The sequence below is a fragment of the Flavobacterium chilense genome (assembly GCF_001602525.1).
Classification (GTDB): Bacteria; Bacteroidota; Bacteroidia; order Flavobacteriales; family Flavobacteriaceae; genus Flavobacterium; species Flavobacterium chilense.
The window spans coordinates 288357-333866 of sequence record NZ_LSYT01000007.1; the positions used below are offsets into that span (position 1 = coordinate 288357).

General features: G+C 33.9%; 36 protein-coding genes and 1 tRNA gene (1 of these 37 cut by a window edge). 10 read left to right on the plus strand and 27 right to left on the minus strand.

Annotated features, from left to right (window positions below; all coding sequences use genetic code 11):
- The 9 genes from lepB to A4F88_RS17655 all read right to left on the minus strand — a co-directional run.
- On the minus strand, positions 1-1111 hold the 5' portion of the coding sequence (gene lepB / locus A4F88_RS17615) for a signal peptidase I (protein ID WP_068843966.1). The gene continues 446 nt to the left of window position 1, outside the view; 1111 of the gene's 1557 nt are visible here — the first part of the coding sequence; the start codon lies at positions 1109-1111; the stop codon falls past the left edge of the window.
- A 56-nt stretch (positions 1112-1167) separates the two neighbouring features.
- Complete coding sequence (dapB, locus tag A4F88_RS17620) at positions 1168-1869, minus strand: 4-hydroxy-tetrahydrodipicolinate reductase (RefSeq protein WP_068843968.1); 702 nt, start codon at positions 1867-1869, stop codon at positions 1168-1170.
- Positions 1870-1908: 39 nt separating this feature from the next.
- Positions 1909-2469 (minus strand): DUF5683 domain-containing protein, encoded by a 561-nt coding sequence (locus A4F88_RS17625; protein ID WP_068843970.1) that lies wholly within the window; start codon positions 2467-2469, stop codon positions 1909-1911.
- Positions 2469-3371: a ParB/RepB/Spo0J family partition protein gene (locus A4F88_RS17630; RefSeq protein WP_068843972.1), complete on the minus strand. Its 903-nt coding sequence runs from the start codon at positions 3369-3371 to the stop codon at positions 2469-2471. The genes A4F88_RS17625 and A4F88_RS17630 overlap by 1 nt, the downstream gene beginning before the upstream one ends.
- 4 nt (positions 3372-3375) lie before the next feature.
- Positions 3376-4143: a ParA family protein gene (locus A4F88_RS17635; RefSeq protein WP_068843974.1), complete on the minus strand. Its 768-nt coding sequence runs from the start codon at positions 4141-4143 to the stop codon at positions 3376-3378.
- Between the two features lie 244 nt (positions 4144-4387).
- Positions 4388-5614, minus strand: coding sequence for a DUF3999 family protein (locus tag A4F88_RS17640; protein ID WP_068843976.1), 1227 nt, complete (start codon positions 5612-5614; stop codon positions 4388-4390).
- Complete coding sequence (locus A4F88_RS17645; protein WP_068843977.1) at positions 5601-8123, minus strand: DUF2339 domain-containing protein; 2523 nt, start codon at positions 8121-8123, stop codon at positions 5601-5603. Before A4F88_RS17645 ends, A4F88_RS17640 begins: the two co-directional genes overlap by 14 nt.
- A gap of 444 nt (positions 8124-8567) precedes the next feature.
- Entirely contained in the window at positions 8568-9866 is a 1299-nt protein-coding gene (locus A4F88_RS17650) for a zinc-dependent metalloprotease (RefSeq protein WP_162268802.1), read from the minus strand.
- Positions 9867-10883: 1017 nt separating this feature from the next.
- A tRNA-Pro gene (locus A4F88_RS17655) sits at positions 10884-10958 on the minus strand.
- Positions 10959-11134: 176 nt separating this feature from the next.
- On the opposite strand from A4F88_RS17655, the gene trxB reads away from it, so the two are divergent.
- A complete protein-coding gene (trxB, locus tag A4F88_RS17660) occupies positions 11135-12082 on the plus strand; it encodes a thioredoxin-disulfide reductase (protein WP_068843981.1) in 948 nt (315 codons plus the stop codon).
- 233 nt (positions 12083-12315) lie between these two features.
- Here the strand turns inward: trxB and A4F88_RS17665 are convergent, their stop codons facing one another.
- The 5 genes from A4F88_RS17665 to A4F88_RS17685 all read right to left on the minus strand — a co-directional run bounded on the left by A4F88_RS17665 (position 12316) and on the right by A4F88_RS17685 (position 16672).
- Entirely contained in the window at positions 12316-13149 is an 834-nt protein-coding gene (locus A4F88_RS17665; RefSeq protein WP_068843984.1) for a GIN domain-containing protein, read from the minus strand.
- 85 nt (positions 13150-13234) lie between these two features.
- Positions 13235-13966 (minus strand): head GIN domain-containing protein, encoded by a 732-nt coding sequence (locus A4F88_RS17670; RefSeq protein WP_068843988.1) that lies wholly within the window; start codon positions 13964-13966, stop codon positions 13235-13237.
- 3 nt (positions 13967-13969) lie between these two features.
- A complete protein-coding gene (locus A4F88_RS17675; protein ID WP_068843990.1) occupies positions 13970-15691 on the minus strand; it encodes a PspC domain-containing protein in 1722 nt (573 codons plus the stop codon).
- A 3-nt stretch (positions 15692-15694) separates the two neighbouring features.
- Positions 15695-16027, minus strand: coding sequence for a PadR family transcriptional regulator (locus A4F88_RS17680; protein WP_017498072.1), 333 nt, complete (start codon positions 16025-16027; stop codon positions 15695-15697).
- A gap of 165 nt (positions 16028-16192) precedes the next feature.
- Positions 16193-16672, minus strand: a complete 480-nt coding sequence (locus A4F88_RS17685) for a DUF4870 domain-containing protein (protein WP_082815799.1) — start codon at positions 16670-16672, stop codon at positions 16193-16195.
- A gap of 231 nt (positions 16673-16903) precedes the next feature.
- Between A4F88_RS17685 and A4F88_RS17690 the strand changes: the two genes are divergently transcribed.
- Entirely contained in the window at positions 16904-17356 is a 453-nt protein-coding gene (locus tag A4F88_RS17690; protein WP_068843992.1) for a DUF4442 domain-containing protein, read from the plus strand.
- Between the two features lie 235 nt (positions 17357-17591).
- On the opposite strand, the gene A4F88_RS25630 is transcribed toward A4F88_RS17690, so the two are convergent.
- The 8 genes from A4F88_RS25630 to A4F88_RS17725 all read right to left on the minus strand — a co-directional run bounded on the left by A4F88_RS25630 (position 17592) and on the right by A4F88_RS17725 (position 26920).
- Positions 17592-17750, minus strand: coding sequence for a hypothetical protein (locus A4F88_RS25630; RefSeq protein ID WP_167349264.1), 159 nt, complete (start codon positions 17748-17750; stop codon positions 17592-17594).
- A 193-nt stretch (positions 17751-17943) separates the two neighbouring features.
- Positions 17944-19095, minus strand: a complete 1152-nt coding sequence (locus A4F88_RS17695; RefSeq protein ID WP_068843994.1) for a hypothetical protein — start codon at positions 19093-19095, stop codon at positions 17944-17946.
- Positions 19096-19249: 154 nt separating this feature from the next.
- Positions 19250-21502 carry a multicopper oxidase domain-containing protein gene (locus A4F88_RS17700; RefSeq protein ID WP_068843998.1) on the minus strand — a complete coding sequence of 751 codons (2253 nt, stop codon included), beginning with the start codon at positions 21500-21502 and terminating at the stop codon, positions 19250-19252.
- Positions 21503-21511: 9 nt separating this feature from the next.
- Positions 21512-24052 (minus strand): heavy metal translocating P-type ATPase, encoded by a 2541-nt coding sequence (locus tag A4F88_RS17705; RefSeq protein WP_068843999.1) that lies wholly within the window; start codon positions 24050-24052, stop codon positions 21512-21514.
- 348 nt (positions 24053-24400) lie between these two features.
- The gene (locus A4F88_RS17710; RefSeq protein ID WP_068844010.1) at positions 24401-24961 is read right to left on the minus strand and encodes an AraC family transcriptional regulator; all 561 of its coding nucleotides are present in this window, start codon (positions 24959-24961) and stop codon (positions 24401-24403) included.
- 2 nt (positions 24962-24963) lie between these two features.
- Positions 24964-25494 (minus strand): DUF3347 domain-containing protein, encoded by a 531-nt coding sequence (locus tag A4F88_RS17715; RefSeq protein ID WP_068844012.1) that lies wholly within the window; start codon positions 25492-25494, stop codon positions 24964-24966.
- A gap of 135 nt (positions 25495-25629) precedes the next feature.
- Positions 25630-26016, minus strand: a complete 387-nt coding sequence (locus A4F88_RS17720) for a hypothetical protein (protein WP_068844014.1) — start codon at positions 26014-26016, stop codon at positions 25630-25632.
- A 70-nt stretch (positions 26017-26086) separates the two neighbouring features.
- Complete coding sequence (locus A4F88_RS17725) at positions 26087-26920, minus strand: AraC family transcriptional regulator (protein WP_068844016.1); 834 nt, start codon at positions 26918-26920, stop codon at positions 26087-26089.
- A 102-nt stretch (positions 26921-27022) separates the two neighbouring features.
- Between A4F88_RS17725 and A4F88_RS17730 the strand changes: the two genes are divergently transcribed.
- The 4 genes from A4F88_RS17730 (at position 27023) to A4F88_RS17745 (ending at position 35499) form a co-directional block, all read left to right on the plus strand.
- Positions 27023-28189: an MFS transporter gene (locus tag A4F88_RS17730; protein WP_068844018.1), complete on the plus strand. Its 1167-nt coding sequence runs from the start codon at positions 27023-27025 to the stop codon at positions 28187-28189.
- A 641-nt stretch (positions 28190-28830) separates the two neighbouring features.
- Positions 28831-32073 carry a SusC/RagA family TonB-linked outer membrane protein gene (locus A4F88_RS17735; RefSeq protein WP_068844020.1) on the plus strand — a complete coding sequence of 1081 codons (3243 nt, stop codon included), beginning with the start codon at positions 28831-28833 and terminating at the stop codon, positions 32071-32073.
- A gap of 17 nt (positions 32074-32090) precedes the next feature.
- Positions 32091-33890, plus strand: a complete 1800-nt coding sequence (locus tag A4F88_RS17740) for a RagB/SusD family nutrient uptake outer membrane protein (RefSeq protein ID WP_068844022.1) — start codon at positions 32091-32093, stop codon at positions 33888-33890.
- Positions 33891-33918: 28 nt separating this feature from the next.
- The gene (locus A4F88_RS17745; RefSeq protein ID WP_068844024.1) at positions 33919-35499 is read left to right on the plus strand and encodes a DUF5123 domain-containing protein; all 1581 of its coding nucleotides are present in this window, start codon (positions 33919-33921) and stop codon (positions 35497-35499) included.
- 89 nt (positions 35500-35588) lie between these two features.
- On the opposite strand, the gene A4F88_RS17750 is transcribed toward A4F88_RS17745, so the two are convergent.
- The 5 genes from A4F88_RS17750 to A4F88_RS25215 form a co-directional block, all read right to left on the minus strand.
- A complete protein-coding gene (locus tag A4F88_RS17750; RefSeq protein ID WP_068844026.1) occupies positions 35589-36161 on the minus strand; it encodes a pentapeptide repeat-containing protein in 573 nt (190 codons plus the stop codon).
- A gap of 45 nt (positions 36162-36206) precedes the next feature.
- Positions 36207-36407 (minus strand): hypothetical protein, encoded by a 201-nt coding sequence (locus A4F88_RS17755; RefSeq protein ID WP_068844066.1) that lies wholly within the window; start codon positions 36405-36407, stop codon positions 36207-36209.
- A 72-nt stretch (positions 36408-36479) separates the two neighbouring features.
- On the minus strand, positions 36480-37400 hold the full coding sequence (locus tag A4F88_RS17760; RefSeq protein ID WP_245179159.1) for an AraC family transcriptional regulator: 921 nt from the start codon (positions 37398-37400) through the stop codon (positions 36480-36482).
- Between the two features lie 2 nt (positions 37401-37402).
- The gene (locus A4F88_RS17765; protein ID WP_068844028.1) at positions 37403-37966 is read right to left on the minus strand and encodes a DUF6642 family protein; all 564 of its coding nucleotides are present in this window, start codon (positions 37964-37966) and stop codon (positions 37403-37405) included.
- Between the two features lie 478 nt (positions 37967-38444).
- Positions 38445-38828 (minus strand): hypothetical protein, encoded by a 384-nt coding sequence (locus A4F88_RS25215; RefSeq protein ID WP_178368489.1) that lies wholly within the window; start codon positions 38826-38828, stop codon positions 38445-38447.
- A 374-nt stretch (positions 38829-39202) separates the two neighbouring features.
- Between A4F88_RS25215 and A4F88_RS17775 the strand changes: the two genes are divergently transcribed.
- The 4 genes from A4F88_RS17775 to A4F88_RS17790 all read left to right on the plus strand — a co-directional run.
- Positions 39203-40258 carry a helix-turn-helix domain-containing protein gene (locus A4F88_RS17775; protein ID WP_082815802.1) on the plus strand — a complete coding sequence of 352 codons (1056 nt, stop codon included), beginning with the start codon at positions 39203-39205 and terminating at the stop codon, positions 40256-40258.
- Positions 40259-40634: 376 nt separating this feature from the next.
- Positions 40635-42374 carry an ATP-binding protein gene (locus tag A4F88_RS17780; protein ID WP_082815803.1) on the plus strand — a complete coding sequence of 580 codons (1740 nt, stop codon included), beginning with the start codon at positions 40635-40637 and terminating at the stop codon, positions 42372-42374.
- A gap of 47 nt (positions 42375-42421) precedes the next feature.
- Positions 42422-43042, plus strand: a complete 621-nt coding sequence (locus A4F88_RS17785) for a response regulator (protein ID WP_068844036.1) — start codon at positions 42422-42424, stop codon at positions 43040-43042.
- A 138-nt stretch (positions 43043-43180) separates the two neighbouring features.
- Positions 43181-45510, plus strand: a 2330-nt coding sequence (locus tag A4F88_RS17790) for an Ig-like domain-containing protein (RefSeq protein ID WP_156062668.1), incomplete at its 3' end; no start/stop codon positions are given.

Below are 45510 nucleotides of genomic sequence, written 5' to 3' on the forward strand. Positions count from 1 at the left end.
AATTGTCCTGATTCCATTTGTTGATGTGAGGAAAAATTGCATTATCGTTTCCTTTATCAATCTCTCTTTTTACAGCCGTAATCCCCGGAGTGTTTTTCAGACGTTCTGCGCTGGCTTCTGTTAAAGCTCTAAAGTATATAGTATCTCTTCTGTCCGGATTTTTAAGATAAGCACCATCCGTAATATCTAATTCTCTCATTAAAGATTCGATATCTAAAGGGGTTTTTCCATCTAAGGCTACTGAATAAGAATATTGAGGTTTTGCTCTTTCCGGCAGAACTAATTTCTTTCCGTTAATAAAAACAAATCCGTCTCTAATTGATAAACTGTCACCAGGGATACCAACACATCTTTTTACATAATTCGACTTTTTGTCGATAGGTTTTATTACTCCCGGTCTTCCTTTTGGTTCGTAGAAATAATGTACAGTGTCGACAGGCCAGTTGAAAACAACAATATCAGTTCTTTTTATTTTTTCTAAAGCAGGCAGTCTGAAATAAGGTAATTGTGGCCAGCTTAAGTATGATTTTCTTTTTAAAAACGGAATTGTATCATGTACCATTGGTAATGCTACGGTTGTCATAGGGACTCTAGGGCCGTAATTTACTTTACTTACAAATAAAAAGTCACCAATTAATAATGATTTTTCTAAAGATGAAGTAGGGATGGTGTATGGTTGTACGATATACGTGTGTACTAATGTCGCAACGATAATAGCAAAAAGTAAGGAGCTAATAGTATCACCGGTTTTATTTTGTGGCGTTAAACTTCTGTTGGCATTGTACTCTAATTTTTGAGTATAGTTAACATAGTAAATGTAAAATCCAAAGGTAAAAATTCCTAATAATGTGTCCAAGGTTGACTTTTTGCCAAATGTTCTTAAGGTTTCTACCCAAATAACCGGAAACATAATCAGGTTAATAATCGGAATGAAAAGTAATAAAGTCCACCAGGTTGGACGATTGATTATTTTCATTAAAATGATAGAATTATAAACCGGAATTGCAGCTTCCCAGGGTTTTCTTCCGGCTGCCTGATATAATTTCCAGGTTCCAAGAAAATGAATAACTTGTACTGCTAAGAAAAATACGAACCAAAGATATAGTGTCATAGATATTGTATTTAAAGTTTCATACTTAAGGTTTTAGCCTTAAAATTTCAATCTGTTTATTTTAGGTTTAAAACATCTTTCATACTGTAAATTCCCGTTTTTCCGGCAAGCCATTCAGCAGCAATTACAGCTCCAAGTGCAAAACCTTCACGGTTGTGTGCAGTGTGTTTTAATTCGATACTATCAACAACTGAGTCATAAGTTACGGTGTGAGTTCCCGGAACATCTCCAATTCTTTTTGCTTCAATATGAATTTCGTTGTTTTTAGCCTGATCCAGAGTCCAATTGATATAATTACTGTTTTCAATAACACCTTTTGCCAAAGAAATTGCTGTTCCGCTTGGAGCATCTAATTTTTGAGTATGATGTATTTCTTCCATTGTCACTTTGTATGAGTCCAGTTGTGACATGATTTTGGCTAAATATTCATTTAGTTCAAAGAAGATATTAACTCCTAAACTAAAATTTGAACTTGATATAAAAGCACCTTGCTTTTCGTTGCAAAGCGCAACCATTTCATCAAAATGTTCTAACCATCCTGTTGTTCCTGAAACTACCGGGATGTTGTTGTTAAAACAACTTGAAATGTTACTTACTGCTGCGGTTGGAACGCTAAAGTCGATTGCAACATCAGCTGTTGAAAGCCCGTCATACGTATTGAATTCGTCTTTCTTTAAAACAATTTCATGACCTCTTTCTAAAGCAATTCGTTCAATTACTTTACCCATTTTTCCGTATCCTAAAAGCGCAATTTTCATTATGATATGTATTTGTGAATTTTAAATAGCAATAACTATTTAAAAACGATAATTAAAGGTTAGTCCAACGTTTGGTTTAAATGTTACATCAGCAGGATAAATTTCCGGACGCATTGATAATCTTTCATTTACGTTGAATTGAAGCAAAGCAGCATCAACATTGGCGTCGATAATGTTTAGAACATAAAAACCGACTACAAATAAGGCTGATAAATCTCTGTTTCGCTGATAGAATTTCTGACCTGCAATAAGTCTGCTTTCATCTAAAAACTTGTAGTTATCATCGTTATAGCCTTCAAGTCTGCGTTTGTAGGCATCACGATAATCGTGGTATTTTTTATTGTTATCGATGTAAAAGTATAAACTTGTACCGATAGCTCCGTAAACTAACGGAATTTTCCAGTATTTTTTGTTGTATGCCTGACCTAAACCGGGTAGAATTGCCGAGTAAAAGGCGGCTTTTGCTGGTGTAAGCGGGTCTATTTCTTCTAGTTTGCCCATGTCTTTAACAACCAAAACCGTGTCTTTTTTTGCCTGAGCAAAAAGAGAAACGGTTCCTATGAGAAAGAACAATAAACTTATGGGGACAATTTTATTCACTATCCGTTTATTAATTTTATAATTCTGTTAAAGTCAGCTTCAGAACTAAACGGAATTGTAATTTTTCCTTTTCCGTTTCCAGCGACTTTTATGTCAACTTTTGAACCAAAATAGTCATTGAAAGTATTTTTTTGAGTTTCTCTGACTACAAATGAAGATTCTGGTTTAGGTTTTCCTTCTGCCTTTGGCTGAAGACCTTCGTGATAATTTTTTACCAAAGCTTCTGTTTCACGAACAGAAAGATTCTGACTTACAATTTTTTGATAGATATCAGTCTGGACATCTAAATCTTCGATATTGATAATTGCACGACCATGTCCCATACTAATAAAACCATCGCGAATACCGGTTTGAATGATTGGATCCAGTTTTAAAAGACGTAAATAATTGGCAATTGTAGAACGTTTTTTTCCAACGCGCTCGCTCATTTGTTCTTGTGTTAATTGAATTTCATCAATTAAACGCTGATACGAAAGTGCAATCTCGATTGGATCTAAGTCATGACGCTGGATATTTTCAACCAATGCCATTACCAATGATTCGTTATCATTAGCAATACGAATGTAAGCAGGAACATGAGTTAAACCAACTAAAGTCGAAGCACGCAAACGACGCTCTCCGGAAATTAACTGGTATTTATTAAAATCTAATTTTCGAACAGTAATAGGTTGAATTACACCAAGTTCTTTAATAGAAGTGGCTAATTCGCGTAACGATTCTTCATTAAAATTGCTTCTAGGCTGAAACGGATTTATTTCGATAGCACTTATTTCAAGCTCAATGATGTTTCCAACAACTTTGTCAGCGTTTTTGTCTTCTACTGATGTAATGTCGTTTTCCGGATCTTTTAATAATGCTGATAATCCTCTTCCTAAGGCTTGTTTTTTAATTGCTTTTGTCATAAAACTATTTGCTGTTTTTCTTTATAATTTCCTGAGCTAAATGAATGTAATTAACTGCTCCTTTGCTTGTTGCGTCATAATTAATGATGCTTTCACCAAAACTAGGTGCTTCGCTTAATTTTACATTTCGCTGAATAACAGTGTCAAAAACCATATCGTTAAAGTGTTTTTGAACCTCTTCTACAACCTGATTTGATAAACGTAATCTGGAATCGTACATCGTAAGTAACAATCCTTCGATATCAAGATCCGGGTTGTGAATTTTTTGAATACTTTTTATGGTGTTCAATAGTTTTCCTAATCCTTCAAGTGCAAAATATTCGCACTGAATAGGAATTACTACTGAGTCAGCCGCTGTTAAAGCATTCAGGGTTAACAAGCCCAGAGATGGTGCGCAGTCGATAATGATGAAATCATATTCTTCTTTTGCCTGTTCTAATGCTTTTTTAAGCATGTACTCACGGTTTTCTTTGTCAACCAATTCAATTTCGATGGCAACAAGGTCAATGTGAGCAGGGATCACGTCAACGTTTGGAGCTGTACATTTTAAAATGGCTTCTTTTGGCGTTACAGTATGCTCAAGAATTTGATAAGTTCCAACTTCTACAGATTCTACGTCAATTCCAAGGCCAGATGTAGCATTGGCTTGAGGATCAGCGTCGATCAATAATACTTTTTTTTCTAAAACACCTAATGAGGCCGCAAGATTTACTGATGTAGTAGTCTTTCCAACGCCTCCTTTTTGATTAGCAATAGCAATGATTTTGCCCATTTATTTTCTGAATTTTGAACCGTAAAAATACAATTATTTATGGTTTCTGAAAATCTATTTTGTTAACATTTAAGAAACTTCGGTTAATCGTTGTATGGTGCGTGTTTTTCCGAATTTAATTTACGTTATCGTAAGAAATAGTAACGAAATATTGAGCTGTTTTATTTTTAATGGTACTGAAAAAAGAGCCAAATTGTCTTTTAGAGAGTAAAAAACAATTAATTGTTTAAAAGGTTTTTTATTTTTATTCTTTCTTTTTTAAGTCTTTTACTAAACTCGTTGTAAAAAATAAAATTGTGGCGCCTCCTAACAAAATGCAAAACCACATAAACCAGGATTGTTCCCAGAATTCTTTATGCTCTATTAGATCTTTTACTGTTGCTTTTTGATGAATAGCATAAACTGATGTCTGCGGTAAATTAGAAGCAATATTATTTTTAAAACTTGAAAGATCGTATTCAGGTGCATTCGCAGATTTATTGCCCGTTTTGATACTATAGTTTTCGCCCGCGTTCAAATCGGCAATAATTGAAATCGGGTTTTGGCTGTATTTTATGTTTGAAATAGTTAACGGCTGATTGTCCTGATTTTCAATTTTGATGAAAAATTCTTTTTCGAATATTTCAGGAATAGTAAAGTTGTTTTGGGTATTTGAGTTTAGTTCAAACGAGACAATTTCTTCATCCAATAATTGTGATTTTCTTTTAGTGATTCGTTTTACTTGTTTGAATACTATTGTTTTACGATTGTAATAAGTAGGTTTCGAAATCTCAAACGAAATCTGATTGATGACTTGTGGTGTATCAAAAAGAATATGAATCTGGGTTTCTTTTTCTGAAGGGATTTCTGTTGTCGTTGTTCTTTTTGGAACAATTTCCTGTAGCTTGTTTTTTTGAAATTTAGTATTGAAATTTCCTGCTTTTAGTACATTGACAGGAAGTGTTTTTTGATCGTCAAAATCAATTTTTAAATAATGATACGTATTGAGAGGAAATGAAATTGTTTTTACAACACTTGTTTCTGATGAACTGCTTAGGTCATATAATATTTGGGCATTAGAAATTCCAAACCATTCTTTTTGATCATTGCTTCCGGAAACTGAATATTTTTTTTCTGCATCAGAATTTGCAATAAACAGCGAAAGTTGTTTGCTGCTTTCGTTTAACGGAACAGCAATAATAATCGAAGTACTCTTTTTGGGAGAAACTGTTTTAGAAACGATTTCGTATTCTTCAAAAGTATTTGAAGAGACATTTTTATTGCTTTGAATAAAATACGGAATCTCATTTCCTTTAGAATCAAATATTCTAATATCGCTTAAATCCTGTTTCGAATAAGAGCGTATAGAAGGAGATAATACAATTTCGTGTAAGCCATTTTGTGATACTTCTTTTATTTTTCCGGTAGTTTGATATTGGCCAAACGAAAGGTTTATAAAAAAGAGTAATGCGATAAATTTATTTAGTTTCATTGGTTTCCTGAGGCTTGTTTTCGTCAATTACTAAGACTTTGATTTTTTGATATACAAAAGAAATAACCAAAATTAAGATTCCTAAAAGAATAAACGAAATGATTTTTCCGGTTTCAGAAATATTGCTGATGTCGTACAGAAATAACTTTAAAATAGTTAATCCCAGTAGAGACAAGGCTATGATTCTTAAAGACTTTTGTTGTTTTTTGATTCCGATGATTAGAAACACAAAAGCAAGTATTCCCCAAAGAACCGGTAAACCCGTTTTGATGATTTTGATTCTTGCCAGTTCAATAAAATCATCTGCTATAAATTGACGTAAGTAAGGCAAGTCGTTTTTGTAATTCGCATACATCGCGCTGGTTTGTATGTCATGAGGCGTGACTGTTGAATTCATTAAAACAAGACCGTGCAGCATAACTTCTGAGCTGGCAATGTATATAATAAAAAATGCAGCAATCCACATAAAGTAATGACTTTTGAAAAAAGAGAAATTAACTTTTTTATAGATATGGAACATTTGATAGCCGAGATAAATTGTAATCAGCAATGAAATATAATGAAAGTAAAAAGCAATTGATTTTCCGTTTCCGGTTGCGATAATGTCTTTGTGTTCTAAAAATTGATAGTTTGAGAACCAGAATGCAAACAAAACAATATTGCAAATAGCTATTAATAATGCACCCTGATATCCTGTTGCTGTTTTTTGTTTTATTAAGAAAGAAGAAAGTATGGCAGTAAACAGTAAATGATATACAATTGGCAGTGCAATTGAGCTGTAGAGATTTTCGATATAATGATTCGATTGATAAATGACTTCGAATAAACCGGTAAAATAAGCAATAATAATTCCTACTGTTGAAATGATTGTTTTGTAGGTTTCAGGATTAAAACTGATGTCGAAAATAGTTGAATTTTCGGTTTCATTTTTAAGCAAATAGAAAATTGCAAATAAAGAGGCTATGGCAAAAACACCTGTTATAAATATTGGATTTATAACAATATGTAAAGGAATGTCGCCATCATAATACTTTTTCCAGTCCATAATAAGACTAAAAATCATTAAAATATGAACAATTACAGCCCCAAATCGATAACTTGTTATTTTTGATTTTTGAGAAAGCCATAACAGTAAAACGGCTTCTGCTGCCCAAAACAATGTAATATAGTTTCCTTCAAACTGAATTGGAATTGCCAATGTTATAAAGGTTAGTGTAAGACCAATAAGTAAATAAGCGGCTTTTTCATCAAGCTCGAATTTCTTGTAAAGAAACCAGGCATAAATTAAATTTAAGAAGGCAAGGGCCGTTGTAAACAAACCTTTTAATTCAGGATGATAATTTGATAAAATTGTCATTCCGGCAGCATAGAATAAAAAGGTATTACTCGCAAGAATGGTAAGCTGGGTTTTTGAAAATTCTCCTTTTGATCTGATATTGTGAATGATGTTCATTAGTATAAAGATAAAGTAGAAAATAAAACCAAAAATAAAGGCTCCGGAATAGTGCGGTTTGTCTGAACTTAAATCTCTGGACAGCCATGCAGCATATAAAAGTACTGTGAAAGCATAAGCAAGAATGTTAACCAGGTTCCATTTTTTATAATAGGCTATAGCTAAAATTCCAATGTTTAAAATAATAATATAAGTAAAGAGTACAATATAATTTCCTTCGCCGGTACTTACCATAAACGGAACGGCAAAACCTCCAATTAAGGAGAGAACAGCTAATTCGATTCGATTATAGGATAAAGATATTAAAGCACTAAAAACCGTTATGACGACCATTATGCTAAAAGCAACTGTTTGGTTGAACAAATGGTAATCATGAAAAGCGATTCCAATCGTGAAATAAAAAATAGCAATGGCTCCTGCTACAATAACCGAGCTAAAGGCGGCATAGTTTTTACGCAGTTTATGAGCGACTCCCATTACTAATGCTCCGCATAAAATGCCAATACCAACACGTGCAGGTTCGTTGATCCAGTCTTTGTCGATGGCATATTTTACAAAATAGCTTATTCCTAAAACCAGAATCAAAACTCCAATTTTGTTGATTAAGTTTTCTCCAATGAATTTTTCTAAATCCGGATTTTTCTCTTTGAAGTTTTCCCAGAATGTTTTTTGTGGTTCAGCAGGAACGACAGGCCTTGGAGTTGGTTTTGGCTCTGCAGGTCCGGATTCGACAGGTTTAGGTGAATTGTCAATATTAGCAGACAATGCAATTTTCTCCAGCTGGGCATCTGAAATCTTTTCTTCGATAATTTCAGGTTTAACCGGTTCAGGAGTGTTTTCAGTGGATTGTTCCGGAGTTATCCTGAATTCTTCTTTTTTAACAACAGGAATAGGTGCAACCGGAATAGTTTCAGCAGGTTTTTCTGTTGTTTTTAGGAGATCTAGTTTCTTACTCAGCTTCTGAATGTCGTTTTCAAGATGGTCAAAACGGCCTTTTATGGTGTTCAGTATGTAAATTAAGAAACAAAATAACGCAACTAAAAGAAAGCTTTCCATGATAGAAATAAGTATAATGTTAAGATTGGTAAATATAATAACATTTTAATACGGTAAGTTTTTTTTGCATAAAAAGTAATAAAGAACCATGAAAAAAAAGTCTTTATATATTCAGAAAAAAACTTCTAGTGGAAGATATTAAAAACAGTATTAAAAATTATGATATTGCGAATTATCAGTTGATGCTATGCAGGTGTTAAATGACTTGTGATAATTCAGTTTAAAGAAGAAGACTTTTTTAATAGCCTGTTCTTAATATGAAGCATAAATTAGTAAATATTAGTTTTTGAAACAAAGATGTGCTTCCAAATTGATAATGTTAGGATTACATAATGAGAGTTGGTGTACAGATACTTATTAAATTTTGGAACATCTTATAAAACAAAGGAGTTATTGACTTCTTTGAAAGTTGATAACTCCTTGTTTTTTATTCAATTATTAAGCCTATTGAATAATGAGCTTTTCTGTTTTATTAAAATCCGGACTGCTAAGCTTTACAAAGTAAATACCTTTAGCATAATGCTTCAGTTCGGTAGTGAAGGAATTAGTACCACTTGTAGCGATTCCTTCATACAAGGTTTGTATTTTTTTACCAGAGATGTCCAGTAGCTCTATAGTTACCTTTCCTTCTGTTATCAAATCCAGATCTATATTAAGGTTATTATTTGCAGGGTTGGGATACAATTCTAATTTATTACTGATAACTATATCTGGTGCTTTTTTACTGCTGATGAATTGAAACTTACCGCCTGGGAAACAGCTGTAAACTGGCCAAATAGTCTTACTTACACTACGGCCTAAGCCATCAGTTACGACTACTTTATAAGCTCTGGAATTGAAACCCGAGGTAGATGCAGGTACATAGGTGTCAATAGTTGGAGTAGAACCCACAAGCTGCCATATTCCTGTGGTGTAATTGGCAGCATACCATTTATAAGTATACTTTCCGAATCCACATTTGGCTGTAGCTGTAGCTGTACCCTGTGTTATACATTGTAAAATTGGGGAACTGGTTACATCCACTTTCAAGACCAAGGCGAGGTCAGGATAAAAATCTGCGACATAGTTGATCATATCGCTGACCTTAGCAGCATTATTATTAAAAGGCGCTCCGGTAGGCTGCCCCAAAAGATTTACATTTGGGTTGGAGAAGTACTGGATTCTGTCATAATCAAAATAGCCATTCGTTTGTGTCATTATTGTCCTCTTATAATGATGGTTACTTTGTGTACCAACATCAAAGGTGTAGCCATGTGCTGTACCTGGATCATCGTCATCGTCATGTCTGGCTCCATACAAATGTCCTATTTCGTGTGTAAAAGTATAGCGCCAATTGGTAGCATCAATTACATCTACAATAGCATATGCATCTTCTTTTGTACCACCAATGGCCTTAGCATATCCTGCGAAATTCCCATACAAATCCCCTGTAAGGAGTACTACCAACTCAGCCTTATGTAAATTTCGGAGGTTTTGAACATATGTATTAGAAGCTAAGAGATTTGTATCGTATGCTATTTCTCCAGATTCAGAGAATTCGGTTAAAGGTAAAACAGCCTTTAATGTGATGTTGTAATTTATGCCACTGTTAGAAAAAGTCTGGTTCACTTGTGCAACGGCTAGATTGGCGAGGGCATTTATAGCTAATCCATCTGGTACAGAATTAAGTGCGTCTTGGGTATAAAGAACTAATACTTTGGTTTTTATCTGGTCGCATTCAGCAGGTATTGGAATCTGTTGCATACTCGGTACACTATTTCGTATAGTGCCACAGGTACTATTAATAAGTTTTTCCGATTTTGGATTAAGCTCAGCAATTACCTGTAAACCTTCGCTCAGGTCGTAAAGCTCATAGCCATGATTGTCTATTGTGAAGCTACCAGCAAAAACGCCCTTATGGTTAACAAGCGTCATTTCACCGAAAGAACATGTTTTATATTTAGTAGGGTCCTGTAAGCTTTGACCTCGCCATGTGTAAGTGTCTAAAACGATATCTTTTTCATTGATTTCTGTTCCGGTACTGTCTGCATAAGTAGCAATATAGCTAATTTCTGAACAGGGTAGGAATGGGAGTTTTAGAACAATATTGTTGCTTTGGGTAGCAGTAGGTATTTGAGTAACTTCGACCAGATTGAGGCTTTGGTAAATTTTACGAGCTTCAAGCAAATTGTAATTTTTTGTTTGTCTTTCTGTAAGATCATTTTTGGTTTTACTCGACAGTCTCATTATTTGAGTTTGAGCAAAAAGAACGGGTGCATAAATGCACAACATTAGTAATAACAAATAGCGGTAATTTTTTTTCATGTTACAATGTGATAAGATTTCCTCACAAGCAATAGTGCGGGCAGAGGGTTGCTCCCTATTTCAACATTGTTTTTGGAGTAAAATCTTCTTTTTGAGATTTTTCTGTCATAAACAGAAAATCGTTCAATATTCAAATGTAGGATTTTTTTTAGAAAAATAACACTTTATGTAAAATTTTATGATTCTAATGATTTAAGATGCTACTTCTGGTGCAGTAATTAAAGTAGATGGAGGTGTTTTTTTTTGAAGTTAAAAATTTAAAAATAAAGTCATATATCGTAAAAATGGATATATTTTGAAGGATTAAATAAAAATTTAGAACTTAGAAAATTGAAAAAAAACGAAAGAACTACCAGTATAGAAAAACAATAATTTATCATTTTGGAACCAATGACTAATTTTTGGGCTTTAGTTTAAAGCAAAAAAAAAGTCTTTTCAGAAATGAAAAGACTTTTGTCGGGGTGGCAGGATTCGAACCTGCGGCCTCCTGCTCCCAAAGCAGGCGCGATAACCGGGCTACGCTACACCCCGAAGATGTATTTGTTGTACTGCCCGTAAGCGGATGCAAATATAGTAATAAATTTGTTTTACAAAAGAAAAAACTCAAAATAAATAAAACTTATTTTGAGATAGTTATTTCGGATTTATTTTCGGTGTTATTTTTTATAATAAAGTTTACATTTGCAACTCTTAAAACTATATACATTATGTCAGATACAATCGAAAAAATTAAATGCCTAATTATTGGTTCCGGACCAGCAGGTTACACTGCTGCTATTTATGCAGCCAGAGCTAATATGAATCCAGTTTTATATCAGGGAATGCAGCCAGGTGGACAATTGACTACGACTAATGAAGTAGAAAATTTCCCGGGTTATGTTGATGGAGTTACAGGGCCGGAAATGATGATTCAGTTGCAAGAACAAGCAAAACGCTTTGGAGCAGATATTCGTGATGGTTGGGCTACAAAGGTTGATTTTTCAGGAGATATTCATAAAGTTTGGATTAATGATACTATCGAATTGCACTGTGAAACCGTTATTATTTCTACAGGAGCATCAGCAAAATATTTAGGATTACCTTCAGAGCAACATTATTTACAAATGGGCGGCGGAGTTTCTGCTTGTGCAGTTTGTGATGGTTTTTTCTACCGTAATCAGGAGGTTGTAATTGTTGGAGCAGGAGATTCTGCCTGTGAAGAAGCACATTACTTATCTAAACTTTGTAAAAAAGTAACGATGCTGGTAAGAAGCGAAAAATTCAGAGCTTCTAAAATTATGGAAGAACGCGTTCGTAAAACTGAAAACATCGAAATTTTAATGAACCACGATACTGTTGAAGTGGTTGGAGATAATCAGGTAGTTCACGCTATTAAAGCTTTAAACAAAACTACTGGTGAAGTTATTGAAATTCCTGCAACAGGATTTTTCGTAGCAATTGGTCACAAACCAAATACTGATATCTTCAAAGATTACCTTACACTTGATGAAACAGGTTATATTGTAAATACTCCGGGAACATCTAACACAAACGTTCAGGGTGTTTTTGTAGCGGGAGATGCTGCAGATCATGTTTACCGTCAGGCAATTACTGCTGCCGGAACAGGATGTATGGCTGCATTGGATGCTGAGCGCTATTTAGCATCTAAAGAGTAATTTTAGTTTCAGATTGGAGTAAAGATTTTACCGCAAAGAGCGCAAAGATTTTTCCCAACATTCGATGAGAAAATAAAAAGTTCGCAAAGCTGATTTAATACTTAGCTTTGCGAACTTTGTTTTTTTATAAAATATAGAAAATAAAACTTTGTGTTCTTTGCGGTAGAAATTAGTCCGACTTAATATTGGAAAGTATATTTTCTATTTATGGAATTTTAAGAAGCTAATGAAGCTTATTTTATCTTCTTAAACAATTTAGCTTCTTCAGAAAAACGGGTGAGTGTTATGGCAGGGCTTCCAAAAAGAGAAAGTTCAGCTTTGTCTCCAAGTGCTATCGAAATGGTTGTGTCAGCAAGAACAGTCCCTACGGCATAATTTTCAACGGTAACGTTAGCCTCTTTCAGTGTGAATTTTGTTCCAGTAAAAACAGAATTGTTATCTAATCGGATGGTTGCTTTTTCTGCAATACCTTCAATAGCAGCTGTTGCTTTTTGGTATAAATCGCATTTGAATTTTATTGCAGAAACTAATGTTTTAATAGATGCGTTCTTGCTTAATTGTAAATTCGCTTCTTCAGATTTTAAATTCAATTCGGTTCTTGACTTGTCATCAGCAAATAAGCTGAACTTTTTAGAATTTACGTTTAGAAATAACTTTGAATAATCAAAACTATTAAATGTAATGTCATCTAACTGAAGTTCCTGAATGGCATAAACAGCAGCATCGTTTTTGGCAATGACCGATTTTAATGTTTTGGTATAGGTAACACGAACAATTAATTTTTTGAAAATGGTACTTTCTTTTGAGGTATATAAACGTAATACTCTTTCTCTTAAATCCATTGCGACAATATCATGTAAATTATCATCGGCTTCAATTTTGATTTCGTTTTTTTCACCTCTTTCCAGATAAACTTCCAGATTGTCATCGGCTTCGATGCCATCAAATTCGCCTACTTCTTTTACAGAAGTTGTTACGACTTTAGATCCTTTTATTTTTTCTCTCCTTTGTGCAAAGGTTAATGTAGTAACTAATAATAAGAGGAGCAGGGCTGTATTTTTTTTCATTAAATTTAAATTTGATTTTCACAAATATAAAAAAATCATCCACTTTCGATGAATGATTTTTTTATATTTAACAGATAAATATGGTTTATCCCTGGCTTACGCTTCCTCCTGAATTAGCCGTTTTCTCGACTGTTTTAGGTGTTGTGTCATAATTAATACTTCCTCCGCTGCTTGCATTGGCTTTTAAGCTTACAATTGGATGAACCTCAACATTTGCTCCACTTGAAGCATCTGCCTGAACATCGTTTACAAACAGTCTTTTGGCATTGATCGTAGAACCGCTTGATGCTGACGTTCTGACTTTTAAAGCTTTTCCTTCTACTGATACTGAGCTTGCACTATTAGTATCACAGGAAACAGTGTCAAATTCGATGTTAAGACCTACTGTTGCAGCGCTTGAAGTTTCAATATCAAGATTTTCACCCTGAAGAGTTCCTTTGTTTGATACAGAAGCAGCACTTGAAGCTTCTAATCTGTCAATTTTAGGCATCTTTACGGTTACTTTTTTCTTTGTAACACTAAGAGAATTGTGTTTAGATTTAATAATCAAAGTACCATTTTCAACTTTAGTAATAATGTCTTTTTGAATGTTATCATCTGTTTCAACCACAATTTGAGTAGAATCAGATTGTTCGATTACTAAATCGATCGCATTGCTTATGGATATTTTGGTAAAATCTCCCTGAACAATTCTTTTTTCAGTTGTAACGTTTCCGCTTCCTTCAATTGTATTCACATTAAAGTTACATGAAGCAAATAGTAATGCGGTTATAGTGGCAAGAATAAATTTCGTAATATGAATGATTATTTTTATCATGGCTTAGTTAATTTTAATTATAACTCCGTTTTTGTCAGTGGTTAATCTTCCGTTGGTTTTTTTTCCGTTTAAAATTTCTTTTCCATTAATTTTAACCGAAACTTCGTTTACAGTATCGTTGTCAACACTGTTTTCTTCGTCTACATCGTTAAAGTCATTCTCTTCAGATGGGCAATTCAGGCATTTAGTTTTTGAACCTTCTACCTTGTAAATGTAATCACCACTGAAGTGCAGGTTGAAAAAATCATTTTCAGATTGATCATAATCTTGTACAGAAGCGTCTGGTTTAAAAAGTTGTCCTTCTGGTAAGTATAAATATATGTCAACTTCCTGACCTCTAAATTTGTTTTTTACATCTGTAAGATAGTAATTATCCAAAATTAAGTGATTTCCTTTAATTTGAAATTTGTAATTGATTTTCTCTGCTCTTTGTTTTGCAGATATAAACGAATTTCCTCTTGCACTTTTTTCGATCTGAATATATGGAGCAGCTTCATCAGTGTGTAAAACATGCAAACGAACATCATTTGAATAGATTAACTGATTGTTTGCTGAATCCTGCACGAATTCAAATTCTCTGTAGTGATTTAAATCTTTTGCGTAATAATCATTGTATCTGAATTTCACGAATAAAGTATCTTTTGTACTAATGTTAAGCGCTTTTTTCTCTACTGTTTTATTATCGTATGAAATTTCAGTTGCTTGTTTGATTCCGATGCTGATAGCAATAGCTACTGCAATAATCCAAATGGCTAACAAAGTGTATTTTACAATATTCCCGATAGATTTTAAATTTGGAGATAACAATTTGAACCCTAAAAGTGTCAAAAAGAAAAACGGAATTCCAACGGCAAAGAACATTAACAATCCAAATGACCAGATTGGGTAATCTGTAAAGTTTCCGGCTTCAATGAAGTTTTGCCAGGGAAAGTCAACAAAAACGTTTGTTCCCAAAGTAAAAACCCCAATCAATAAAGCGATTAAAACGCTTAGACCTGACATGATCAGGATAACTCCTAAAAATTTAGCGAAGATTTTAAAAACCGTCATCACAAAGTCTCCAAATGAACTACTTATTCTCTCAGCTCCCGACTTTACCTGGTTTCCCATTTTGTCATAATCTGCATTTTTGAATTTGTCAGATAATGATTCAATTTCTTCACGAACTTTTTTTTCAATGTTCGAAATCGTCACCGGTTCACCTGTCATTTCCAGTTTTTCTGATGTTGTAACCGCTTCCGGAGTTACAATCCAAAGAACAAAATAAGCTAAGATACCAGTTCCAAAACCTGCAAAAACAAATATTAAGAATACAATTTTAATCCATACAGCATCAATTCCAAAATAGTGTCCCAAACCGGTTGCTACACCACCAATCATACCTTTTTCTTTGTCTCGGTACAATTTTTTATGTTTTCTGTTGCTGTAATCATTAAAAGACTGATTTGTTTTTTCTTCGTCTTCAAGGATATAATCTTCAGGTTGTCCCATCACTGTAATCACCTCTTCAACTTCTTTCAGTCCTACAACATGTTTATCACTTTTTTGTTTCTCTATTAATAATTCAGAAACACGCATTTCGATATCTTTAATGATTTCATCTTGTCCGGATGAGTTGTTAAGTGATCGTTTTATAGCGTCAAAATAGCGTGTCAATTTTAAATATGCATCTTCATCGATGTGAAAAACCATACCGCCTAAGTTAATATTTACTGTTTTGTTCATGACTTATTGATTTTGATTGGTGATTAGTTTTACGGCGTCTGAAAGTTCTGTCCAGGTTCCGCTAAGTTCGTTTAAAAATGTTTGTCCTATTTCGGTTAATCCATAATATTTTCGTGGTGGTCCAGATGTCGATTCTTCCCAACGATAATTAAGTAAACCGTCGTTTTTCAGCCTAGTTAGTAATGGATAAACTGTTCCTTCAACAACTAGTAATTTCGCATTTTTTAAAGTGTCTAATATTTCAGATGTATATGCGTCTTTTTCTTTTAATACGGATAAGATGCAAAACTCAAGAACACCTTTGCGCATCTGTGCTTTTGTGTTTTCAATGTTCATAATTTCATTTTGTTTTTTTTAGATTGAACAATTCGTTTTTTGATTGATGATTTTGATTGATGATTGATTGCGAAACGATTTTTGTTGATTGCTTGTAAAGTTTCGACTATAACTTTTAATTTTTTATGTCACACTGAACAAAGTCAGGTGCTTCATAAATATTGATTACTTTATAAAAGGAATCGTTATTGGATATTTATATAATTCTCCGTTTGAAGCTTTTATCGAAGCATAAATCACTAAAAAGAATTCAACAAATTTTAATAATCCAAAAAGTAAAACTGCTGTTGCTCCAATACTTAAAATTCCAATGTTTCCGTCGATGTTTAGATTTCTGATGATTAAATCTTCATCGTTAAAAACAGTATTGATTGGAAGGTTCTTTAAAAGTACAAATGCAAAAATCGGAATGGCAATTAAAGCTAAAACTAAAGTGTAAAGCAAAAGACTTAACTGAAAATTCAATGTTTGCTTTCCGTGGTGATTTACAAATTCTGATTTGTCTTTGTAACTCGTCCAGATTAATATTGGGAAAATATAATTCCCAAACGGAATGATGTACTGACTTAAAGTACTTAAATGTGTGAACGTTGCAATGTTCTTTTCTGATGTGGTTTCCATGATGAGTGGTGTTGTTGTTTCCATGATTAAAAGTATATAGTATTTTCTTATGCAAATATATGTCTAAAAGACAGTATCTTGTTTTGCATAGTACCAAATATTAACAAAATATTAACAATTATAAAATTTAAATTAGAGCTATAATGTATTGGAAATCATTCGGAAGTCCTGTTTTTATTGACGGTTTAGGAAAGTAATTCCAATTTATTGTGCGTGCATAGTTTTTTTGTATTTTTACATAAAAAAATAAATACCATGGCAATATCAGTTTCAAAACTCAACAAATTTGTGTTATTCAAATTACCATCGGCATACATTTGTGGTGTGCGTGTAAAGGCAATCGACGAAGATAGATGCGTGGTAAGTGTAAAACACAGATGGATCAATCAAAACCCTTTTAACTCGATGTACTTTGCGGTTCAGGCAATGGCGGCAGAGTTAACAACAGGAGCATTAGTGATTTCTCAAATTCAACAAAGCGGAAAAAAGATCTCAATGTTGGTCGCTAACAATAAAGGAAACTTTACCAAGAAAGCTACCGGAAGAATAACATTCGTTTGTAACGACGGACATTTAATCGCCGAAGCTATTCAAAGAACAATCGCAACAGGTGAGGGGCAAACTTTCTGGATGAAATCTATAGGAACGAATGAAGAAGGAGTTCAGGTTTCAGAAATGGATTTTGAATGGAGTGTAAGAATTAAATAGTTTTAAAGTTTTTGCCACGAATTTCACAGATTAAAATGATTACTCGACGAAAAGCTTTGACAAAGTTTTTTCGCCACGAATTTCACGAATTGACACTAATCTAAAATGAAAATATAAATGCGTAATTCAATTTGCACAAATAATTCGTGCTAATTCGTGAAATTCGTGGCGAAAAAAAAACATAAAAAAGGCTTCGAATATATTCGAAGCCTTTTTGGTAAAAGATACATTGCGATTATTTTTTAGCGCAACATTTTTTGTCTTTTTTGTCAGCTGTTTTTTTGCAGCAAGATTCTTTTTTAGCTTTATCTTTTTTAGGAGCTGGTGTTGTGTCTTGTGCTTGTAATCCAATTGTGAATAAAGCGATCGCTAAAACAGTAAATAATTTTTTCATTTTTTGTTTAATTTAATTGTTAGTACTTTTCTTTTTTTTGATTGAAGATTTGATTCAAATATAATACGATTTAGTTTTAGAAATTGTCAACGATAAGTTAATGTCTATCGAAGAAATATTAAATTTTAAAACAAACTCTCTTTAACCTTTCCCTGAAACAATTCTGTTGTTAATCTTTGTAAATAATACCGAATTAAGCAATCCAGCCATCTTCTATTTTATCAACGACCCATTTATCATTTACTTTTTTAATATAGATTAGATATCCATATCCGCACAAACCACCACATTCAATTCCTGCGGTGAGAACGCCATATTTTTTTTCATCATCAAATTGAATTCTGCTTAGAAGAACTATTCCTGGTACCGAATAGCAACATTCATTATAAAATTTCCTATCATTTCCACGTGGTATTTTGGAAACATATTTAAGATGAAAAGCAGTATAAGCGTCCAATTTTTTTCTGTCTAGTTTATATTCAAGCGTATCCGCAACATTGTCTTTCGATATTACAGCATCTTTAAAATGTTCCTGAAGTTCTTTAGAATGGTCCCTTATAATCACTTCATCAAAGAAAACAAGATCAACAGGGAATTTCTTTTGTTTAGATTCGGCTAGTTCTTTATTGAATCGTTTTTTTGATTCATTTCGTCTGTTCAATTTATATTCCGATGGATCGACTCCCGAAGGCGCAGGTGGAACATAAGTCGGTATAGCATTTACCCAAACCGAATCAATAAGAGCTGGATAAACCTCATAAAATACCTCTTTTTCCAATTGTAAATCTTTCTCTTTATTGTTACAACTAGCCATTAAAGTGAAAAACAATAACAACATCGCAGTTTTAAAAAGGTTTTTTAAGCTGGAAAAATTCCATTTAGACTTTTTAGTTTTATTTAATTCTTCATGTGGATAATTATAAACTCCTATGCCGTCATCGTATATTTTCGGGTTACAATTAAAAGATTCCAGAAATACAATAAGTCCATTTATTCCTCCGTAAGGATATGAATATGCATCGTATAGAAGTATACCTTTATTATGACTCGTCTCTTTCAAATCAATATATTCTATTTCATAATTTATGGATAATAATTCAATGAGGGAATAGAAATGCCAACTTAGCTCCGTTTCTTCAGCTGTTTTAAAATTTGGTTTTAAATCCGAATCTAAGAATGTGAATTTTTCTAAGGAATATTTCGGAAATGTTTCAAACCAAAATTTATCATCTCTTCTAATAGAATTGTTTTTAGAATCTTTTAAAACTTCGAATGTGTCTTTTAAATCTTTAAAGTTTCCTTCATTTGTAAAATCGAATTCTATGTAACAATACTGATTCTCCATATTTAGCTTATTGAAAAGTTGTAATTTTTATTTTAATAAAGATTGAGTTGAACTTTTATCAAGCTAAGATATAATTTATTCGCCGCTAAAATCTGTTTTATAAACACACTTTCTAAATGAACTTAAATCACTCATATGGTTAAAAAAAAAACTATTAATAATTCAGATTCAATCCAAAGCCAACTCCCATATCACTATCATAATGGGTTGTGATTCCAAAGTTTCGGCCAGCGATATATTTTAGACCCGCCATATATTCTTTATCTGTATTCCACATCAAATTCATTCGTAAACGTCTCGAAAGCGGAATATCTTTTCGCTCAAACTGAACCCTTACATTTCCATCGGTGTAAACCTCAACCTGAGCTTTTACAAGCATTGGCAACGTATATTCGATACCCGCACTAAAAACGGAACGATTGTCTTTGGTATTCTTTTGCCCGAACATATTTTGTTCCTGCTCGTCCATTCCCATTCTTCTGTAACGCCAATCGAAACCTATAAAAGGCATAAACCATTGCATTTTACCAATATATCGACCAATATGTGTTTCGGTTTCATAACCATGTTCATTGTTATAACCCAATCTCCATTCCGTTCCAATGCTCCAGCGCGTGTTGCTGAACATTGCTTCACCGTCATTTCCGTTTGATGCAAAATCATTTTCCGCCATAAAATGAAACATTCGATCGTCCATTTTTAGCATTTTGTACGCCATTTTAGGATCATGAATCAACGGATTTGGAGCTGAATTTTCATAAGTAAAGATGCGTCCCATTCCCGCCATCATGTGATATAAGATATGACAGTGAAAAAACCAATCGCCATCGGCATTTGCCTGAAACTCGATTGTATCGGTTTCCATTGGCATAATATCAATTACATTTTTTAACGGAGAATAATCACCATGTTCATTCAAAATTCTGAAATCGTGTCCGTGTAAATGCATTGGGTGGCGCATCATCGATCCGTTATACAATACAATACGTACGTTTTCGCCTTTTTTGATTAAGATTTTATCCGTTTCAGAAATTACTTTATTGTCTAAACTCCAAACATAACGGTTCATATTTCCTGATAATTCAAAACGTAATTCTTTTACCGGAGCATCTTTTGGTAAAGTTGTCACGGTTGGAGATTTCAGCATTCCGTAATTCAAAGTCGTAATCTCGGCAGTTTCTGTAGAATCGCTCGACATTTTCATATCGTCCATTTTCATGCCTTCCATATTATGCATCGAATGATCTTCGGTTTTTGTTGATTCGTCTTCGCCCGAAATTTCAGGATACATTACAGCATTCATGTCCATTTTGTTCAGAGACATTCTCATACCCATATCGTTCATTTCGCCGTTCATCTTCATCATATCATTCATCATTTTCATGCCTTCAAAATATTTTAATTTCGGAAGATGGGAAACAGGCTGTTTGACGCCGTCTCCTAAAAACAATGAAGCTGATCCGGTTCTATCTTCGGCTGTAGCCAAAAAAGCAAAGGATTTGTTGTCTTCAGGAATCGTCACGACAATATCATAAGTCTCAGAAACTGCAATAATCAATCGGTCCACTTCTACAGGTTCAACATCGTTTCCGTCGCTGGCCACAACCGTTATTTTTCCGCCGCCATAAGTCAGCCAGAAATAACTCGAAGCGCCTCCGTTTGCAATTCGCAATCTGACTTTATCGCCTGTTTTAAATTGAGAAAGCTGATCTTCATTTTTTCCGTTAATTAAAAACTTCTCATAATAAACATCACTTACATCCATGGCATTCATACGTTTCCATTCGTTGGTGACTTTGGTCGAAAATTGTCCTTTTTGAATTGCTTCGGCATAACTTTGAGTGGTTCCTTTTTTTATAGCAAACCAATCATTAGCATTATGCAGCATTCGTTGTACATTTTCCGGTTTAAGATCTGTCCATTCGCTTAAAATAACCGGAACTGTTGGTAAATCGTCAATCCCTTTTCTAAAAGTAGAGTCGTCTTTCTTCTTATTAATAATAAAAAGTCCGTACAAACCAATTTGTTCCTGTAATCCCGAATGACTGTGATACCAATAGGTTCCGTTCTGGATAATTGGGAACGTATATTTATGGGTTGTTCCTGGTTTAATGGGCATTTGCGTTAAATAAGGAACACCGTCTTCTTTATTCGGAAGAAATAATCCGTGCCAGTGCATGGCTGTATCTTCGTTTTTTAATTCGTTATGAACATAAATTTCGGCAATATCACCTTCGGTAAAAGTGAGTGTTGGCATCGGAATTTTTCCGTTTACCGTAAGAGCCCGTTTTTCTTTTCCTGAAAAATTGACAATCGTGTCCCGAACGTATAAATCGTAACGAACCACTTTTTGTGCTTGTGTACTAAAAGCAATCAAAAAGACAATAAGAATAGTATATAATTTCATCTTGATTTTTTAAAGGTTTAGATTTCGCAATCGTAAGGCATTTACAATTACCGAAACCGAACTTAGGCTCATTGCCAGCGCGGCTAACATTGGCGAAAGCAAAATTCCGAATACAGGATATAAAATTCCTGCTGCAATTGGAACTCCTAAAACATTGTAGATAAAAGCGAAAAATAAATTCTGTTTGATATTTTTCATAACCGAAAAACTTAATTTTTTAGCTTTTACAATTCCGTTTAAGTCACCTTTTACGAGTGTTATTTTAGCACTTTCGATGGCAACATCAGTTCCGGTTCCCATTGCGATTCCAATATTTGCCTGTGCTAAAGCCGGAGCATCGTTGATTCCGTCACCCGCCATGGCAACAATTTTACCTTCAGCTTGCAAACGCTGGATTTCTTTCAGTTTATCTTCCGGAAGGCAATCGGCTTTAAACGAACTTAAATGTAAACGATCTGCAACAGCTTTGGCAGTATTGCCATTATCTCCCGTCATCATAATTACTTCTACACCCTGATCGATTAATTCTTTGATCGCTTTGGCGCTATTTTCTTTGATGGCATCTGTAATCGTTACATATCCTGAAACGGTATTGTCTACAGCAATATAGGAGACAGTTTTACCCAGATTTTGTTCGGCAATAATTTTGTTTTCGATATCATCTGAAATCGAAGTACCGACCTGATCCATTAGTTTTTTATTTCCTAAAGCTACTTTTACATTACTGACTGTTCCTGTAACTCCTTTTCCGGCAACGGCTTCAAAGTCCGGAACATCCAGAATCGTTTGACTTTTAGCTTTGGCAAAATTTACTACGGCTTGCGCCAAAGGATGCTCGCTGTGCTGATTGAGTGAAGCGATTTTTTGCAATAAATCATCTTCATTATTATGAATGGCGTAGATTTTTTCGACAGATGGTTTTCCTTCGGTAATCGTTCCGGTTTTATCTGTTATTAAAACATCTATTTTACTCATGTTTTCGAGTGCTTCGGCATTTTTTATCAATATACCAGCTTGTGCTCCTTTACCCACGCCCACCATTACAGACATTGGGGTTGCTAATCCTAATGCACAAGGACAGGCAATAATCAAAACAGCAATAGCATTAATTAATCCGTAGATATAAGCCGGTTCCGGACCAAATTTTGCCCAGACAAAAAAGGTAATAATAGCAATAATGACCACCGTTGGAACAAAATATTTTGCTACACGATCGGCTAATTTTTGAATTGGCGCTCTCGAACGACTTGCATCATTTACCATTTGTATAATTTGAGAAAGCAAGGTTTCAGATCCCACTTTTTCTGCAATCATGACAAATGATTTAGTTCCGTTTATAGTTCCCGCAATTACAGCGTCGCCCACTTTTTTATCCACCGGAATTGGTTCTCCGGTAATCATAGCTTCGTCAATACTGCTTTTTCCGGTTGTAATTTTTCCGTCAACCGGAATTTTTTCTCCTGGTTTTACACGAAGTAAATCTCCTTTTTTAATGTTGTGAATCGAAATTACCTTATCATTTCCGTTTTCTACCAAAGTGGCTTCGGTGGGAGCCAGTTTCAATAAAGCTTTTATGGCTCCGTTTGTTTGTCCGTGCGCTTTGGCTTCTAATAATTGTCCTAATAAAACCAAAGTTATAATTACGGTTGCCGCTTCAAAATAAAGATGAATGGTTCCGTGATGTGATTTAAATTCTGAAGGAAAAATATCGGGAAAGAACATGCCGCCAATACTAAACAAAAAGGCAACTCCGGTTCCAATTCCAATAAGCGTAAACATGTTTAAATTCCAGGTAATAATGGATTTGTAAGCACGAACAAAAAACATCCAGCCTGCGTAAAAAAGTACGGGAATAGAGAATAAGAACTGAACCCAGTTCCAGCTTTCTATAGACATTATGTTATAAAGCGGATTATTAGGAATCATTTCTGACATTGAAATAATAAAGATGGGAAGTGTGAATAGTATCGCAATCTTCATTTTCTTTAATAAATCTGTATAGGTTTTGTTCTCTTCAGTTTCAGAAGCCTGCATTGGAACTAAATCCATACCACAAATCGGGCAGTCGCCGGGTTCGTTCGAAACAACTTCCGGATGCATTGGGCAAGTAAATTGAGTTGTGTTTATAGCAACTTCCGGAACTAAATCCATACCGCAAACGGGACAATCTCCAGGTTTGTTATAGGTTTTGTCGCCTTCGCAGTGCATTGGGCAATAATAAACTCCGGTTGTATTATGGTGATGAGTTACAGTTGCTGTTTTTTTGTGATGATGTCCTTCGTGATTGTCTTTCTTCTGACCTGAACAACATGATTTAACGGAAGCTTCTGGAGTATTTTTAGATGAGGTCATCTCAATAGTATATTTTCCGGCTTCGGTTAAAACTTCCTGAAATTTTTCGGTAGGAACATGTTTTTCCATTGTTATAGTCGCCAATGGAGGATTTAGCGTTACTTCTGCCTGAATTCCTTCAACTGTATTTAAAGTTTTTTCGACTTTTTTACGACAGCCATCACACGACATTCCTGAAATTATATATTGATGAGTCATTGTTTTATCTTTTATTAGTTATTACAATGCAAATTTCCGAAGTAACGTTTACTTCGGTTTGTATAATTTTGAGAATGATTTGTAATATTTATGAAAAGAGATTTAACTGCAAAGCGCACAAAGGTTTTTTTGATCTCGTTTTATAGTAATCTCGCAAAGGCGCAAAGGCGCAAAGCTTTTTTTTAAACCTTGCGAAAAAAAACATAGCCCAGGGTTTTAACCTTGGGATGCATATTGTAATGAATTCGTTGCGTTCCAATGGTTGAAACCATTGGCTATGTTTATCATTTTTGTGAACCTTACGTAAACCTTTGCTCCCGATAGCTATCAGGATTGCGTTAAAAAAAATTACAAATTCTCTATTTGAATGCGTTTTTTGTCTTTCAGCTGTTTGAAATAAGTAGGCGTGAAACCTGTAATTTTCTTGAACTGATTGCTTAAATGTGCCACATTGCTATAGTTTAACATGTCGGCAATTTCACTTAACGAAAGTTCATTGTAAATCAACAGCTCTTTTACTTTTTCGATTTTCTGGCTGATAAAATATTTTTCGATGGTAGTATTTTCAATTTCCGAGAACAGATTACTCAATGTACTGTAATCCTGGTTGAGGTTTTCTACTAAATAATCAGATAAATTGACTTTGAGTTCGTTGTTTTTGTGATGAACCAAATCGACAATAAGATTTTTGATTTTTTCAATGGTCTTACTCTTTTTATCATCGATAAAATCGAAACCTAAGGCTTGCAGATTTTTCAGTAGAATTTCTTTTTGAGAATCAGCAATATCATGTTGCAGTTCGACTTCGCCTAATTCAACAGAAATAGTCTGAAGTCCGAGTTTTTCAAACTCAGACTTCACAACCATTTTACAGCGACCGCACACCATGTTTTTGATGTAGAGCGTCATATTTATTTGATGGTTTCTACCACGTTTCCGCAAGTTAACATTGAAGAACCATAATACGGATTCTTAACTGCTTTTTCTTTGCTTAACCAGTCTGCATCAGCCATTGGGCAATATTGTTTGTAAACAACTTCAGTTGATTTCGAAACTTTAATCAGCTCATAAGTATTTTTTGAAAGCGATTTGAAAGTTTCACGTTGTTTTTTAAGATCTGAAGTAGTCGAAATACTTTTGGCATCAGCAGTTAATTTTTTTACCACTTTCATCCAGGCAGTATGCTCATTGGTTTTTAGTTTATCCATTTTTACAGCAGTAATTGCCGTTAATAGATCCTGTGCTTTTGCCGAAGTTAATTTGGCATCGCTTTTTATTAAAGCGTCTTTTACAGTAAAGTAAGCATCGTAAACCGTTTGTAACTGACTTGAATCAGTAGTTTCTGCGATTGTTGCTGTTTGATTTGTATTTGCCTGAGTAAAATTTGCAGAGAATAATAATAATGTAATTACTATTGCTATAGTTGCTATTGAATTTTTCATTGTATGTGATTTTTTGATAGAGAATTTATATTTTCTCTAAAGTTAAATAATTTTAATTTTTCTTTGCGAGCTTAGCGTAAATCTTAATGTGTTTTACGGTTAAACCCGACCCAATTATGGCTGTCAGAAATACAATTATTTTATTTTTGGAGGTAACCAGATAGAAGTAAAACCGTCAGAAAGACCAGCGGTTTTGTGATATGAAATAGATTTCTCAAGAGAGAAATTAAATAAGTTGTTATTGAATTCAAATTCATTTACAGCAATCATGCTAAATGCCAAAGCCGTTGGTGTACAACCGGAATGATCACATTTTCCGCTGCAGCCATGCTGATCTTTTTTTGTACCATGGTTTTTCGCACAACAATCTTTTTGGCAGGAATCTGAAGTTTCTTTTTTGGAAGTTACTCTTTTTTCACAAGAAGATTTCTCAGAAGACTTTCCACATGCATAACCTGCATTTGACATCAAAAAGAAGCCCAGAGTTAAAAAGAAGAATAATATGTGGATTTTTTTTGTCAATTAAAATGTCTTTGAGGTACAAATTTAGAGATTTTTTTTAACCGTTACTATTTATTTAAGATTTCAAATGTTATGTTTTTTTAAAATCTGTTGGTTTCATGTTTTTTCTCTTCTTGAAATAATTGGATAAATGGCTTTCATCTGTAAAACCAAATTCATAAGCAATTTGCTTGATAGGCAATTGATTGTTGTGAATTCGCTTTTCGATTAAAGTTGTTCTTAGGTTATGGATGTAATCGCGATAACTAATAGAAAATGTTCTTTTGAAATAAGCACTAAAATAAGTTTCGGCGATGTTAAAATGATTTGCGATTACCTTTATCTGAACCAATTTTGGCTGATAAATATTCTGATGAATATAAGAAGTGATTTGTTCATTATCTATAGAATTTCCCTTAACGACAAGATTCATACCACGCATGGTTTCTTTGATCAGTCCAAAAATCGAAAGAATCTGATAGAATACAATAGGTGAGGTAGAAACATCGGTTTTACAGTTGTAAGCAGCAATGTTTTCGATCGTGTTTTTTAATATTGTTTTGCAGGGATCATCTAATTTAAGAACTCTTTCTTTCAATGTTTTGTCACGCATAAAACTTTCCGGAGTATGAATTAAAAATTCATCACAAGTAAGGTTCTGTTTCGAATTAAAATAGTTGTCAGTAAACTTAATATAAAAAAAACGGGTGCTTTTTTTTATATCAAAATAATGTTCATCTTCTGGCGAAATAACAAATAAGTCTCCTGTTTTATAAGGTAATAAGTTGTTGTTCAGATGGTGAATTCCGTTTCCTTTTTTGATGTAAATAATTTCATAATAGGTATGAGTATGTGGAGGAAGATGAAATTTCTCGTCTTCAAATTCATCAATAACCAGTGTTTTGAATTGATTTAATTTTGGCATAACGTAAATTTACAATTTTATATCACAAATGTACAATTTTTTTTAAATCTAACGGTGTTAAATTTGCACCATAGAAAATCTATTCCTTTCTAGTAAAAACAAATGAAAAAAAGTCTTATTGCACTCTCATTAGGAGGTTTAACTATCGGTATTACCGAGTTTGTTATGATGGGTTTGTTGCCAGATATTGCCTCAGATATGAAAGTTTCGATTCCGGTTGCCGGATATTTAATTTCAGCTTATGCACTTGGTGTTGTTATAGGAGCTCCTTTATTAGTTATAATTGGGAGAAACTTTCCACCAAAAAAAATGCTTTTGATTCTTGCCTTAATGTTAACCTTATTTAATGCGCTTTCGATTATAGCACCTACCTATAATTTTTTATTCGCTTCAAGATTTCTTTCCGGTTTACCGCATGGAGCCTTTTTTGGAGTAGGAGCGGTAGTTGCCAGTCGTTTGGCTGATAAAGGCAAAGAAGCACAGGCTATAGCGATTATGTTTTCCGGTTTAACGCTGGCGAATTTAATAGGTGTGCCAATTGGTACCTATATTGGGCATCATTTTGTATGGCGCTATACTTTTGTATTAATTGCTGTTGTGGGGTTGCTTACCTTTTTGTTTATCTCTTTATGGATGCCAAATCTGGAGAAAAGCGGCAATGTAAATATGAAAACACAACTACAGTTCTTTAAGAAAACTGAGGCCTGGCTGATCATCGGAATTACTGCTATTGGTTTTGGAGGATTGTTTGCCTGGATAAGTTATATTGCTCCTTTATTAATTAATGTTTCTAAATTTTCAGCCGAAGATGTTTCTTCTATCTTAATTCTGGCTGGTTTAGGTATGGTTGTGGGGAATTTCTTTGGAGGAAAACTAGCTGATAAATATTCACCGGCACCTACTGTACTGGCTTTGCTTTTTGTAATGTCGATTGATTTAATTTTGGTTTATCTGTTTTCTTCTAATCAGTATGTTTCCTTGTTTTTGACATTTTTAACCGGAGCAATTTCATTTTCTGTTATTGCGCCCATTCAGATGCTAATGATTAAAACGGCCAAAGATGCAGAGATGATTGCTTCGGCAGCTCTTCAGGGAAGTTTTAATATTGGTAATGCGTTAGGGGCATTTTTAGGTGGATTGCCTTTAAGTGCCGGTTATAGCTATGCTTCTCCAAATCTTATTGGTCTTGGAATGGCGGTAATTGGAATGATTATTACTTTTATTTTAATGCAAAAACACAAAAGTAATTTGCAACTTCAACGCGCTTAATGTTTTAAGAATTACCTAATACAATACATCACCCTTTTACTATAGATAGTTTAAGGGTTTTTTTATGCTCTGTAGTGAGCTTTTTTTGTTTTTAAGTTCAATTCTGGCATATTGTATTTACTATTAGTAAGAATATAGTGTCATTAAATTTGAAATAGTTTTTCTAATTGTTTTGGTCTCTATAAAATTAACAGCTTATTTAGGAGAAATTTCCATAAGTAAAGCTGTTTTAAATGTTAAAAACACACTTAATAATATTGTAATTTCTTTTATTGTAATCGATTGTTTTTTTTGTAAAATCGCAACAAATCATGAAATAATAAAAATATATTTAATATTTATATGGTTGATAAATTACAGATGTCATATAAAAAAGCAACTTTATTTTTGATATTTTATTTTTATTATGAAATTTTTATGAATTTTAATTTTTTATCTAAAAAAAATATTTATGTTTGTGTAATCGATTACAACTTTTAAAAAGCATCTTGAAATATTGCTAATTTGACTTGTATATAAAGAAATGAGAAATCCTTTTTAAACAGAACAAATTGACCTTATAATTATTTTTGGAAAAGTTTTAGCCGAAAAAATAACCACAAAAAACCACTTAAAACAATTAATAACTTAAACAATCAACCATGAATTTTAAAGATTTATTTAACAAAGGAGCAAATTGTTGCTTTGCAGTTGTTTTCTTAATGTGTTTACTGATGAGCAATCAAATGAATGCCCAGGCAGTAACACTTGAAGGAACAGTAAAAGATGCTGCAGGACTAACTTTACCTGGCGTTAATATATTAGAAAAAGGAACAAAAAATGGTGCTTCTACAGATTTTGACGGACGCTATAAAATAAAACTTAGCAACCCTAAAGCAGTGTTAACTTTCTCCTTTATTGGTTTTAAAACGAAAGAAGTAGGTACTGAAGGCAAAACTAAAATTGATGTTATTTTAACTGAAGATTCTAACAGCTTAAATGAAGTTGTTGTAATTGGATACGGAACATCAAAAAAGTCTGATTTAACGGGTGCAGTCTCTACTATTTCTGGTAACGATTTGAAGAAGGTTCCAGTAGCAAATGTTGCTGAAGCGCTAACAGGCCGAATTGCAGGTGTACAGGTAACATCATCAGAGGGTTCTCCGGATGCAGATATAAGAATTAGAGTTCGTGGAGGTGGTTCCCTTACTCAGGACGCATCGCCTTTAATTATTGTGGATGGATTTCCAATAAACAATATGAATGATATTTCTTCATCTGATATCGAGTCGATGACTGTTTTAAAAGATGCTGCTTCAACTGCAATATATGGATCACGTGGTGCAAATGGGGTAATTCTTATTACAACAAAAAGCGGGAAAGACGGGAAAATTGCGGTAAATTTTAATATGTTCTATGGTATGAAAAAGATGGTTAACGAAATTGATGTTTTGTCGCCTGAAGATTATACGAAATGGCAATACGAATATGCTTTGCTTTCACAAAGCGGAACAAAAGTAGCTTCTGATCCGTCTTCATATACTAAGTATTTTGGAAACTGGCAAGATCACGATATGTATAAAGGTTTAAAAGGAAATGATTGGCAAAAACAAATCTTCGGACGCACGGGAGAGGTACAAAGCCGTGATTTAGGAATTAGAGGAGGAACTGATAAGCTTAATTATAACTTTAATTACGCTCATTACGATGAAAAAGCGATTATGATAGGTTCAAATTACAAAAGAAATAACCTGGCGTTAGCTTTAAAAAGTAAAATAACCGATAAGATTGATGTTGGCTTTACAGTACGTTATTCAGATACTGAGATTGATGGTGGAGGGGTAAATGAACAAAATGAGAAATCTTCATCAGATTCACGTATGCGCACTATTGTTGGTTATGCGCCACTTCCGGTTGCAGGTTTAACCTCAGATGATGTATCCGGAGACGGTTCAGATGTATTGGTAAATCCTTTAAGATCTATTTATGATAATAATCGTCAACAGTTTCGTAAAAACTTTAATATGCTGGGAAGTTTTGGATGGGAGCTTGTAGATAACTTAAAATTAAAAGTAGATTTAGGTCTTGACAATTTTAATACATTAGATTATCGTTTTTATGGGCGAAGTACTTATTATGTAGCTAATGCTCCAGTTGGTCCGTTACAGGGTATGCCAGCAATGATTATGTCAGATGGTAAAGAGAAACGTTTTAGAAATGCTAATACACTGAATTATGATTTCAAAAAAATAATGGGTGAAAACCATCATTTGACTGCTCTTTTAGGACAAGAAAATATTACATATACTACCAATACTGTAACCAGTACTATTCATGGATATCCTACGTTTTTTGATTTTGAGAAAGCCAAAAATCTAACAACACAAGGAACACCGCAATCTATAGATAATTATTATAGCCCGGATGACAGATTATTGTCGTTTTTCGGACGTGCAAATTATGACTACAAAAACCGTTACATCTTATCGGCTACATTTCGTGCAGACGGTTCAAGTAAATTTCTAGAACAAAATCGTTGGGGATATTTCCCTGCTTTTGCAGCGGGATGGAAAATTTCGGAAGAGCGTTTTCTAAAAAGCAAAACCTGGATAGATCTTCTAAAAGTAAGAGCTAGTTATGGTGAGGCAGGAAATAATAATATACCTGTTGGGCAGCAAGTTCAAATTTTTCAATCTACACCAACAACCTGGATTAATGGAGTTACTAGTATTTGGGCACCTTCAAAAACAATGCCTAATCCTGATTTAAAATGGGAAACAACAGTAACTCAGAATATTGGTTTGGATTTTGGATTTTTCAAAAATCGTTTAAGTGGTAATTTTGATGTCTATAAAAATATTACGAGCGATTTATTAATTAATTTCCCTGTTCCAGGTTCCGGATATGATTATCAATACCGTAATATGGGAGAAACACAAAATACAGGTTTCGAGGCTACTATAAATGTAGTTGCTATTGAAAAAGCCAAATACGGACTGAATTTTTCATTCAATATGGCAGTAAACAAAAATCGTATTAACTCATTAGGCATTATGAATAATTTTGGACAAGCTACAGGCTGGGCATCTTCACAAATTGGAGATGATTATCTAATAGCGCTTAATTCTTCGTTAGGTTCTATGTACGGCTATAAAAATGATGGAAGATATGAAGTTTCTGACTTTGATTATGTTGGTGGAAAATATGTTTTAAAAAGCGGAGTGGTTAGTACTGCTACTACTTTAGTTGGAGACGGAAGCTCTCTTAAACCCGGAGACATGAAACTGAAAGATGTTAATGGAGATGGAAAAGTAGACCTAAACGACAAAACAGTTATTGGTAATTATAATCCTAAAAGTTCAGGTGGTTTTGTTATCAACGGAAATGCTTATGGATTTGATTTAATGGCTGCTTTTAACTGGAGTATCGGAAATGATATATACAATGCAGATAAAGTTGAATTCTCTACAGCCAATGCTTCAGGGCAGTACAAAAATTTAAATTCTACTATGGCCGATGGAAAGAGATGGACGAATTTGGATCCTGTTTCAGGTCAATTAGTAACAGATCCTGTGGCATTAGCAAGTCTTAATGCTAATACTACAATGTGGTCCCCATATATGAGAACTGCTATATTTACTGATTGGGCAGTTGAAGATGCATCGTTCTTAAGATTAAATACTTTAACATTAGGGTACACAGCCCCTCAAATGTTTACATCAAAACTTGGAGTTTCTAAATTAAGATTCTATCTGACAGCAAGCAATGTTTTTGTTTGGACTAAGTACTCAGGTTCTGATCCGGAAGTTTCAACAAGAAGAAAAAATCCGCTTACACCTGGGGTTGATTCAAGTCCTTATCCAAGAAGCAGACAAATGGTTTTTGGGATGAATCTTAATTTCTAATTTTAAATTATTACAAAATGAAACATAAAATAATAATAGCAGGATTGATTATTTCTGGTTTATTCAGTTCTTGTCAACAATTTGAAGATGACTATTTAGATACTCCTGCACAATCAACATTAGATGCATCTTTGATTTTTTCTACAGCGGGACTTGCAAAAGGAGCTATTGACGGAATAAAAGTACCATTTGCAGAGACTAACTCTTACAGAGGGCGTTTTTTACCATATTATGGATTAAATACAGATGTAGAATGGTATAATACTTCACAAACAGCAGGAGATAAGTCAGATTTGTGTGTTTATGATGCAAAACCAAGTAATACAGAGATGAATACGACTAATAATGCTTATTCAATGATGTTCTCAGGTATTGAACGTGCTAATATTTGCATCCAAGGTTTACGCCAGTACGGAAAACCTTTACCAGGAACAGAAATGGGACAATTGTTAGGAGAAGCTTTAACTTTAAGAGCAATTTACTATGCTGATTTAATTAAAGCATGGGGTGATGTTCCGGCTCGTTTTGAACCTATTAGCAGTGAAACTTTATATTTGGCTAAATCAAGTAGAGATATTCTTTATAAACAATTAATTGCAGATTTAGGAGAAGCATCAACACTGGTTGCATGGCCTAACGAAACAGCCTATACAAGTACTGTAGAGCACGTAAATAAAGCTTTTGTAAAAGCATTTAGAGCACGTTTGGCTTTGGCAGCAAGTGGTTTCCAACAATACCCTGACGGAGTAAGAAGAAGTACTGATCCGGAACTTTCAGTTGCCAATATGTATGCATTGGCATTAAGAGAATCCCGTGAAGTAATTCAAAGTGGTTCTGCTCGTTTAGAATCTACTTTTGAGGGATTATGGAGAAAATACAATGAAGAAAACACTACTGCCGGAGGAGAATCTCTTTGGGAACTTCCTTTTGCAGATGGACGCGGTAGAATGTTGTTTACTTTTGCTGTAAAACACACAGCGGCCAGTGATCAGTTTCAGGCTAATGGAGCTAATCGTGGAGGTGTAGCAGGTCCATTACCATTTGTTTTTTACGATTATGACCAGGCTGATGCGCGTAGAGATGTTACTTGTGTACCTTACAAATATGGTGCAGCAGTTAATAATATTGCGAAGCAAGAGTTAAATACTTTAGATACCTGGTATTTTGGTAAATATCGTTACGAATGGATGAAACGTTATGTGACTTCTACCAATGATGATGGAGTAAATAAAATATACATGCGTTATGCTGAAGTGCTTCTTATTGCTGCCGAAACGGCTAACGAATTAGAAGGTCCTGGTGCAGCTGCGCCTTATTTAAAAGAAATTCGCAGAAGAGCATTTCCTGCTGCTCAGACTGTAAAGGTGGATAATTATGTAAATGCTTTGACTAGTAAAGAAGCGATGTTCAATGCTCTTGTTGAAGAAAATAAATTTGAATTTACCGGAGAAATGGAACGTAAACAAAACTTAATTCGTTGGAATTTGCTGAAAGCAAAATTAGATCAGGCAAAACAAAAAATGACAAATTTATCTGCTCGTACTGGTGAATATGCTGATGTACCGGCAACTTTGTACTATAAGTATAAATCAGATAATGTAAGTTTAGATATCTACGGATTAAATAGAGGAGAAACAATAAATCCCGGAGTAACATATTCATCAGCTACCTGGACATGGACTGGAACAGCTGCAGATGCTAAGATAAATTCATTATATAAAGCAGGCGTTAATCCTGATAACAGACAATTCTGGCCAATATGGCAAGTGTTTCTTGATGGAAGCAATGGTCAATTGAAGAACGATTACGGTTATTAAGATCTTAGAAAAAATTAATAAAGTTATTATGATGAAAACAAGATATATACTAAAAGGATTAATAGCCACATTGGTACTTACACTAGCAGTTTCAAGCTGTGAAAGCTATAATGAGGGATTATTAGATGGGATAGGAAATACAAGAGAATTTTCTCCAATCGCCCTTACAGCAAAAGTAAGAAACCAAACATTTGTTGAGCTAAACTGGACAGTAAACCCAGAAGCAGATCATTATACAGTAGAGTTTAGCGCAGATGATCCAGACTTTAAAGTGATCTATAAAACAGTACAAGTTACAGGATCCCAATTGCCATTAAGTGTTCAGCTTGAAGGCGAAACTACTTATTCAATAAGAGTAAAGGCAATCACAACCGGATTAGAAGATTCAAAATGGTCATTGGCAACAGCAACAACACTTTCTGAGCAGCTTTTCTTTCCTGTTCAGGCTGCAGATATTGATGCTAAACAAGTTATTTTGAGATGGACGCCAAATAGTACCGTAACACAAATTACTCTTATGCCGGGTAATGTTACTCATACAATAACAGCAGCCGAAAAAACGGCAGGTGTTGCAACGATAACAGGTCTTACAAGTGAAACGGCTTATACAGCTACTTTGTTAAATGGTGCTAAAAAGAGAGGTGTAGTAACATTTACTACTGGAATTGATATTGGTACCGGTATTTTGGTTAAGGCAACAGATGATTTAATGCAGAAAATTGCAGATGCAGCATCAGGAGCTATATTAGTTTTAGAACCTGGAGATTATACAGCTGATAATCAAACTGGAGCAATTACTTTGAATAAGCCAATTACATTAAGAGGGTTACGTCCTGCTAATACGCCAAAACTTCATGTGAATTTTGTATTGGGTACCGGATCGGGTAATGTGAGTTTGATAGATTTAGATCTAAAAGGAGATAAAGGAGCTGCCGGAGCTGCAGTTTCAGTTATTAAATACAATGATAATAGTGTTACCTATGGTACATTATCAATAAGTGGTTGTAATATACATGATTATGGAGTTTCATTAATTAGTGCAAACTTAGCTGCTGCTAAAATTACTTCAATAATTGTTGACAATACTGTTCTTACAAATATATTGACAGTTGGAGGAGAGTTTATTGACGTAAGAGGTTCTCAGGTAGCACAGCTTACACTTAAGAACAGTACTTTCAACAATTGTACATCTTCAACTGCAGCAGCAAGACATTTTATCCGTATGGATGCGGGACTTACAGGTTTAACTTCAAATGTGTTAATTGATAGTTGTACTATATTGAATCCAAATATGCTTGCTGCTACTACAAATTCAATTTTGTATACACGTTTTGTTACTACTGTAATAGTTGTTCGTAATACATTGTTTGCCAATACACCGGCACCATATACAAGAGAAGCAGCAACTCCAAATCCTACATTTACAAATAATAATTATTTTAATTCACCAAATTTAAATGCAAATCCTGTTCCGCTTGCGAATAACAGGCCAGATACATCCGGAACTACTTTAGATCCACAGTTTGTAAATGCAGCAGGAGGGAATTTTACAATTAAAAATCAAACTTTAATTGATAGAAGCGTTGGAGATCCGCGTTGGAGACAATAATTGTATAGTAATTTTAATTTTAAAAGGGATGCATTCAATTTTGCATCCCTTTTATTTTAAAGCTAAAAATACTTTTGAAATAAATGAAATTACTCAATATCCAAATCAAATTTTTCAAGCAAACCAGCAAGGGCAGCGTGAGAAACTCTAGTTCTTTTAATTTTGTTTTCGGATGGATCGAAAGCATAATTTCTGGAAGAACGAAAATCTGTTTTTTCTAAAATACATTCCTGAAAAGTAGCATTCGCCAGATCACAATTTTTAAAAGTTGCCAATGACAAATCAGTGTTTGAGAAATCAACATCTTTCAGAGAACAATCTATAAAGTTTGTTTTCTTTAATTTTTTATAGATAAAAGTCGAATAATCCAGAAGACAATCCTGGAAATTCATTGAAAACAAAAAGCTGTTACTCGAGCTAAAATCCAATCCCATTAATTTACAGCTGATAAATTTGATATTTTTTAATCCCGTATTTTTAAGAACAGCTAACGAAAGATTACAGTTTTTAAATGTAGAATCTAAAAAGTCATTGTAACTCAAATCACTTTTAGAAAAATTACAATTGATGAATTCGCAATTAACAAATTCAGTATTGGCTAAACTTTGATCTGAATAATCAACAGTGTCAAAAGTCCTGTTTTGATATAATTTTGGTTCCATATTATTTTATGAAGAGATTGAAAGATGAAGAAATTAAGTTGACTTTTATTCTAATTCAGTACATTCAAATATGCCATTGTGCAGCACTAAATGGGTTATGTCAAGTTCGCTGTCAACTCTTAGAATATTATCACAGTCTTCAAGATCAAAATTCCATGCAGAATTGGGGAGTAATTCGTGAAGTAAGGTTGAAGCCGACTCAAATTTTGATTGGCTGTCAACAGAAGTTTTAAAAACATAAATCATAATTTGCATTTTTTTGAAAAGGCAAATTTCTGAAAAAGGTATGACTACTTAATAGGATTCAATAATCAATGCTTAGGACTTATCAATCATTTTTCGATATTGAACAGGTGTAATTCCTTCATGTTTTTTAAAAAACCGACTAAAATAAGACTGATCTTCATGACCCACCTGCACTGCGATTTCACTTACAGAAAGTGTAGTCTGAAAGAGTAAATATTTGGCTTCTAATAATATGGTTTCATCAATCCATTTTGCAGCAGATTTCCCTGTAACACTTTTTACACATTTGTTTAAATGATTTGGTGTTACATTAAGAATCGAAGCATAGTACTGAACAAGATTATGTGTTTTTATATTCTCATGAATAAGTTCTTTAAACTTAGTGGTAATAACTTCAGCTGCCGAAATACTTTTAGAACTTTTTACCGAGTTTTTGTTCATTTCATAAAACAGTGTAATGAGATACGATTGCACGATATTCAGATTTGCACTTGAAGTTTCAGAATATTCTTTTTGAAGCCGATTCAAAATGGCTGTAATGTTAGGAACATCTTTGTCAGCTAAAGTGATTTTTGGATTGCCGGAAATTTTCATAAAATCAAATTCATTAATCATTTCCCGGCTTCCGTATTTTCTAATTAAAATATCGGGATGAAATTGACATATGTAGCCTTTATGTATATTATTAACATTCTCAAGAGAGAAAATCTGTCCGGCTGGTACTACAATAATTTCATTGTCTGTAGTTGTGTATTCCTGATATCCCAGCTTCATAATATGCTGCCCCGAAGAAATAAAAATTAAGGTATGGCAGGAATGTTTACAAGGCGGAACCGGATATTGCATCTGCATTACTTCATCTATTTCAAGACAGAAAAAATGATCCGAATTTGATTTGAAAAGCAAATGAATAGGGTTATCCTCTCCCAGAAATTTCTCCCGAAATCCTGTTGGACCATAGGTTTTTATTTTTTCAGATATCTTTGTTTTCATCCTTAATAATAGAGTCTAAAATCAAGTAATTTACAAAGAGCATAGTGTTTTTGATATAATTCTTCGACTACTTCTGTAATGTCATCATTTTCCTGGTACAAACTAAAAAAAGCCTTGTCAATGGTACTGCAACTGGCGATCTTATTGTAAGTTGATCCGTAGCCAGAAATAGCTCTGGCGCCAGTAATGTCAAGGAAATACTGAGCTTCTTCATCGTTTAGATCAAGTACTTTTAAATTGGCAAAATGAATAATTTTACCTTTCATTTTTCCCTCAAAAAGCTCGGCAATTTCTTCAAGACTATAATAATAATCGTGAAGACAAATATTATTAGGTTCGCCGGGCATCACTAAATAAATGATTTCATAATCTTTAAAATTATGATCTTCATAAAGTAGTACATTAAGGCTTTCTTCGAGGCCTTCAATCGTATCGCAGGTTTTGTGAATACTGGTAATACCTTGATTAATTGCAATTTCTTCTAAGTTTTTTACTACCTGAGTTGTTGTAGCATTGTCTACGTCCGGAACGCCTTCGAGGCAGAAGATGAATTTTTCGTAATCCATATCGCTATATTTTCTGATTGCAGATAAGTCTTTGGTTTTTCCTTTTTCACAAAAGTATTTTTTATTGTGGAAAAACGGTCATGCAGAAAGTTTTTTAACGCATTTTTGACATTGAAGAAATATTTTGATGTAGATGTAAAACAAAATAATCCCTTTTTAGAAGACTAAAAAGGGATTAAATATAAGTTGTTGTTTATTTATTTCTGAAATTCTCGACTCGTTTCGAATATAAATTACTTCCAAAAATAATGGCACCCATTACAAATGGAACAAAATGAGAAATTTGGCAAAATAACTCCTTTCCTGTTTTTAATCCTTCATTTGCTGTATCGTAGATTCCGATTCCGATAAAGAAAAGCGAAATGGCAAATAGGCAAAACTGGATTTTTATAATTGATCTTCATCTCTAAACTTTTCTTGTAAAAAGAAGTAAAAAGATAGATATAAAGTCAGATTGGATGATTAAGTATGAATTGTGCTATTCAATTTGAAACCAAATTTTTTTCCACCATTTTGATTTTTCATTTTGTAAAGTTTCGGCGTAATTAATTACGTTTGATTTTCTTTTATGACCACATGCAGCACAAAATGAAGCTTTAGAAGTTCTGTAAGGTTTAGAACAGTTTTCACATGGAGGACCGTACAAATCGATTCTATGGTGCATTATAGCATTTGGATTTGTTAATTTAACACCTGTTAATTCATAATAGTAATCAAGAAGCTCTTTAAAACGTTGAGTTCTGGTCATATTACATTTTCCTTTTTCGAAACCGCTGCGATAGAGTTTAGATGCTGTTAGATATTCTTCTGTATTTAACATCGGAACTTCCATCTTGCAACGCCAACACCAAAGATTTTTCATGGTTTGTTTTTTAATAGTTAAATATACAATGTTCTCGTTTTTGTGATATTTTTCTTTTTGTTTTGCTAAATTCAATTTTTTTAATGAGAATAGTTTACGGTTTTTCTCATTTTGGAACAAAAATCGTTTTTTTTAACAGTTCGAACACTACGTATAATTACCTGTTTTGAATTTGAATTTAGATTGAAAACGAAAAAGGAAGAGTTTGTTAAATTTATTTGCAGTTTTAAATGATGGCTTAGAGATAGCTAAAAACAAGTTTTTTAATGTTTTTTCAATTATTTTAAATCAGACTTTATATTTTTGCATCCGTAAATTTATGATGGTAAAAGAGTTATGTTAGTGAAATTTACTATTTAAGTACACTTAAACTCATGACGCTAGATAATTGGCCCAAACACATCCAGAAATATCTTTTCCTTCTAAAAGATGGTTTTTTTCAGTTGCCCTATTTGTTTAATTCCCCTAAAGTAATGCTGGATAGTTTACTGAAACTGCCAGGCATGAATCATACATCTTTAAAGCAATTCTTTTCCTTAAGTACTCCGCTTTGCAAGGCAAAAATGTATTATCGGGAAATCGAAGACGGTTTCTGGCTTTTGGCTATGTATATGAATGTTAAAGAAAACATAGTAACAAGATCTTATTATGATAAGAATAAACCAAGCGAATATTATCTATTAACTTTTTCAGTGTTCGAGTATAAATTCCCATTGAAAGATGATCAAGAAATAACCCTTTTAAGTACTTGCTGGACTTTTAGTAAGCCAAACACAGAAATATCAAGTTATTTTTATAAAGGAACAACTGGCAGGTTTTTTAGCTTTGCCATTACAAAAGACTGGGCTTCTAAAAACTTTACATCTAAAAAATTCAGGGAAAGTAAAGCCATAAAAAAATTCTTAGATGGGAATAAAGGGTCTTATACCTGGCTGGATATTGCTCCCAAAGCTCATGAATTAGGATCAGAATTATCTAAATTTATAGAAAATGCTACAGTAGTTGAATCAGACAAACCGGCTTTAAAGAAAAAATCAATGAAACTGATTACAGAGTTTTTTAATAATTCTTTTGATGATAGCCGTATAATAGACAATGTTTCTCTAAGTAATTTAGATTACCATAACGTTGCAAAAGCAGAAAAAATAATCTTACATAATTTACATCTTCCATTTGTTGGTATTGAAGCTATAGCTAAAGAAGTCAATACATCTCCCACAAAATTAAAGTCTAATTTTAAAACTGTTTTTGGGTTTTCGATGCTGCAATATCATAAAGAAAAGAATATGATGCTGGCAAAACAATTAATTGAAAATTCGAATATTCATATTCAGAATATTGCTGTTTTAACTGGCTATGATTCAGCGGGTAGATTTGCAGCAAGCTTTAAAAAACGATTTGGGAAACTGCCTTCTGAAGTGCGTTTTTAATTCGTTTTAAAATAGTTTTTCCAAAAAGAATGCTTGTTGATCTTCATTTTTGGGAAGTGCTGTTTTTTATGTGTTAATTTTAACATATTGATTATTAGTGCTTTAAAAAATATGGTATAAACTCAAAAATAATTCTTTTCTTTCAAAAAAGCACATTTTACCATTGCCTTTAAAAATGTCCGAATTGACTATTCACAACTTCTTTTTTCGTTTACATTTGGTAGCGAAACAAATCCATATCCAGATATAAAAGGAATCGCATTCCAGTAATGGCGGTGCTTTTATAGCTTCATTATCAAATAATAAATTATTTTATGGCAGCTTTTTTTGATTTGTCATTAAACTTAAAAGTAATTATTTCGATTAACTAATTTTTATGTTTTCTACTTGTGCGATCCATAATTTTATAAAACATATAGTTCTAATACTATTGTTGTATTCTTCAGGTTTATGGTCGCAGGAAGTTAGCCCTTCAATTCAAGAGCTTCGAAATAACTTAAATCGTTTAAATAATGAGACCAAACTGGATAGTATTGGTTACTTAATTGAAAAACAATTAGACAAGAATGATTTGAGTGGTTTTGAACTTCAGCTTGTTCTTTTTTTTCAGGGAAATTATTACAATCAAATAGGAAGAACCTCTGATGCCATAATGGCTTTACAAAAATCTATTATCCAAAAAGTAGAAGGAAAAGAGGCGGACAGGATATATTATAAAAGCCTGTATATTTTATCAGACCTGAATTTTACCAAAAAAGAATATAAAAAAGCATTTTACTACGCGAGTTTATGTAAAGACAAAATTCCGGTGACCCAAAACAGAGCCAATGAGTATATGGGGCTGCATTTAATTATCGGATACTACTACTATATCAATTACGATCACAAAAAAAGTATGCAGGAATTTTTGCTGGCTGAGCAAGCTGCAAAAAAATATGATCCTTGTAAACTCTCAGAAGTCTATGTAAAAACGGCCCGTATTTACAGTAGAAAAGACCAACTTGACAAAGCTAAGAAAGCCATTACCGAAAGTGCCAGAATAGCTGATAGTTGTGATGCCCTGGAAAATAAGATTAACGCTATGCGAACTTTAAGGGAAATACTTGTTGAGCATGGTGAATTTGAAGCCGCTCATAAAACATTTGAAAGACTTGACAGGTTAGTAGGGCTGGAAGATACTAAAAGAAGAAATATCAGAATAGATTCCTTTGAAGTGGCCAATAGAATTAAGCTAAAAGATCAACAGAATATTACTCTGAAAAGAATTAATGAGTCAACAGAAATAAAATTACAAAAACAGAAAATTGCTCTTATTGCCGCCTTAATTGGGATTACTTTATTAATCATTTTGTTGTATTCTATTTTTGTTTTAACGAGAAAACAACGTGAAACGAATGAAACACTCAAATTACAAAAAGAGCAAATTGAAAATAAAAATAGTGAATTAAAGCGCCTTAATTTACTACATCAAAAAATCTTTACAGTAATTTCTCATGACTTTAAAGAGCCTATTACAACACTAAAAGTCTTGTTAGATAAAGAAGAAATTGCCAATAACGAAAGTAAAGTGGTATCTTCTTACATAAAGGCAATAAGCCAACAGCTGGAGCAATCTGATACCATGCTTACAAGTTTACTTGAATGGGCAAGAGCGGAGTTAATTACTACAATTTCGAACACCAGTGAAATCAAGTTGTTTGATTTTATTACTGCAGCCCGCAGGGAATTATCGCACCAGTTAAAAGCTAAAAATATTCAAATCGATAACAGAATTTCAAAAGAGACTATTATCATTTTTAATCCAACAGTCCTGAGCATTGTACTTCGAAATATAATTAATAATGCGATTAAATTTAGTTATGAAAATAGTTCCATTATTATAGAGTATGAAAATAATGAAATCATAATAAAGGATTTTGGAAAGGGAATCGAACAAAAGAAAATAGACAAGCTTTTCAGGAAAAGTATAAATCCGGGAGTGGGTACCAATTTCGAATCGGGGTTTGGTATAGGACTATATTTATGTCAGGAATTAATGCTGAAAAATGGTGGTACCCTTGATGTTTTTAACAATGAACCTCAGGGATGCGTCTTTAAAATTATCTTACCCACATAGGGAAAACCGCTATTTATTTACCAGTTTTTTTATCGCTAATTTGTAACATGATACACATTGCCTTTTTTGAAGACCAGCCCATCGTGTGCGCCGGTCTGAACAGTTTTTTTTCAAATCAAAAAGATTTAGAAGTGCTTTTTTATGCCACAAACAAATTGGATTTGTATGCTAAAATTGAAAAACACTCGGGATTAGATTTGATTATTGTTGACTTAATTGCAAACGACGTAGAAGGACTGGAGGTTTATAAATACCTTCAGAAAAACCATCCTAGTTTGAACGTTATTGCTTTTACCTCACTCTCCAGTCCAATTTTGGTCGAAAACTTATTGGCTATGGGCGTAAAAGGTTATGTAAACAAAAATCAGGATATCGAAGAACTTTTAGAAGCCATCAGATTAGTTTGGGATGGCGGTATTTATTTACCAGATGATTATTCATTTTTAGCAAAAGAGAACAGAGTCGGAACAGCCATTACGCTCACAGCAAAAGAGCTTACGATCATGCAATTCATTATTAAAGAATTTACCACTGCAGATATTGCTAAAGAACTGAAACTTTCAGTGAATACAGTAGAAAATCACAGAAAAAATATTTTTAACAAACTCGATGTCAGTAATGTTGCCGGGATGGTTCGTGAGGCATCAAAACTAGGATATGTTAGTTAATAAAAAATAATATGGATTGAAATTATAATCTGATTTCAATCCATGCAATATCAGGGGATAAATGAATATCTCCGGAGCTTATTTTACAGAATTTTAATTATTTATTATATGGGGAACTTTACTTATTTAAAAAAATTAATGACAAATAAAAAATGGCCAGGAAGGATATTTCTGGTCTGCTTTATATTGTTATTATGTACTAATGAAAGTTTTGCACAAAAAGATGGTGCATTAAGAGTATCTACTTCAAATACAGTACTAAACAGATATACAAGAGTTACGACTGATGTATTGGCAGGTACAAACACAGTAACAGTAACTAATATTGCTGAATTAAATCGCGACGGAATCGCGTATTTGCCTTCAGGATATGTTACAAATACGGGTGTATTTGCTAATAATGCGCTAAGTACAGGAGATTTAATAATGTTATATCAGGCACAAGGAGCTATTACAAATGTTACCAATACAATGAATTATGGGGCGGTAACGAATTATAATGGAGCAGGTTCCTATGAATTGGCCTATGTAAAAAGTGTTAGCGGTAATGTTATTACTTTGAACTGTAATACACGTTTATCTTATTATGCGGCGAGATATGTTCAGGTTATTCGTATTCCGCAATATACAACGTTAACAGTAGACGCAGGTAGAAGTGTAGTAGCAATTCCCTGGGGAGCGCCAACTTTTGGGTCTGCAGATCCTTCAGATTTAGCACTTAGAAGAGGAGGTTTTGTTGGAGTTTTGGCTAATAGTATTGTGAATAATGGTTCTATAAATGCCAACGAAGCTGGTTTTAGAGGAGGTACAATCGAAAACAATACCTCTGCAGCAGGAGCGACTTTTTACACCGATTTTAGAACTACAGATCCTGCTTTATCAGCTGAGAAAGGTGAAAGTATAGCAGGCTACAGAACAGATTATGATGTTACAGGAGGACGATACGGTCGAGGTGCAGCTGCCAATGGCGGAGGTGGTGGAAATGCCCACAATGCCGGAGGAGGTGGAGGTGCCAATGGAGGTATTGCTGCCAATTGGTTTAGAGGTGCTGGTGTAATGAATGATTTCGGTTCTTGCGTAGCACCAGGTGCCTGGGCTTTAGATCCTAATTATAAAGCCAATGGAAATGCATTGACAAACTCTTCTGGAGGAGGAAGCGGAGGATATACTTATTCTTCAGCTAATTTAGATGCGTGTACAGTAGGACCTTCTTATCCAAAAGATTTTATCTCAACAGGTGTTCCGGCAGCAGATGTTTTAAACGCAACCTGGGGCGGAGATGATAGAGATGCAATGGGAGGATTAGGAGGAAGGCCGTTATCATCAACCGGCATGCAAAGCCAAATATTTTTTGGTGGAGGTGGAGGAGCCGGAGATAGAAATAATAATGCTAACGCAGATGGAGGAGATGGAGGAGGGATAGTTTTCCTTGTAGTAACAAATAATATCAGCGGAACAGGAGCTATTCAGGCTAATGGGCAAAATGGATTTAATACAGTTGCTGGACACAATGATGCACCCGGAGGTGGAGGAGGTGGAGGAACTGTTTTAATTCAGGCAACTTCACTGGCAAATACTATAAATGCAAATGGGGGTAATGGAGGTAATCAGCTAATTACCGGAGCTGAGGCAGAAGGCCCTGGCGGAGGTGGAGGTGGAGGTGTAATCTCTGTTAAAGCTACAACCGATACATCAACTAAAACGATTATCGGAGGTGTAAACGGAACAACTAGTTCTACATCAGTTACTGAATTTAAAGCTAATGGAGCAACTAGTGGAAATGTCGGATCTATTGTAGCTATTGCAGTTAACCTGAATTCATCGGTTTGTCAGACAGATTTACAAGTTGGTAAAGTTGTTGATAATGCTAATCCGAATGTTGGAGATAATGTTGTTTTTACAATTACAGCTAAAAATAATGGATCAAATGCGGCAACAGGAGTAACAGTTACAGATGCACTTCCTGCAGGTTATACTTTTGTAAGTGCTTCAACACTTTCAGGAACCTGGACTGCCCCAACCTGGACTATTGGTAATCTGGCGAATGCTGCGACTGCAATATTAACTATTACAGCAAAAGTAAATGCGACTGGACCTTATTTAAATACAGCTACAATAACAAGTGATTTATACGATCCAACTTCTGGAAATGATTCATCATCTGTTACGCCAACAGTAAATATCCCTCCAACAGCCAATAATGTAACCAATGCAAGTATCGCATCAACAGCCGGAGCAACCACAATCAGTACTTTATCTGCAACAGATACAGACGGAACGATTGCAAGCTACACCGTAGTGAGTTTACCAACTCACGGAACTTTAGCTTTAGGTGGTGTAGCGGTAACAGCCGGTCAGGTTTTAACCCCGACTCAGGCAGCCAACCTAACGTATGCTCCAAGTGGAACCTTTACAGGAAACGATACCTTTACTTTTACAGCTACCGATAATAGCGGAGCAGTAGATGC

Bases quoted from the DNA above. Each gene is read 5' to 3' on its own strand.
- dapB (WP_068843968.1), bottom strand. From the start codon at position 1,869: ATGAAAATTGCGCTTTTAGGATACGGAAAAATGGGTAAAGTAATTGAA.
- A4F88_RS17630 (WP_068843972.1), bottom strand. From the start codon at position 3,371: ATGACAAAAGCAATTAAAAAACAAGCCTTAGGAAGAGGATTATCAGCA.
- A4F88_RS17635 (WP_068843974.1), bottom strand. From the start codon at position 4,143: ATGGGCAAAATCATTGCTATTGCTAATCAAAAAGGAGGCGTTGGAAAG.
- A4F88_RS17640 (WP_068843976.1), bottom strand. From the start codon at position 5,614: ATGAAACTAAATAAATTTATCGCATTACTCTTTTTTATAAACCTTTCG.
- A4F88_RS17645 (WP_068843977.1), bottom strand. From the start codon at position 8,123: ATGGAAAGCTTTCTTTTAGTTGCGTTATTTTGTTTCTTAATTTACATA.
- A4F88_RS17650 (WP_162268802.1), bottom strand. From the start codon at position 9,866: ATGCAACAGATTCCAATACCTGCTGAATGCGACCAGATAAAAACCAAA.
- trxB (WP_068843981.1), top strand. From the start codon at position 11,135: ATGTCAGATACAATCGAAAAAATTAAATGCCTAATTATTGGTTCCGGA.
- A4F88_RS17665 (WP_068843984.1), bottom strand. From the start codon at position 13,149: ATGAAAAAAAATACAGCCCTGCTCCTCTTATTATTAGTTACTACATTA.
- A4F88_RS17670 (WP_068843988.1), bottom strand. From the start codon at position 13,966: ATGATAAAAATAATCATTCATATTACGAAATTTATTCTTGCCACTATA.
- A4F88_RS17675 (WP_068843990.1), bottom strand. From the start codon at position 15,691: ATGAACAAAACAGTAAATATTAACTTAGGCGGTATGGTTTTTCACATC.
- A4F88_RS17680 (WP_017498072.1), bottom strand. From the start codon at position 16,027: ATGAACATTGAAAACACAAAAGCACAGATGCGCAAAGGTGTTCTTGAG.
- A4F88_RS17685 (WP_082815799.1), bottom strand. From the start codon at position 16,672: ATGGAAACAACAACACCACTCATCATGGAAACCACATCAGAAAAGAAC.
- A4F88_RS17690 (WP_068843992.1), top strand. From the start codon at position 16,904: ATGGCAATATCAGTTTCAAAACTCAACAAATTTGTGTTATTCAAATTA.
- A4F88_RS25630 (WP_167349264.1), bottom strand. From the start codon at position 17,750: ATGAAAAAATTATTTACTGTTTTAGCGATCGCTTTATTCACAATTGGA.
- A4F88_RS17695 (WP_068843994.1), bottom strand. From the start codon at position 19,095: ATGGAGAATCAGTATTGTTACATAGAATTCGATTTTACAAATGAAGGA.
- A4F88_RS17700 (WP_068843998.1), bottom strand. From the start codon at position 21,502: ATGAAATTATATACTATTCTTATTGTCTTTTTGATTGCTTTTAGTACA.
- A4F88_RS17705 (WP_068843999.1), bottom strand. From the start codon at position 24,052: ATGACTCATCAATATATAATTTCAGGAATGTCGTGTGATGGCTGTCGT.
- A4F88_RS17710 (WP_068844010.1), bottom strand. From the start codon at position 24,961: ATGACGCTCTACATCAAAAACATGGTGTGCGGTCGCTGTAAAATGGTT.
- A4F88_RS17715 (WP_068844012.1), bottom strand. From the start codon at position 25,494: ATGAAAAATTCAATAGCAACTATAGCAATAGTAATTACATTATTATTA.
- A4F88_RS17725 (WP_068844016.1), bottom strand. From the start codon at position 26,920: ATGCCAAAATTAAATCAATTCAAAACACTGGTTATTGATGAATTTGAA.
- A4F88_RS17730 (WP_068844018.1), top strand. From the start codon at position 27,023: ATGAAAAAAAGTCTTATTGCACTCTCATTAGGAGGTTTAACTATCGGT.
- A4F88_RS17735 (WP_068844020.1), top strand. From the start codon at position 28,831: ATGAATTTTAAAGATTTATTTAACAAAGGAGCAAATTGTTGCTTTGCA.
- A4F88_RS17740 (WP_068844022.1), top strand. From the start codon at position 32,091: ATGAAACATAAAATAATAATAGCAGGATTGATTATTTCTGGTTTATTC.
- A4F88_RS17745 (WP_068844024.1), top strand. From the start codon at position 33,919: ATGATGAAAACAAGATATATACTAAAAGGATTAATAGCCACATTGGTA.
- A4F88_RS17750 (WP_068844026.1), bottom strand. From the start codon at position 36,161: ATGGAACCAAAATTATATCAAAACAGGACTTTTGACACTGTTGATTAT.
- A4F88_RS17755 (WP_068844066.1), bottom strand. From the start codon at position 36,407: ATGATTTATGTTTTTAAAACTTCTGTTGACAGCCAATCAAAATTTGAG.
- A4F88_RS17760 (WP_245179159.1), bottom strand. From the start codon at position 37,400: ATGAAAACAAAGATATCTGAAAAAATAAAAACCTATGGTCCAACAGGA.
- A4F88_RS17765 (WP_068844028.1), bottom strand. From the start codon at position 37,966: ATGGATTACGAAAAATTCATCTTCTGCCTCGAAGGCGTTCCGGACGTA.
- A4F88_RS25215 (WP_178368489.1), bottom strand. From the start codon at position 38,828: ATGAAAAATCTTTGGTGTTGGCGTTGCAAGATGGAAGTTCCGATGTTA.
- A4F88_RS17775 (WP_082815802.1), top strand. From the start codon at position 39,203: ATGACGCTAGATAATTGGCCCAAACACATCCAGAAATATCTTTTCCTT.
- A4F88_RS17780 (WP_082815803.1), top strand. From the start codon at position 40,635: ATGTTTTCTACTTGTGCGATCCATAATTTTATAAAACATATAGTTCTA.
- A4F88_RS17785 (WP_068844036.1), top strand. From the start codon at position 42,422: ATGATACACATTGCCTTTTTTGAAGACCAGCCCATCGTGTGCGCCGGT.